Genomic DNA, 54,114 nt, shown 5'->3' on the forward strand with positions numbered 1-54,114 from the left:
CGTCGTCGACCGCGTCAAGGCGATGCTACCTTCCTTCGACGATCAGATGCCGGCAGCGGCGAGCATCCAGTTGCTAAACGACCGCTCGACATCGATCCGCGAGGCGGTCGATGACGTGCAGTTCACGCTCCTGCTCACCATCGCGCTGGTGGTGATGGTGATCTTCCTGTTCCTGCGCCGGGTGACGGCGACGATCATCCCGGCGGTGGCGGTACCGATTTCGCTCATCGCCACGCTGGGCGTGATGTACCTGTTCGGCTTTTCCATCGACAACGTCTCATTGATGGGGCTGACGCTGGCGGTCGGCCTTGTCGTCGACGATGCCATCGTCATGCTGGAAAATATTTTCCGCCATATGGAGGAGGACGGGCTCTCGGCAATGGAGGCGTCGCTCAAGGGCGCCCGCGAAATCGGCTTCACCATCATCTCGATCTCGATCTCGCTGGTCGCCGTGTTCATTCCGGTGCTTTTGATGGGCGGCGTGATCGGGCGCATCTTCAACGAATTCGCAGTGGTGGTGACGGTCGCCATCCTGGCGTCGATGTTCGTCTCGCTGACGCTGACGCCGATGCTGTGCTCGCGGCTGTTGTCATTATCGAAAGCCGAGCAGAAAGCAGCGCATGGCGGGGACCCTAGACAAAACGTCTTCATGCGGGGCTATGACAGGCTGCTGACATTCTGTCTGCGCCACAATTTCCTTGTCTTCCTTGTCTTCCTCGTGACCGCCGGGCTGTCGGTGTGGCTGATCCAGATTTCGCCGAAGGGCTTCTTCCCGCAGGAGGATATCGGCCAGGTCTCGGTGACGACCATCGCGCGCCAGGACATTTCGTTTGACGCGATGGTGAAGCTGCAGGGGCAAGTGGCGGATGTCTTCACCCATTCGCCCTACGTCGCGCATGTCGGCTGGTCGGCGGGCAGTGGAAACAATGCGCTCAACCAGGGCCAACTGTTTGTGCAGCTGAAAGACAAGGACCACCGACCGAACATCGACAAGGTGCTTACGGACCTGCGGCGCCAGCTGGCCAATGTGCCCGGCATCGAAACCTACATGCAGCCGGTGCAGAACCTGCGGCTCGGCGCGCGTTCTTCGGCGAGTGCCTACCAGCTTGCCGTTCAGGGCCTCGATACCGGCCTGACGAACGTCTGGGCGCAGAGGCTGACGGACGCGATGGCTGCCGATCATGCCGCCTTCACCGACGTCACCAATGACCTGCAGAACAACGCGCTACAGGCGACGCTGGTGATCGACCGCGACAAGGCGGCGAACCTCGGCGTCGATACCGACACGCTGCGCTCCAGCCTCTATGGCGGTTTCGGCACCCAGCAGGTGTCGACCATCTTCGGTTCGGCCGACAGCTACGACGTGATCATGGAGCTCGATCCGAAGATCGAGTGGTCGCCCGAGCGGATGCTGGCCATCAAGGTGAGAACGGCGAGCGGCAGCCTGGTGCCGCTCGGTGCGTTCGCCCGCGTCGATCGGACCGCCGGTGCTTTGACCGTCAACCAGCTCGGCCAGCTTCCGGCAGTGACCATCTCCTACAATCTGCCGCAAGGCGTGGCCCTCGGCGACAGCGTGAGCCACATCAACGCGCTGAAGGACAAGATCGGCATGCCGCCGACGATCTCGACCGCCTTCTCGGGCACGGCCAAGACGTTCCAGGATTCGCTTTCCAACCAGGGGCTGCTGATCGGCGGCGCGATTCTGACCATCTATATCGTTCTCGGCATGCTCTATGAGAGCTTCATCCACCCGCTCACCATCCTGACCGGGCTTCCATCGGCGGTGCTCGGCGCGCTGGTGGCACTGCGGCTGGCGGGGATGGATCTTTCGGTGATCGCGGTGATCGGCATCCTGATGCTGATCGGCATCGTCAAGAAGAACGGCATCATGATGATCGACGTGGCGCTGGAACTCAGGCGCGAGGGGATGTCGCCTGTCGAATCCATCCACAAGGCCTGCCTGATGCGCTTCCGGCCGATCATGATGACCACGCTTGCCGCGCTGATGGGCACCATCCCGATCGCGCTCGGCACCGGCGCCAGCGCGGAATTGCGCCAGCCTCTCGGCGTGGCGGTGGTCGGCGGTCTTGTCGCCTCGCAGGCACTGACGCTGTTCGTCACGCCCGTCATTTACGTCTACATGGAGCATTTTTCCGGCTGGCTGGTCAGGCTGTGGGCACGGCGCCGGGGCGAGCCGAGCCCGGTCGAAGCGGTCGACCAGCCGTCACTGTTCGACGAGGAGGAAGAACCGGTGCCGCAGAAGGCGGCAGCCGAATAGCGCTGGCCCAAGCCGTGGTGCTTGCGGCCGGGGGTCCGCGATCGTAATTTGACGCCATGCCGCATAATCACCACCATGACAACGAGCTTGATCCTTTTGCGGCGCGCGTGCGCGCACTGGAGACGATTCTCACCCGCAAAGGCCTGATCGATCCGGCGGCGATTGATGCCATAGTGGACACCTACGAGACCAAGATCGGGCCGCGTAACGGCGCAAAGGTGGTGGCGAAGGCCTGGGTTGATCCCGGGTTTGCCGCATGGCTGAAGCGTGATGCGACGGCGGCCATCGAATCGCTCGGCTACACCGGCCGGCAAGGTGAGCACATGCAGGCGGTGTTCAACACGGCCGAAACGCACAACCTCGTCGTCTGCACGCTATGCTCCTGCTATCCGTGGTCGGTTCTCGGCCTGCCGCCGGTCTGGTACAAGGCGCCGCCCTACCGTTCGCGCGCAGTGATCGATCCGCGCGGCGTGCTCGAGGAATTCGGCCTGACCTTGCCGGCGAGGACGACAATCCGGGTGTGGGATTCGACCGCCGAGCTGCGCTATCTGGTGGTCCCGATGCGCCCCCGGGGTACGGAGGGCTGGGATGAGGCACGGCTCGCCGATCTGGTGACGCGCGATGCCATGATCGGCACGGCGTTGGTGCGGGAACCGGCATGAACGGGCCGCAGGATCTCGGCGGCCAGATGGGTTTCGGGCCGGTCGCGCCCGAACCGGACGAACCCTATTTCCATGCCGATTGGGAAAGGCGGGCGCTGGGCGTGACGTTGTGCGCCGGCGCCATAGGCGCCTGGACCATCGACGAGAGTCGGCACGCGCGGGAATCGCTGCATCCAGCGGATTATTATGCCTCAAGCTACTACCAGATATGGATCAAGGCGCTGGAGGTGCTGCTCAAACGCCATGGTTTCGTCAGCGACCGCGACCTGGCTACGGGCGACGCAGTCGACCCGGCAGCGACACCCAAACGGGTGCTGAAGGCTAAGGACGTTCCGGCGGTGCTGGCCAAGGGCGGGCGCTCCGACCGGCCTGTCGCCGCGCCTGCGCGGTTCAAGGCGGGCGACCCCGTGCGAACCAAGAACTTTCATCCGACCGGCCACACCAGACTGCCGCGCTATGCACGCGGCAAGCGAGGCGTCGTCGAGGCTGTGCGCGACGGCTTTGTCTTTCCCGACACCAATGCGCACGGCCAGGGCGAAAACCCGCAATGGGTCTATACGGTGTCCTTCACCGGCGGCGAAATCTGGGGCGAGGGCGCCGATCCGACACTTGTCGTGTCGATCGATGCCTGGGAGAGCTACCTTGAGCCGGCGTGAGACGGGCTCAGTCGCCGCCATGCTGCCCGCCGGTGTCGAGGCGCCTGTGTTTGCCGAGCCGTGGCAAGCAGAGGCCTTTGCCATGACGGTAGCACTGCACGACAACGGGCTGTTTTCGTGGAGCGAATGGGCGGATGCTTTGTCGGCAGAGGTGAAGCGGCCGGGCGCCGCGCGCGACGGTCACGATTACTACGAGCACTGGCTGGCAGCGCTGGAAAAGCTGCTTTTGGCCAAGGGCGTTGCCGGAAAGCGCGACGTCGATGCGCTCGCCGCTGCCTGGGAACGCGCCGCGCACGCAACGCCGCATGGCAAGCCGATCCAGCTGGAGAACGATCCACAGCGGGCCGGGTAAGCTGCGGTCGCCTGGCCTTGTTCTCTTTACGTTCCTGTTCGTCACTGATAGCCTGACCCTGTCGCAGCGGCGTGATTGCCGGCGATGAAAATTGATGGTGACGGCAGTCACCTTGTCTTTCCCTCGCGAATCCGGTCTGTCGCGCTGATGGAATTCTCTCCTCAACAGGACGAAGCGCTGAAGGCGGTGGCCGGCTGGCTGAAAGCCGGCAAGCCGCAGCTGTTCCGGCTGTTCGGCTATGCCGGCACCGGCAAGACGACGCTGGCGCGCTATTTCGCCGAGCATGTCGACGGCCAGGTGCAGTTCGCCGCGTTTACGGGTAAGGCGGCGCAGGTGCTGCGTTCCAAGGGCGCGGTCAATGCCCGCACCATCCATTCGCTGATCTACCGGCCGAAAGGCGAGGAATCAGTAGCGGACGAGGTGACCGGCAAGACCTCGATGTCGCCGACCTTTTCGCTTAATCGGCAGAGCCCGATCTCGCGGGCCAAGCTCGTCGTCATCGACGAATGCTCGATGGTCGACGAGCAACTCGGCCGTGACCTGATGAGCTTCGGCACGCCAATCCTGGTGCTCGGCGATCCCGGCCAGTTGCCGCCGATCTCCGGCGGCGGCTTCTTCACCGACCACGAGCCGGACATTCTGCTCACCGAAATCCACCGCCAGGCGCGCGACAACCCGATCATCCGGCTTGCGCTTGACGTGCGCGAGGGCCGCGAGTTCATGCGCGGCGACTATGGCGCGGCGCAAGTGATCGGCAAGGAAGACGTCACCCAGGAACTGGTGCTGAAGGCGGACCAGGTGCTGGTCGGCACCAACCGTACGCGCCGCCGTTATAACCAGCGGCTGCGCGAGCTGAAGGGGTTCAACGCCGATTATCCGCAAGCCGGCGACAAGCTGGTGTGCCTGCGCAACGATCCGGCCAAGGGACTGCTCAACGGGTCGCTGTGGAAGGTGATGACCTCGTCGCGCGAGACCGTCAAGCCTGGCATCAATCTGCTGGTTTCGCCGGAGGAAGACGACCCGGATCGCGGCGTCGCCAAGATCAAGCTGCTCAAGGCGGCATTCGAAGATCCGGACGGCGACATCCCCTGGCAGCAGAAGAAACGTTTCGACGATTTCGACTATGGCTATGCGCTGACCGTGCACAAGGCGCAGGGCTCGCAGTGGAACGAGATCGTGCTTTTCGACGAAAGCTGGGCGTTCAAGGAAACCCGGCAGCGTTGGCTCTACACCGCTATCACGCGCGCGGCCGAACGGCTGACGATCGTCCGATAGGGCGGTCGTATCAGCGCTGGGCGATCGGGTTGGCGCCAAGCCATTCCCAGGCGGCGGCCTCGTCCTCGGCCTCGAAATGCCGGAGTTCGATAGGCAAGGAGGCAGGCAAAAAGGCTCTTGCCTCCGGTATCCAGTTCGGCTCACCGATCGCCGCGCAGCGGCCGATATGCTCCACGGCATGAGCTATGCCCTGTTCGATCGTCTCGTCCGATACGTCGGCCCAGTCGACACCCTCATGGTCGATCAGGCGCACCAGCACGTCGATCTTCGGATGCAGCGCATAGGCCGCCTCCAGCAATCCGAACAGGTTTTCGGCGTCAGCCGCTGCGACATGGCCGACGACATCGATGGCGAAAAGATCTTCGCGATCGGTGTCGATGCGGCGAACCGCCGGCACGGCCTCGAGAAAATTCAACAGGGAACTCCTTGCGCTCGATTTTCTTCGCACACCTTGGAACACCTGAAACCCTCTGTCTGTTCCCGTTAAAGGCGGTATAGATGCGCGCCAAGATCAGCCTGGAGCCGTGCAAATGCCTGCAAAGCTTTCCGTCAACCTCAATGCCATCGCCATGCTGCGCAACCGACGCGACCTTCCGTGGCCAAGCGTGACCGGGCTTGGACGCATTGCGCTTGCCGCCGGCGCGCATGGGCTGACGGTGCACCCGCGACCCGACGAGCGGCACACCAGGCATTCCGATCTGCCGCAGATCAGGGCGCTGATCGACGACGAGTTCCCGAATGCGGAATTCAACATCGAGGGCTATCCGACCGAGGATTTCCTGGCGCTTGTGGAAAAGCACCAGCCGGAGCAGGTGACGTTGGTGCCCGACGACCCGGCGCAGGCGACTTCCGACCATGGCTGGAACTTCGCCGCCGAGGCTGCGTTCCTGACACCGGTTGTCAAGCGCCTGAAGAAGGGAGGCTTTCGCGTATCGCTGTTTTCCGATCCGGATCCCGCTGGCATGAAAGCCGCTCGCGACACCGGCGCCGATCGGATCGAACTCTATACGGGTCCATACGGCAGCTATCATTCCGATTCGGCAAAAGCGGCGAAGGAATTGGAGAAATTGGGAAAGACGGCGGATGCCGCATTGGCCGCAGGGCTCCAGGTCAATGCCGGGCACGACCTTGTGGTGAGCAATTTGCCGGCGCTGGCCAGGCGCATCCCGGCATTGGCCGAAGTGTCGATCGGACATGGGTTGACAGCCGATGCGTTGGAGTATGGCATGGCCGCAACGGTCAGGCGGTTTCTGAAGGCTTGTGGCTGGTAGAGAAAGGCGAGCCGATAGGCCGTGCGTTCCCGGCACGGCAGCGCGTCCTTTCCATCCCCGCAGCATAGAGCGCCGCACGTCTATGGGAGTGTCGTCCATGGCCCTTGCCAACGCTGGTAGCGAGGCGGAACCCATCGAACAATCCAGCCACTCCAAGGCCGAGCAGCACAGCACCAAGATCCTGATGCTCGGCGCGCTCGGCGTGGTCTATGGCGACATCGGCACCAGCCCGATCTATGCGTTCCGTGAGGCGTTGCATGCTTCGGCTGGCGGCAATGTCGCCAACCGCGGCGACATCCTCGGGGTGCTGTCGCTGATCATCTGGGCGCTGACCATCACTGTCACCGTCAAATACATCATGTTCGTGCTGCGCGCCGACAACCGGGGCGAGGGTGGCACGCTGTCGTTGATGGCATTGGCACGCGGCAGCTTCCCGAAGCGGTCGGCGGTGATCCTCGGCATAGGCATCGTCGGCTCGGCGCTTTTTTTCGGTGACGCAGTCATCACGCCGGCAATTTCGGTGCTATCGGCGGTCGAAGGCATGAACGTCGTCACGCCGGCGTTCCAGCCCTATGTGGTGCCGCTGACGCTGGTCATCCTGGCGATGCTGTTCGCGGTGCAACGGTTCGGCACGGGCGGCGTCGGACTGGTGTTCGGGCCCGTCACCGCGGTGTGGTTCCTGGCCATCGGACTGTCCGGCCTCAACCATATCATCGACGACCCGGAAATCCTGCTGGCAATCAGCCCACATTACATCGTTTCGTTCTTGGTCAACTCGCCTGACGTCGCCTTCGTCACGGTTGGCGCGGTCTTTCTCGCCGTTACCGGCGCCGAGGCGCTCTATGCCGATCTCGGCCATTTCGGGCGCAAGCCCATTGTACTCGCCTGGCTGGCGATCGTATTCCCTTGCTTGCTGCTCAACTATGTCGGGCAGGGGGCCTTCGTGCTGGCCAATGGCGGCGTTGTCGGTCATCCCTTTTTCGAGATGAACGAAGGCTGGACGCTCATTCCCATGGTCGTGCTGGCGACCGCCGCGACCGTGATCGCCAGCCAGGCGGTGATCTCCGGCGCTTTCTCGCTGACCAGGCAAGCGGTGCAGCTCAACATGCTGCCGCGTTTCGAGATCCAGCATACGTCGGAGAAACAGTCCGGCCAGATCTACCTGCCACGCGTCAACATGCTGCTGGCGCTGGTGGTGATGCTGCTGGTGGTCGGCTTCGGCGAATCCAGCAGGCTTGCCTCGGCCTACGGCATTTCAGTGACCGGCAACATGCTGGTGACCAACATACTGCTTTTTGTCGTCATGACCCGCATCTGGAAATGGCCGCTCGGCGTTGCAGTGGCCTTGACGGCGTTGTTCGCCTCCGTCGATACCGGCTTCTTTGCCGCCAACATTGTCAAGGTGTTCGAAGGCGGCTGGTCCTCGCTGGCGGTGGCCGCAGTGATTGTCATGACCATGTGGACCTGGATAAGAGGCACCAGATACCTGTTCGAAAAAACTCGAAGGAACGAGGTCCCGCTCGATTTCCTCGCCGGCAATCTGCTGAAGAAGAAGCCGCATCTGGTGTCGGGCACCGCGGTGTTCCTGACCAGCGACCCGCTGAGTGCGCCGACCGCGCTGATGCACAGCCTGAAGCATTACAAGGTGCTGCACGAGCAGAACGTCATCCTTTCGGTGGTGACGGCACCGCAGCCTGTCGTGCCCGACAGCGAGCGCGTCAAGATGGAGCAAATCAACGAGCTGTTCATGCGGGTGACGCTGACCTTCGGCTATATGGAGCAGCCCAACATTCCGCGCGCGCTGGCGATCTGCCGCAAGCAAGGCTGGAAGTTCGACATCATGACGACATCGTTCTTCCTGTCGCGGCGCTCTCTCAAGGCCTCGCCCAATTCCGGCATGCCGGTCTGGCAGGACAAGCTGTTCATCGGGCTGGCGCGCACGGCGGCCGATGCGACGGAGTATTTCCAGATCCCGACCGGACGGGTAGTCGAGATCGGGACGCAGGTGGCTATTTAAAAACGTGTCCGTTGCGACATTCCAGGTGGTCTGTCGATCGGACTGAGTCTGCCAAGTCGTGGAGGACTCGCAATATCGGGACGGAGCCATTACGTGACGGCACTTGATATTGCAGCGCAGCAAGCGTAGAGCACCGCCCGCTTACCGGAGTGTCGTCCATGGCCCTTACCAATGCTGGTAACGAGGCAGAACCTGTCGAACAATCCAGCCATTCTGAGGTTGAGCAGCACAGCACCAAGGTGCTGATGCTGGGCGCGCTCGGCGTGGTTTACGGCGATATCGGTACCAGCCCGATCTATGCATTTCGCGAGGCGTTGCATGCATCGGCCGGTGGCAACGTCGCCAACCGTGGCGACATCCTCGGCGTGTTGTCGCTGATCATCTGGTCGCTGACGATCACCGTCACCATCAAATACATCATGTTCGTGCTCCGCGCCGACAATCGAGGCGAGGGCGGGGTGCTGTCGCTGATGGCGCTGGCGCGCAACAGTTTCCCGACGCGCTCGGCGGTGATCCTCGGCATCGGCATCGTCGGCGCGGCGCTTTTTTTCGGCGACGCAGTCATTACGCCGGCGATCTCGGTGCTATCGGCGGTCGAAGGTATGAATGTCGTCACGCCGACATTCCAGCCCTATGTGGTGCCGCTGACACTGGCCATCCTGGCGATCCTGTTTGCGGTACAGCGATTCGGCACCGGCGGCGTAGGTTTGGTGTTCGGGCCCGTCACGGCGCTGTGGTTCCTGGCCATCGGCCTTTCCGGCATTAACCACATCATCGCCGATCCGGAAATCCTGCTGGCGATCAGCCCGCATTACATCGTGTCGTTCCTGGTCAACTCGCCCGATGTCGCCTTCGTCACGGTTGGTGCGGTCTTCCTCGCCGTCACCGGCGCCGAGGCGCTCTATGCCGACCTCGGCCATTTCGGCCGCAAGCCGATCGTACTCGCCTGGCTGGCAATCGTGTTCCCTTGTCTGTTGCTCAACTATGTCGGGCAAGGCGCCTTCGTGCTGGCAAATGGCGGCGTTGTCGGTCATCCATTCTTCGAGATGAACCAGGGCTGGACGCTTATTCCGATGGTCGTGCTGGCGACGGCGGCGACCGTCATCGCCAGCCAGGCGGTGATCTCCGGCGCTTTTTCGCTGACCAGACAGGCGGTGCAGCTCAATATGCTGCCGCGTTTCGTTATCCAGCATACGTCGGAAAAACAGTCGGGCCAGATCTATCTGCCGCGCATCAACCTGATGCTGGCGCTGGTGGTGATGTTGCTGGTGGTCGGCTTCGGCGAATCCAGCCGCCTGGCCTCGGCCTACGGTATTTCGGTGACCGGCAACATGCTGGTGACGAATGTGCTGCTTTTTGTTGTGATGACGCGCATCTGGAAATGGCCGCTCGGCGTCGCGATCGCCTTGATGGCCGTGTTCGCCTTCGTCGATACCGGCTTCTTTGCCGCCAACATAGTCAAGGTGTTTGAAGGTGGCTGGGCATCGCTTGCCATCGCCGCAGTTATCGTGATGACTATGTGGACCTGGATCCGCGGCAGCCGCTATTTGTTCGACAAGACGCGCCGGAACGAGATCCCGCTCGATTTCCTTGCCGGCAATCTGCTGAAGAAGAAACCGCATCTGGTGTCGGGCACCGCGGTGTTCCTGACCAGCGATCCGCTGAGCGCGCCGACCGCGCTGATGCACAGCCTGAAGCACTACAAGGTGCTGCACGAGCAGAACGTCATCCTTTCGGTGGTGACGGCACCGCAGCCGGTTGTGCCCGACAGCGAGCGCGTCAAGATGGAAATGGTCAACGAGCTGTTCATGCGGGTGACGCTGACCTTCGGCTACATGGAGCAGCCCAACATCCCGCGTGCGCTGGCGATCTGCCGCAAACAGGGCTGGAAGTTCGACATCATGACGACGTCCTTCTTCCTGTCGCGGCGCTCTCTCAAGGCCTCGCCCAATTCCGGCATGCCGGTCTGGCAGGACAAGCTGTTCATCGGGCTGGCGCGCACGGCGGCCGATGCGACGGAATATTTCCAGATCCCGACCGGACGGGTGGTCGAGATCGGGACGCAGGTGGCTATCTGAACAGATGGCCGTGCCCTTTGAGGGCACGGCCATTGTGAGGCTCAGCTCACCAGAGCCGCCTTGTTTGCTTCAAGAAATTGCTTCAGCGGCTGCGGCTTCCTGCCGGACAGCGTCTCGACCGCGTCGGTCACCATGCCGATCCGGCCGGAGCGGGTGTTGGTGTCGAAGGAAACGATGACAGGCGCAAAAGCTTCGGGAACGCCGGCTGCCTTCAATCCCTCGGTCAGCGCTTCATCCGAAAGCTGGATAACTTCGATCGGCTTGCCGGTGACCTCGGTGACGAGGGCTGCAATCTCGGCCATCGTGTGGGCCTTGGGGCCGGTCAGCGTGTATGTCGTGCTTTCGGTTGCGCTCGAAGCAAGGCCGGCGGCGATCGCGGCTGCCATATCGTCGCGCGCGCCATGGGCAATGTGGCCGTCTCCAGCGGATGTGTACCAGTGCCCCGAGGCGATGGCGTGCGGCAGCGCCATGAACAGGTTCTCCTGATACCAGCCGTTGCGGAAGATGGTGTAGGGGATACCGCTCGCCTTGATCGCCTGCTCGGTGCCGTGGTGATCGGGCGCAAACAGTACCGGCGATCCTGGCTCCGGATTGGGCATCGACGTGTAGAGCAGATGCGAAACGCCGGCGCTTTTTGCGGCGGCGACCGCGGCCTCATGTTGCTTCAGGCGCTTGCCCGGAACGGCGAGCTCGTTTGTCGAAATGATCAGAACCCTGTCGGCGCCGGTGAATGCACTGGCCAACGACGCGGTGTCGTCGAAGTCGACTGCCCGGATGGTGACGCCTCGGGCTGCCAGATCGGCCAGATTTTCCGGATTGCGGGTGGCGGCGATGATGCGCTGAGGGGAGACCTTGAGCGTGTCAAGCAGATGATTGATGACGCCGCGGCCAAGCTGGCCGGAGGCGCCGGTGACGAGAAGGGTGTCGGTCATGAGATGTCCTGACGTTGCGCCGGAGCGGCGGGTGCATATGTTAGTCTCAAAAAGAGACCAGCACTAAAATAGGAATTGACCCATCCTCGTAAAGAAGGCAGTTTTGCGGGAGGTAGGCACATCCAGGGAACCAGCCATGGACGGCAAGATCGTCAATCTGAGATCGAAGCTCGAGATATACAAAGCAGGCAGCGGTGGCGGAAACCTTGCGGATTGCCCGGTTCGCGACGTGATCCAGGGCATAAGCAATAAATGGAGTTCACTGCTGATGGAGGCCTTGGCCGAGAAGCCGTACCGCTTCGGCGAATTGCGGCGGCTGGTGCCCGATATTTCACAGCGCATGCTCACCCAGACGCTGCACGATCTGCAGCGCGACGGCTATGTGCATCGCCAGGTGTTTCCGACCAAACCGCCGAGCGTCGAATACAGCCTCACCGATCTCGGGCGCTCGATGTTTGGACCCTTGCATCAGCTGATCCAATGGGCCGAGCTCAATCACGGCGCTGTACGCGAGGCGCGGAAGATTTTCGATGCTGCCGAGGGCTGAGCCTCAAGGCCGAGACAGCGGCTTGATTTAGCGACAGCGCTGAAGGATTGTCCGGCCTGGGTTGGGTCGGGCAGATGGGCAATTCTCTGGACATCGCGATTGCCGGCGCCGGGCCGGCTGGACGTGCCGCCGCGCTCTATCTCACGCGCGCCGAACATAGGGTCACCATCTTCGAGCGCTTCGACCAGCCAAAGCCGGTCGGGTCCGGGCTGATCCTGCAGCCGACCGGGCTGACGGTGCTTGCCGATCTCGGCCTGCTCGACGACATTCTGGCGCTGGGCAGCCGCATAGACCGCCTGCATGGTGCAGACGCCAGAACTGGCCGCACCGTGCTGGATGTCCGTTATGATGCCCAGCGCGGCGGTCGCTTCGGGCTGGCGGTGCACCGCGCGGCTCTGTTCGGCGTGCTTTTCCGCGCCGCCCGGCGCCAGGCGATCACCATCGAGACAGGTATCGAGCTCGAGACGCTGGAAACCGGCGAACGGGCAACATTGATCTGCGGCAACGGACGACGGATAGGGTCGTTCGACCTGGTAGTGGATGCCAGCGGTTCGCGCTCCAAACTGCGGCGGTGCGTAACCAATCCGGGCGAACCGCGATCGCTCGCCTATGGCGCGTTCTGGGCATCGCTCGGCTGGCGCGGCGAGGGTTTCGACGAGCACGCCCTGCTGCAGCGCTACGACAAAGCGAGCGTGATGATCGGCGTGCTGCCGATCGGCCGGCCTGAGCCCGGTGCCGGGAAGATGGCGGCATTCTTCTGGAGCCTGAAGCCGGCGGATGCCGAGTGCGTATGGGCGGCAGGTCTCGATGCATGGAAGGCGAGATTGGCCGGGCTGTGGCCTGCATGCGCGGCATTCACCGACCAGATCGACAGTTTCGACCAGCTTTCGCTGGCGCGCTATGGCCATCACACGATGAAGACGCCAGCCGGACGGCGATTGGCCGTTATCGGCGACGCGGCCCATTCGACAAGCCCGCAACTCGGGCAGGGCGCGAACATGGCGCTGCTCGATGCAGCTGCGCTCAACTACGCGCTCATAGGAACGGACCGTATCGATACCGCGCTGGGGGCCTATGTCGGGGCGCGGCGATGGCATGTGCGGGTCTTCCAGGCGCTGTCGCTGGTGCTGACGCCGTTTTATCAATCGGATTCAATTGTGATGCCGTTCGTCCGCGACAGGCTGGTGGCGACGCTGGCAAAAGTCCCGCCGGCGCCGCAGTTTCTTGCTTCCATGGTTACAGGAACGGTGCTCAATCCATTCAAGCCGATCGGGCTTGCGGAAGCGCTGTGGCCGGATCGTTTTGGCGGATGATTTCCGAAAGGTGCGAACCCTTAGCCTGCAAGAATGCATGGAGGCGTTGCGCATGATCGGGAGCGACCGCGTCCTTTACGGATGGGCGTTCGTGCAATGCCTTGCGCCAGGCCTGGATATGCGGTTTTCCGTCCAGGATGCCGAAATCGCCGATCCGGTCAAAGACCTCGAAATAACGGAAAATCGGCCCGTAGACCGCGTCGACCAGTGAAAAACGCTCGCGGTCGAAGCATGGTCCAGCCGCGCCGTTCGCCAGTTCCACTTCCAGGCGATCGAACATTGCTGCCAGAGCCCCGCGTTCGGCGATGAAGGCGGCTTCGGTGAGTGCTGAATAGAAGCGGCCGATGGCATTGAGGATTGCTGAGCCGAACTCGATCCAGGCGCGATGCCGGGCACGGGCATAGGGGTCGGTGGGATGCAGCGGATTGGGCTGGGTTTCCTCGAGGAATTCGAGGATGACGAGCGATTCGAAGATCACCGTTTCCTGGCCGTCATGCTCAACGCGGAGCAGCGGCACCTTGCCGAGCGGTGATATCGCCTTGAACCAGGCAGGCTTGTTGGCGAGATCGACCGTGATGCGTTCGAACGGCACGCCCTTTTCGCGAAGTGAAATCGCCGCGCGCTGCACATAGGGGCAAAGATGATGGCTGACGAGAGTGAGCTTGTCGGTCATCTCACTCCCCCCAGACATAGTTCAAGGCACCGTCCTCGACGCGGGTGGAGAGAAACATCAGGCGGGAGCCCTTCCGCGCCGGGCCTTCGAGGCGATCACCGTTCGCCATGTCGAACGAGGCGCCGTGCCACTGGCAGACGAGCTTGCCGTCCTTGCAGTCGAGCGGGCCACCGAAATGCAGGCAGACGTTGGCGGCGGCGCGGATACGCTCGCCGCTGCGGTAGACATGGACCTCGCGGCCGAAGAACGGAGCGATCAGGCTGCCTGTTTCCGGAATGTCGGCGATCTTGCAGATTTCATGCTTCATCGGAATTGCCTCTCATGATTGATGCGATTGCATCTATATAGATGCATTTGCATCGATCGTCAAGCTTGATGCAATTGCATCTATCACCTACGATGCAATCATGACCGGGATTCCTTCACCTCCAGCCATCAAGGCCTGGGCCCGCCTGATGCGGGTTTCGCGCCAGTTGTTGGAACGAGCCGAGGACGCGCTGAAGGACAGTGGCCTGCCGCCGCTTGCCTGGTACGACGTCCTGCATGAGCTTGCCGAGGCGGGCGAGGGCGGATTGCGGCCGTTCCAACTCACCGAGCGCACCCTGTTTGCGCAGTACAACATCTCCCGGCTGCTGGCGCGGCTCGAAGCCGACGGGCAGGTCGAGAAGCTTCCAGTTGCCGATGACGGCCGCGGGCAAACAGTCCGCGTCACAGACAAGGGACGCGAGACGCGCCGCCGCATGTGGGCTGTCTACGGCCGGTCGATCGCGGAGTTGGTCGGCTCCCGGCTTTCCAATGATGAGCTCGACGCGCTGTCAGCTCTGCTTGGGCGCCTGCGAGATCCGCCCGCCCTGGAGTGACACGCCTTCATGACGAAGATGGCACCGATTGGCGAGGTCAGGCACTGCCCAAGAGGAATGCCAACGTCGCCAGAACGCCAAGCCCGACGCGGACCAGATGCAGATTGCCCCATTTGGCGATCAATGTCCGAGCTTCAGGATTGACGGAGTTCGCGTCCATCGCCTCCAGCAACCTATTTGCCGGCATCATCACCAGCAGCGTCCATGGCCAAGGCAGGATGATCAGCAAGGCACCGACCAGATAAGCGAGATTGCCGGTCAGCCACCAGGCGACGAGGCCCAGAATACAGGCGATGACGGCGATCGAGGCCTGCATGGCGGCGCCGCGCTTGTAGGAAGGCTGCCATTCCTGCAGCAATGCCTTGTCATCGAGGCGAAGCCGCGCCGGCTGCTCGGCGACGCTGACGTAGATAGCCGCGCCAGCGAACACTGCGGCAACGGTCAAGGCAAGCAATCCGGCGAGCATGATCCGTGTCTCCCGTGATGCCCCGCATGGAGCAAACAGAAATAAAGGCTTGCGTCGGGTCGGGCAATACGCCATAAATCCGAACCGTAACGTACGGTACGCCATCGAGCTCGTATCTGAACTGCGGGTGAGTTTGCCTCCTGAGGAAAAACTGTGTTGCACGCTGTGACCGACATCGACACCAGCGAGGCGCTGACGGAGCGGCAGAAGGACGTGCTCGACGCCGCCCTTCGCCTGCTGGTCGAAGAGGGCGATCAGTTGACCATGACCGCCGTGGCGCGGCGGGCGAGCTGCTCGAAGGAGACGCTCTACAAATGGTTCGGCGATCGCGACGGGCTGTTGACGGCAACGGTACAATGGCAGGCGTCCAAGGTGCGGATAGTGCCGGTCGACCGCAAGGGGCTCGACCTCCCTTCGCTGACGGCGAGCCTCGAACGCTTCGCTTCGGACTGGCTCAAGGTAATTTCGAGCGACACCTCGATCGCGCTGAACAGGGTGGCGGTCGGCCATGCTAGTTCGGGGAAGGACGATCTCGGCGCCATCGTGCTGGAGAACGGCCGCTTCGCACTGGCCAAGCGCCTCAAGCCGGTGCTGGAGGCCGGGAGACAGGCCGGGTTCCTTGAATTTTCGGACGCGGAGACGGCGTTCCGCACCTTTTTCGGGCTGGTCGCCCGTGACGTGCAGATCCGCTTGCTGCTTGGCGACCGGCTGGAATTGACTGATGTGGCGATCGGCGGCGACGCCGTCCGGGCGACGCAGCAGTTTCTCGCTCTTTTCGGGGCAAAAACCGGGCCGCAGGGCCCATAGAGCCGGATGATTTCAGGTCAAATCGACCTGAAATCTGAATCCGGCTCTACACTAAAAGATGGAGCATGATGTCGTCCGAAAACCGCTTCACACTTTTCGGCATCATGCTCTGGTTCAAAACGGGAAGGAAGAAAAATGCGTGTCTATTACGATCGCGACGCCGATCTCAACCTGATCAAGGGCAAGAAGGTCGCTATCATCGGCTATGGCAGCCAGGGAAGGGCGCATGCGCTCAACCTCAAGGATTCCGGCGTCAAGGACATCGCCATCGGCCTCAAGGCCGGCTCGGCGACCGCCAAGAAGGTCGAGGCCGACGGGCTCAAGGTGATGAGCGTAGCCGATGCCGCCAAATGGGCCGACCTGATGATGATGGCGACGCCGGATGAGCTGCAGGCCGACATCTACAAATCCGAGATCGCGCCAAACATCCGCGATGGCGCGGCAATCGCCTTCGCCCACGGCCTCAACGTGCATTTTGGCCTGATCGAGCCCAAAGCTTCGGTCGACGTCGTGATGATCGCGCCGAAGGGGCCTGGCCATACGGTGCGCGGCGAATACCAGAAGGGCGGTGGCGTGCCGTGCCTGGTCGCGGTCAACCAGGACGCTTCGGGCAATGCGCTCGACCTGGCGCTCTCCTACGCCTGCGGCGTTGGCGGCGGCCGCTCGGGCATTATCGAGACCAATTTCCGCGAGGAGTGCGAGACCGACCTGTTCGGCGAGCAGGTGGTGCTGTGCGGCGGCCTGGTCGAATTGATCCGCGCCGGCTTCGAGACACTGGTGGAAGCCGGCTACGCGCCGGAAATGGCCTATTTCGAGTGCCTGCACGAGGTCAAATTGATCGTCGACCTGATCTACGAAGGCGGCATCGCCAACATGAACTACTCGATCTCGAACACCGCCGAATGGGGCGAATATGTCTCGGGCCCGCGCATCATCACTGCCGAGACCAAGGCCGAGATGAAGCGCGTGCTGAAGGATATCCAGACCGGCAAGTTCACCTCGGAATGGATGCAGGAATACCGCGCCGGCATGTCGCGCTTCAAGGGCATCCGCCGCAACAACGACAGCCACCAGATCGAGGAAGTCGGCGCCAAGCTGCGCGCGATGATGCCGTGGATCTCGAAGAACAAGCTGGTTGATAAGGCCAAGAACTGAAGGAAATCCACGTTCGTTTCGTTACCCGTCCTCGGGCTTCGCCCTGCGGGCGCGTGGGAATTTCCATGAACAAGCTGGTCGACAAGGCCAAGAACTGATCGCAATTTCATTGCCAATCAAGAAAGGCCGGCGGAGCGATCCGCCGGCCTTTTCGCATCAAGATTGTGTGGTTTCCAGGCTTCTGCACAGGCGCACTATCCTCATCACCGTGATATGCCTGTGCGGGGCATGGCACAAAAGTGCCAAAGGGGGTGAGAGTTGGAACTCAAATTTCTGTTGGTCGGGTTTGCCTGCGCGGTTGCCGGCATGCTCTCCCTCGTCACCTTGCTGAAGTGGTGGGAGGTGAGGGTGGTCAGCCACTGGTCTCCTACGCCGGGAAAGATCATCTCGTCGCGGGTCGAGGCTCGCGAGGTGACCAGTTCGGGATCCGGTTCGGACAGCAGAGGGTCGACCGAAATCCGCAACTTCCCGGCAATCACCTTCGAATACAAAGTGAACGGCAAGACATTTCGCAGTTCGCACTACAGCGTGCAGGAGAACCTTGGAAACTTTGCCGTGGCGGAAACCCTTGCGAAATTTCCAAACGGGGCCGGCGTAACCGTCTTCTACAATCCGGCCGATCCAGCCAAGGCCGTGATCGAACGCACCATGCCCGACGGCTCCTTCAAGTTCATGGTCCAGCTTTCGGCCGGGCTGGTGGTCGGCGCGCTTGTATTGGTCTTCTCCGTCGGCGGCGTCCTCGAAGCGGTCCGGCCGTTTTTGCCCAAGCCGCAGAACCTCGGCGCCGCGGCCCTGCTGCTTTTCATGGGATTATTTGTCCTGCGCATGGGCTTTGCCCAGAAGTCACTTGCGGAACAGGCGGCCAAATGGCCCATCACGGCAGGACGCATCGACGCCTCGGGCCTGCAGAAATTCGAGACCCGCGACAGGTCCGGAGGCGGCTATCGGCCCTGGCGAACAGTCTTCAAATCCCGCATCGTCTACAGCTATAGCGTCGCCGGCCAGCGCTACGCCGCCGATCGCATCGCTTTCGGCGCAAACGTGACGGCTTCGCTGCCGAGGCTCGTCAGCGGTCAATCGCAGCGCTACCTCCAGGGCGACAAGGTTGAGGTCCACTACGATCCCGACAACCCAGTTGCAGCGGTTCTCGAATGCAGGGTGAGCGGGCTTTGGCTCCTGTGGGTCTGCGCCGTTGGCTTGATAGGTGGAGCCGCGCTGCTTGTCGGGGTGATCTAATGCTGAAGCTGCCGTCCTAGACGCTGTAGATCCAGAGGAAGAGGACACTTGTCGTCAGCACCTGACAAGAACTCCGCTGTCGAAGCCCGGCCATGTCAGTCTCAACGTCGCCCCGTCGACCACAATATGGATGACACGGGAGAACGGCTCTTCGGCCGACGGGTCGGATCCGTAACATTGGCTGGCCCGCGCCACCCAGCCCGTGGGCGTCTTGAGGAACGTTGCGTGTTCGCAGCCGAGAGCAGGGACCGACAGCGCGTCGCGGTATAATGTGTAGACAGTCTGGCGTTGAACATCCGCAACGGCGGTACAGTTCGATCTGTTCCCGGACCATATGCCCACATACTGTTCCGCGGCGAAGGCGTGGCCGCACGAAAATGCTAGGATCGAAATGAGCATCAAGAGATTTCGCATGATCGATTCTTCTTTTCGACGTGGCCTTGGGCCATGCTAAAGCATCGATGCTCAGACTTCACAATGATGCTGCTCCAAGGGACTTAAATGATCATCCACAAAGCAGCAGCTATTTTTCTGAGCATGCTGAGCCTGTTGCAAGCAGCGAACGCAACAGAATGTTCGCTCAGCCATGCGACCTATCGCGAGCCGCGTTCGGGAGCGACGATACAGTTCCGGCCAACCAACAATGAGCCGGCCGCGCTGACGACCGAGGTCTTTTCGTTGATCGTGCCCAACACCGACATTCGTCTGCCGTCGGACATTACCTGGACCAATGGCAAGTACTCGTTTCCTGTCGGCACGATCCGGCACACCTGCACCGACGACGATCGTGAGGCTGGTCTCGAGGACGGCACCGGGCTGTGCAGAGTGTGGGATGGGCAGGTCTATGCGTTCAATGCAGGCGGTGCCGAGCAGTTGAGTTCCCGCGAAGCCTCGCCGGCACCGGCAGGGTTGCTGTTGCCTGACTTCGGCGCGATTTTTACCGAATGGCCCGATTTCGCCAAAGCCAATCCCGACGGTTCAGCCTGGGACGCCTTTAGCTTGACGGGTTGTAGCGATGAATAGCAAGAGACTGCCGGCCTGCATCTTCGCCCTGCCGGTCCTTATGGCCATGGCAACCGGCGCTCGTGCCGACCAAAGCAAGCCGTCGCGTCCGCCTGTCGACAAATGCGCTTGGGAACGGCTGGCGGACAAGGATGTCGGGCTGGCTGCCTGGGTGCAGCGCTGCGATTTCGGTTTTCGCCGGATTCATTTCGAGCTTGGCGGCAATGCTCTTGCCATCAAATACAGCGACGGCGGGCCGGCCGATCCCGTCGTCGAAGTCTTCGATATGCTGCCTGGCGAGGCCGCCGATGCTGCGTTGCAGCGCATTTTTACGCAGAAGACCGAGAAAGCCATCGGCACACGTTGCGTGCTCATGCCTTACACCGAAGGGGCGACGCCCGCGCGCATCCTCCGGTATGTTTTCAGTCCCGATGCCGCCTATCGTGAGGAATTGAAGACCGTCGCCAACCCTGACGAGGTCGGCGAACCGCCGTGCGGCGAATGGGGCGAAGCCCCGGACGGCATTCAGTATTTCGAGGTGCAATCACCCGAACTGCGGAAGCTTCTATTCGTTCGCGTCGGCCAGGATGAGCCGCTGTTTGACGAGCAGACACTGCAAGTCCTGCCACCCGGATAGCGCCGGGATCTCAGCCGTAGTGCCAGCTGGGCTTTGGTTCGGTGCCGGTGAACATCACCCCAATTCGGTCCTCGCGGCGCCAGCGGACCACCGCCTTGTAGGCAATGCCGTCGGTCGGAACATAGAGCAGGAACTCATCGGGGACGCGCGCGTCGATCGAGACCTTCAATTCGGCACCGCCGGCATGCATGTTGCGCAGTGTGCATGTGACCTCGGAGTTGGTCATGCCGGTCAGGATCGCCGCGCCCTTCAAGACGCGCTGCCGGTGTTTGTCCCTCTGTTCGTCCTCGGCCATCGCACGCAATCCAGCCATCTTCGCGTCTCGGGCGTTCTGATCGGGAGGATTATTAGACCTGCCTGATAAAAATAGCGTTATCACCAGTGGAGGCTGGCGATTTTTCGCGGTTGCTGGCCGTAAGAAAAAATCGGCGCCGCAACGCGCGGCGCCAGACGATATTATTACCGGCCTGCTCAGCTATAGGGCGAGTAGCATTGCTGGCGCGGCCCGTTATAGGGCTGGAACGTGTTGTCCCAGGCGCGGTACGACCGGTAGCGATTGTAGCACCATTGGACATGCGCGCTGGAAAGCCGCTGTGTCCGGTAGTAGCGCCGCGGTGCGGGCGCATCGTAGTAGTTGTAATTGTTGTATAGGCTGCCGAGGCCAAACCCCAGGCCCAGCCCAAGAATCGCGGCGCCGGCACCATCATCGTAGTAACCGCCGCGGTAATGGCGGCGGTGATGGCGCCAACGCCAGCTGTCGTCCCAGCCGCCATTGTCCCAGTGTCTCGAGAAATGACGGCCGCGGAAATTGTTGGACCGCCATCTCCAATCATTGCCGCCGTGCCATTGCCGAACGCCGTGATTGCGCCAACGCCAGATCTGCCTGTCATTGCCGCCTGCCCAATCTTCACGAATTTGCACGATGTCGGCGGCATTGCCCGCCACCGGCAGCAGGGGTTTGGGCATCGGCCCGGCAAGCGAAGGGGCCGAGAGGCCGGCGATCAGACCGAGGGCCATCAGCCCGGATCTGACAGAAGATAAAAAGAGCGGTTTCATCGCACTCTCCGAAGATTCAGGCCCCACGCCCAGAATACCCCGGGGAAGGGCCTATTGATGGAACTTTCCATCTGAACGGAAGATGAACAAAAAGGTTCCGTCAACCATGGCGAGCGCGCGATCAATCAGAGCCGCCTGGTTTCTGCGCCCTTGTTTTCGGGCGCGCTTGCGGGCAAAGGTCAAAGCCATGTCGCTGCGCCTTGCCACCTTCAACGTCGAAAACCTGATGAACAGGTTTGATTATTCCGGATACCGCAATCAGCTCAACGAAGATCGCACGCTGGCGCTTTTCGACATTCAGAGCGAGGCCGAATACAAGATGCTCGAGCAGGCGCGGGCCATCGCCCAATCCGACGACACGCGGCAGTTGACGGCGCTGGCGATCGCGGCCACCCGCGCCGACATCATCTGCATGCAGGAGGTCGACAATATCGAGGCGCTGAGGGCCTTCGAATATGGCTATCTGTTCAAGATGGTGGGGCAAGGCTACCGGCAGAAATACACCACCGCCGGCAATGATTCGCGCGGCATCGACGTCGCCGTGATGATGCGCAACGAGACCGCGCAGGGCCAGCCGATCGAATTCGTGCGCATGACCAGCTACGCCTATGTCACGTTCGAGCAATTCGGCCTGCACACGCCGGAATTGGCAGCGCTTGGGTATCAGGCCAATGAGCGCATCTTCCGGCGCGACTGCCTGGAAATCGATCTGACGGTGGCTGGCGCGCCGTTGACGCTCTACCTCGTGCATTTCAAGTCGATGGGCTCGCCCCGCAACGGCCTCGACGGCCGTGAAGCGACAATGCCGCTGCGCATCGCCGAAGCTCAAGCAGTGCGCCGGATCATCGAGGAGCGCTTCGGCAAGGACCATGCCGCCGACAAGCGCTGGGCAATCTGCGGCGATATGAACGACTACCGGCAGCGCGTGAAGATTACCGGCGATGCCGTCGACGGCTACCGTTTCGAGGTCATCGACGAGAGCCGGTCCTGCATCGATGTGCTCACTGCCGGCGGCTTTTGTGAAAACGCGGTCGAGCGGCGGCCGGAAATGGACCGCTGGACTTTCTATCACACACGCGGACCGGAAGAGCGGCATCTCTGCCAGCTCGACTACATCCTTTTGTCGAGCGCGCTGGCCAGGCAGAACGCCACCGCGGTTCCCGATATCATCCGCAACGGCCAGCCTTGGCGCACCATATTTCCAGCGGGCCAGGAGGTCGAGCGCTTCCCACGTGCCGGGTGGGACCGGCCGAAGGCATCCGACCATTGCCCGGTAGCAATTGCCCTCGACATGGTGTGAGACAGGCGTGAGTTTCGATCTGCCGCGCAACGTCATCCTGCCGGTCGATGCCATCGACGTCAGGCTCGATTCCGGCCCGCATCCGTTCGAGCGCGATCATGCCGACGCGATCGCCGAGAACTGGCGGCGTGAGACCGCGGCCAAGCCGGCGCTTTTCGACGGCACCGTGGTGCTGCTTTCCGCTCTCAGCTATCGCGACAATCGCCTAGTCGGCCGTTGCCATGCGGTGCGTTATTCGACCTTCATGCTTTGGCGCAGCAATCGACAGGTGCCTGGCGCCGAACATGCCTACGCCCATGCCATGCTGGTCGCCGGCGACAATGCGCTTGTGGCGATCCGCATGGCGCCGCATACGGTCAATGCCGGCCGCATCTACTTCGCCGCCGGTTCGTTCGAGCCAACCGATTTCCGCGACGGCCTTGTCGACGTCGACTTCAACATGATCCGCGAGGTGCGCGAAGAGACCGGTCTCGACCTGTCAGGCGCGACACGCGGCAGGCGCCATTACGCCCTGTCGACGGCAAGCGGCACGGTGATCTTTCGCCGCTACCGCGAGACGGCCTCCGCCGACGACCTGGCACAGCGGATCAGCGCTTTCGTCGCGGCCGAGTCAGAGCCTGAAATCGAAGGCCCCGTAATCATCCGCAATGCAGCCGACCTGCCGGACGGGCTGATGCCGCATATGAGACCGCTGATCGAATGGCACTTTGCGAGCGAGCAAGGTTTCCAACTCTAACGTCGTAGCCTACCTTCAATGGCCTTGCGGTCGTTGCGGGCGGCAACAAAATACAACAGCACGCCGAGACCCAGGAGCGCGCCCATCGCCGTTCCCATCGTCTGCCCAATTACCTGCTGGAAGTCAGCGGTGACGCGATCGGGATTGTCCATCCCATAAAGGATCAAATTCCACCAAAGCCCTGCCAAGGCGGCTTCGACGATCACAATCGCCAGAGCCAGTCGCGCTTTCTTGCTCATCCATTGTTCCCCCCTTAGTCCCCAACAGCATTGTTATCATTGCAGAATGTGCTGCGACAAGGGCAGGTTGCATAAAAAATTGGCAGCGTCTGGAGGCGACACTTGCTGAAATGCCTATTCATGCCTCAGCGCGTCGATCGGGTTAAGCCGCGCGCCGCGCAGCGCCGGGAAGAAGCCGAACACCATGCCGATCAGCGCGGAGAAGCCGACCGCAAGCAGGATGACCGCCGGGCTTGGCGCAAACGGGATCGTCAGCGTCACCGAGGCGAGGCCGGCCAGCGCCAGGCCGATCAGGATGCCGATGATGCCGCCAAGCAGCGACAGCACGGTTGCCTCGACCAGAAACTGGATGAGGATATGCTTTTCATGGGCGCCGATGGCGAGCCTGATGCCGATCTCGCGCGTGCGTTCGGTTACCGACACCAGCATGATGTTCATAATGCCGATGCCGCCGACGAGCAGGCTGACGCCGGCGACGGCGCCGAGCATGCCAGTCATGGTGGTGGTCGCGCTGGCCATGGCATCGGCGATCTGGGTCATGTCGCGGATCGAGAAATCATCGTCGCGGTCGGGCGGGATGCGGCGTGTGTCGCGCAAGATGTCCTCGACGCGCTGCTGCAGCACTGTGGTTGGCGTACGGTCGTCGGCGGCGACATAGATCGAGTCGATGTCGCGATTGCCGGCAATGCGACGCTGATAGGCGGCGAGCGGCATCAGCACGACATTGTCCTGGTCCTGGCCGAAACCGGTATAGCCCTTCGGTTCGAGCAAGCCGATGATCTTGCAGGAGGTGCGGTTGACGCGGATGATCTCGCCTTCGGGGTCGCCGGCGCCGAAGAACTGCTGGCGCACCGTCTCGCCGATGAGGCAGACGCCGGTCCCCGAGCGGGTTTCCGAATCGCTGAACGGGCGGCCCGAAACCAGCTTCCAGTCGCGGGCATCGAGATAGGCGCTGTCGGTGCCGGTGACGCCCGAGGTCAGGCTTTCGGTGCCAAAAATGACGCGCACCTGCTTTTGCGACGCCGGCGCGATAGCGCGCGCGCCGTTCAGATGCGCGACAAGCGCGGTGAGATCCTTGTAGGCAAGAGGCCGGACCACCTGGTCGAGCCCTCCCGGGCCGCCAGGCCCGGCCGGACGGCCGGAACGGATGACAAGCAGATTGCTGCCGAGCTTGGAAATGTCGGACTTGACCTTCTCGGTGGTCCCCGAGCCGATGGTCAGCATGGCGATCACGGCGGCAACACCGATGACGATGCCGAGCAGCGTCAGGAACGAGCGCAGCACGTTGCGGCGGATGGAGCGGAGCGAGAGGCGAACGGTTTCCCAGATCATGGCTAGGCCATCTCGAGATTGGCTGTGTCCAAGGCAACATGGCCATCGAGGAAACGGATCGTGCGCTGGGCATAGCCGGCAACATCGGCTTCGTGCGTGACCATGGCGATGGTCAGGCCGAGCTCGCTGTTCAGCTGCGTCAGGAGTTCCATGATCTCGTGCGTGCGGGCGGTGTCGAGATTGCCGGTCGGCTCGTCGGCGACGAGCAGCGTCGGCCTGGTGACGATGGCGCGGGCGATCGCCACGCGCTGCTGCTGGCCGCCGGAGAGCTCGGCCGGTGTATGATGCTCGCGGCCGACAAGGCCGACCTCGGCAAGCGCCTGCATGGCCAGGCCGCGGCGCTCGCGGGCACCAACGCCGCGATAGATCAGCGGCAGTTCGACATTCTCCGCCGCCGTGGTGCGCGGCAAGAGATTATAGCCCTGGAAGACGAAGCCGACATAGAGGTTGCGCAGCACGGCGCGGCGGTTGCGGTCGAGGCGGCCGGCATCGATGCCCTGAAAGCTGTAGGTCCCGGCCGTCGGCGTGTCGAGGCAGCCAATGATGTTCATGGCCGTCGATTTGCCTGAGCCCGACGGACCCATGATGGCGACGAATTCGCCGCGTCTGATGGCGAGGTCGACGCCGGCCAGCGCATGCACCCGTGCCTCGCCCTGGCCATAGCTTTTCCAGACCTTGTCGAAGCCGATGAGGGTCGCGCCCGATGCCACGATCAGCTCCGCTGCTGCGAGGCGGTAATGACTTGCGCGCCTTCCTCCAGGCCGGAAACGATCTCGGTCAGTTCGCCATCTGTCGAGCCGACCCTGACGTTGACCGGATGCGGCCGGCCATTCTCCAGCACGTAAAGCGTGCGCGAGCCGTTGATGGGCTTCGTCGCCGCCTGCCGCTGGCGGTTGCCGCCCGGGCGCCCCATGCGGCCGGTGAACAGGTCGGTGAGGCTCCAGCCGCGCTCCGCCGTCTGCGCCGGCCGGTAGCGGAAGGCGATCGATGGCACGGTGAGCACGTTCCTGGCCTGCTTGGTGACGACCGAGACGGTGGCTGTCATGCCGGGCCGCAACAGGAGCTCGCTATTGTCGACGTCGAGTCTTGCATCATAGGTAACGACACCGTCGGTGGTGACCGAGGCATAGGAAATGTCGCGGATTTCGGCGTCGAATGGCCGTTCGGGGAACGCGTCAACGGTGAAGCGCGCATGCTGGCCGGGTTTGACGGCGCCGATATCGGCCTCGTCGACCGCAGCCTTCAATTCCATGTTCTTCAAATCCGCGGCGATGACGAACAGCACCGGCGCCTGCAGCGAGGAGGCGACCGTCTGGCCGGGGTCGACCGAGCGCGTCAGTATGATGCCGTCGATCGGAGCGTAGATGGTACTCTTGGCAAGATCCGTCTGCTGCGCCTTGAGATCGGCATTGGCCATGGCGAGGTTGGCTTTGGCGATATCAAGCGCCGCCTTCGAGCGGTCGCGGGTGGCGATTGCCGCTTCAAGCGACTGGTCCGTCGCCATGCCGCGCTTGGTCAATTGTGCCGCGCGCACCAGCGCCTTTTCGTTTTCGGCCACGGTCACGGTGGCGTCCTCGACGCTCGCCGTCGCCGCCTTGGCCGAGGCCTGGGCGCGCTCGATCTGCACCTCCAGCTTGGCGGTGTCGAGCGCGGCCAGCACATCGCCCTTCTTCACCAGCTGGTTCTCGTTGACCGAAACCGAGCGGACGACGCCGGAGAGTTCGCTGGAAATATCGACCTGGGTGAGAGGCTGCAGCGTGCCGGTAGCCGAAACCGCGACGGTAAGGTCGGCCATGGCGGCCAGTGTCGTGGTATACTCGATCTTGGCGGGCGAGCCCGCATACCACTGGTAGCCGACGACACTCGCGGCGACGGCAAGCAGTGCGAACACTGCGTAAAGCCAACCGCGACGGCGTTTTGTCTTCAGGCCCTGGTGGTCGAGCCCGAGCGCCGTCTCGATGGCGGAAGCGGATTCCGTCTTTGGCAGGTTGACAATCTGGTCCACGCCGGACCCCTATGTTCAGTGATATCCCATCAGTGCACAAATCAGGCCTTATGGTTCAAAATTCAAATTAAATTTCGCTCATGTTGGGAATGAGGCAGAGGACTTACTGAGATGCAGCCGCGGAATTACTTGCTTTACGACGTATTCACCACCAACCGGCTGGCCGGCAATCCGCTGGCCGTGGTGCTCGACTGTGATGGGCTGGACGTTGCGGCGATGCAGGCGGTGGCGCGCGAGTTCAACCTCTCCGAAACCGTCTTCGTGCTGCCGCCGGACAACCCGAAGCACCGGGCCCGCATCCGTATCTTCACGCCCGACTATGAAATGCCGTTCGCCGGCCACCCAACCGTCGGCTCGGCGATAGCGCTCGCCGAAATGGCGGGAGAGGCCGCCGGCATCTTCGTGCTCGAGGAGAATATCGGCCCGGTGCGCTGCGCTGTCAGCAAGCACGACGGTTCGACCTTCGCCGAGTTCGACTTGGCAAAACTGCCGGAGCAACTGGCATTGTCGGCCGATCCCGAGGCGATCGGCGCCGCCCTTGGCCTCGGACCGCACGAGATCGGCTTCGAGAACCACCGCGTTTCGTTCTGGTCGGCGGGCGTGCCCTACGTGGCCATCCCCGTCGCCAATCTGGAGGCGGCCGCCCGGATCAGGCTGGACAACCAGGCCTGGTCGGAGCTCGCACCACGCAAGAGCGATTGGGCCTTCGCCAGCCCCTATGTCTATTGCCGCGAGACGGTGCATCACGACAGCGCCTTCCATGTCCGCATGATGGTGCCTGGCAATCCGTCCTACGAAGACCCGGCGACCGGGTCGGCGGCGGCCGCGTTCGCCGGCGCGATCATGCATTTCGACGGCCCGACCGACGGTGTTTCACAACTATGGATCGAGCAGGGGCTGGAGATGGGCCGGCCTTCGCGCATTCGCCTCGAACTGAATGTCGAAGGCGGCAAACTGGCGGCCGCCCGCATCGGCGGCCATGCGGTGAAGGTGGCTGAAGGCAGGTTTTTTGTCTGATCCTACCCTTACGTTTCGTCATCCCAGGGTCTGCGCTCCGCTTCGCGTTCGCTCCGCCCAGGGATGACGAGACCCCGTGCGATTTGTCGGGAAATGAATCCGGCAGGGCTGGACATGGCGGATATCGGCGGCTATATGCCCGCCAACGCCGGTTTTGCCGGCCGAGTGGGTGCGTAGCTCAGTTGGTAGAGCAGCTGACTCTTAATCAGCGGGTCCACAGTTCAATCCTGTGCGCACCCACCAAATTTTTCAGAAAATTGGTGGAAAGACCTAGAAAGCCGGATGTTTCGCCGCTATCGGGTGGCCGCATTTATGCAACCGCTATTGGATAGTCGGCCGCAGACAGCTGAGGATCGCCCGCACTATGGCCAAGACGCCGTCGACGGCATCGAAGTTTGTCCTGCTTTTACCGACGGTCCATTTAAGGTCGAGTGCTTCGGGCAAACGGAGGTCCTGACAGACAAAACAGCCTGAAAGCATAAAGAGGTCTAGATGTCTCGGATCGCCTTCCGAATAGTAAGGAAATTGGAAGAACAACCTTATTGGACCACCATATGCCAGCTTGAAGGTCATCGAGAATCTAATTTCGTGACCAAATCTATCTTCGACAATTCCGCTAAAACTAAGGTCTCGGGCATCGTAGTGATGCCACTGCGTCGATAATCCCAAAGAATCCCAAGCCCTGAGGGTATGCGCTTTCAGTTCTTTGCGATTGGGGAATTTTGCCTCTTCAGGATCGTAGGGAAGGGGTGGACCGATGTAGTCTGTCTCGGTTCGCCAATCTTCCGCGGCGCTGCGAAGATCTTCAAAAATCTGAACGATTCTCGGGTCTGTCTGCTCGCCAGAAAAGATTGAGATTCGCCATTGAGAAATCATCTCGCATAGCTCTTCGACCGTATGGCCCGATCGCTCTGCCCAATCCTCGGTGGCGAGTATCCACGGCGAATTGTATTTCAGCCCGGCAAAGGCGCCGCTCTTGCTGTCGAAATCTCTGATGATCCGAGCAAGAATATCGCGAAGCCCCTGTTTCGGGTCTCCGAAGATCTGTGAGCGTTTGTTCATCAACGCGATCCGCGCTTGGCTCCGCCTTACTTCTCCGAGACCCCAGCCTCCGCAAAGCTTGCCATGCGGGCGTGGCATTCGAGTGCCGAGCGGACGATGTTGATGGCGAGGCAGGCGCCGGAGCCTTCGCCGAGCCGCATGCCGAGGTCGAGCAAGGGTGGCAGACCGAGCGCTTCGAGCAGGCGGCGGTGGCCGGATTCGGCCGATACGTGAGCGGCCATAGTGTGGGCAAGGCCGGCGGGATGCAGCCCGGCCAAGGGTGCCGCGGCGGCGGTGCAGACGAAGCCGTCGAGCAGCACCGGCACGCCGAGATGGCGCGCCGCCAGTGTTGCGCCCAAGATCGCCGCAAGCTCGCGCCCGCCGAGGGCTGCCGCTATCTTCAGCGGATCGGCCAGCGCCATGGCGTGGCGCTTGAGGCCGGCCTCAATGGCGACAATCTTGCGCACAAGGCCGGCATCGTCGACGCCGGTGCCACGCCCTGTCCATCGTTCCGCGCCGCCACCGAACAGAGCGGTCGAGATGGCCGCCGCCGGCGTGGTGTTGCCGATGCCCATTTCGCCGAAGCAGACGAGGTCGAGTTCCTTGCTGATCGCGTCGTAGCCGGCTGAGACGGCGGCGAGGAAGACCTCGTCCTCCATCGCCGGCTCTTGCGTGAAGTCGCCGGTCGGGCGATCGAGATCGAGCGGGATGACGTCCAGCTCCGCGCCGGCGATGCGGGCAAGCTGGTTGATGGCGGCGCCGCCGCCGGCGAAATTCGCCACCATCTGCACGGTGACCTCCGACGGGAAGGCCGACACGCCTTGCGCGGTGACGCCGTGGTTGCCGGCAAAGACGAAAACCTTGACGCGGTCGAGCTTTGGTATGTCGCGGCCCTGCCAGCGCGCCAGCCAGGCGGCTACTGTCTCCAGCCGGCCGAGGCTGCCTTGCGGCTTGGTCAGCGTGTCCTGGCGGTGGGCGACGGCGTTGGCCGCGGCGTCGCTGCCGCTGTGCAGGTCGAGGCAGGCGGCGCGCAGTTCATCGAGCGATTTGAAAGGCATGGGGCAAAATCTCCGAAACAGAGTCAAGACAGGGAAACGGAAGCGACGAGCAGGATTGCGATCTCGCCGAGCTGCTGCAGGGCGCCGACGGTGTCGCCGGTCTGGCCGCCGATCTGGTTGAGGCAAAGCGCTCGAAACGCGGCAAACAAGAACGCAAGCAGGATGAGCGCGAACATGGCAGCACTGAACCCAAGCGCCAGCAGCGCGACCGCACCGAGTACGGCACCGATGCCAGCTGTTTTAGCCGAGACGGTGCCCGCTTCGGCCGAAAGGCCGTCGCTGCGGGACGGCGGCAGCAGGTGCATGAAGGCGCCGAGCAGGCCGCGCGAAGCGGCATGCGCGGCAATGAGGGCCCAGAAGACATGAGCCGGGCCGGCGAATCCAGAGAGTACGCTCCAGCGGATCAGCAGCGAGACAGCAAGTGCACAAGCGCCGTAGGCACCGATGCGGCTGTCGCGCATGATCTCCAGCTTTCTGTCGCGCGTCTTGCCGCCGCCAAAACCGTCGGCGACATCCGAAAGCCCGTCCTCATGCAGGCAGCCGGTAGCGAGCAAGATCGCGGCAAGGGCCAACGCGGCAACAGGACCTGCGGCTAGGCCGAGCCTTGTCCCGATGGCGTAGACCAGCGCACCGGCCAGAGCGACGGCGAGACCGGCGACCGGTGCAGCCCAGATCGCAGCGGCAAAGCTGCGGCCACGGAAGTCGGTTCCGGGCAGCGGCAGCCGGGTGAAGAAGACGAGGCAAAGCGCGATGTCTTCGAGGAGCTGCCGTTGCGAGGCGTTCATCCGCCCCTCGCAATGGCATGGAAGAACGTGCCGCTGACATTGCCGCGCCGGTAGCCGGAGGCGCCGAGCGGATTGCCTTGCCCGTCGGCGAGGTCGGCCAGCGGCTCGTCACTGCCGGTCGCAATCATCTGCGCATAGTGGAATTCGTGACCGCGGATCAGCGTGCCTTGGCTGCCGAGCGGACACCCGGACCGCAGCCGTGCCTCGCGGTAGCCGAGGTTCATCTTGCGCTTGGCGAAGCTGGTCGAATGGCCGAGGAGGCCAAGCATCCGATGCGTCTCGCCCGACGCGTCCTCGAGTGCCTCGCCGAGCACCATGAAGCCTCCGCACTCGCCATGCACCGGCCGCGTGGCGGCGAACCTCGCCATGCCCGCCCTGAAATTCGCGGCGGCGGCGAGGCGGCCGGCGTGAAGCTCGGGATAGCCGCCGGGCAGCCAACAGATATCGCAATCGTCGCCAGGCGCCTCATCGGCGAGCGGCGAGAACGGCACGATTTCGGCGCCGGCCTTGCGCCAATGCATGGCGACATGCGGATAGAGGAAGGTGAAGGCGGCGTCCTCGGCGAGTGCAATGCGCTGGCCGGGCGGCGGCAGCGCGTCGCCGAAATTGCCCGGCGCAGGCGTGAATGGCGCCGCCAGCGCCATGATGGCGTCGAGATCGAGCGAGCGCTCGACCATGTCGGCCAGGCGGTCGAGATGCGCCATCAGATTCTCATATTCGCCGGCCTGGACGAGGCCGAGATGGCGCTCGGGCAGGTTGAGCGAGGGATCGCGCAGGATGGCACCGACGACAGGCAGGCCGAGTGCCTCGATGGCATCGCCGCATAACCGGCGGTGGCGCTCGCTGCCCAGCCGGTTGAGCACGACCCCGGCCATGCGCACATCCGGATCGTAAGTGGCAAAACCCTTGGCGACGGCCGCCGCCGTGGTCGACTGTCCGGAGACGTCGAGCACCAGCAGCACCGGCAGGCCGTAAAGCCGGGCAAGGTCGGCAGCCGAGCCGGAACGGCCTGGAGCAGCAGGGATCCCGTCGAACAGGCCCATGGCGCTTTCGAGGAAGATGAAATCGGCATCTTCGGTCGCTTCGCCGGCCAGTGCGTTGAGCAGGGCGGGCGGCATTGCCCAGCTGTCGAGATTGATGCCGGACAAGCCTGTGGCGGCGGTGTGGAAGCCAGGATCGATATAGTCCGGGCCGGATTTGGCGCCGCGCACTTTCAGGCCGCGCCGGGCAAGTGCGCGCAAAATGCCGATGGTGACGCTGGTCTTGCCCGAGCCCGAGCGCGGCGCGCCGATGATGATGGCGCGGGTCATGACTCACCCGCCAGTGCCGCGCGCATCGCGACAATACCGCCGACGACGATCAGCGCCGGCGAGGTCAAGCCGGCTGTGGCCGTTTCCTCGGCAATCGTGGCGAGCGTGGCGACGACGATCCGTTCCTGCGGTGTCGTCGCAGCGACAATCACCGCGGCGGGCGTCGAAGGCGCCAGCCCGCCCTCGAGCAGCGAGGCGGCGATCAGCGGCAGATTGGCCATGCCCATATAGATGACCACCGGCTGGCCGGTGCGGGCGATTGCCGCCCAGTCGAGATCATCATCGGTGCCGGCGGCATGGCCGGTCGCCAGGATCAGCGCCTTGTTGATGCCGCGCATGGTGCCGGGAATGCCGGTCGCGGCCAGCGCGCTGAGGCCGGACGTCAGGCCAGGCAGGATGCGGAACGGGATAGTTTCCCCGGCCAGCGCCAGCGCCTCTTCGCCGCCACGCCCGAAAATATAGGGGTCGCCGCCCTTGAGCCTGACGACGCGCCGGCCCGCGCGCGCCAGCCGGACCAGCAGAGCGGTTATGTCGTCCTGCTTCATCGACGGCTTGCCGCCGCGTTTGCCGGCATAGAACAGTTCCGCGCCCTCGGCGACAGCGACGACTTCTGGCGAGACCAGCGCGTCATAAACCAGCGCGTCGCACTGTCCGAGGGCGGCTAGCACTTCCAGCGTCAGGCAGCCGGGATCGCCAGGGCCGGCGCCGGCCAGCCAGACATGCCCGGGCTCAAGCTGGCGCGGCTTGAAGTTGAGCCGGGTGAGCGCCTGCTCGACCGTAGTGTTTCTGTTGCTGCCGCTCACAATCCGTCCCGTCCGCGAAAGCGTCGCTGATAGTGCGCGTCGTACAGTGAACTTTCGCCAAAGCCCTCCGCCTCCAGCGAGCGGCCGACGAAGATGATTGCCGTGCGTTCCATCGGATCGGCGGCCAGTTGCGCCTCGATGGTGGCCAGCGTGCCGGTCAGCACGCGCTCGTCCGGCCAGGAGGCACGGAAGACGACCGCCACCGGGCAGTCGGCGCCGTAATGCGGCGTTAGCTCGGCGACGACGCGGTCGATAGCGTGGATGGCAAGGTGGATGGCCAGCGTGGCGCCGGTGCGGCCAAAGCCGGCCAGCGTTTCGTCGGGAGGCATTTGCGAGGCGCGGCCGGAGATGCGGGTCAGCACCAGGCTTTGCGCGACTTCTGGAATGGTCAGCTCGCGGCGCAGCGCTGCCGCCGCAGCGGCGAAGGACGGCACGCCCGGCGTCAGCGTGTAAGGAATGCCGTGCTTTTCCAGCCGGCGGATCTGCTCGGCAACGGCGCTCCACACCGAAAGATCGCCGGAATGCAGGCGGGCGACATCATTGCCGGCCGCGTGGGCGGCCAGATATTCGGCCTCGATCTCGTCGAGCGACATCGGCGCGGTGTCGATCAACCTCGTTCCGGGCGCGCAGTGCTGCAACAGCTCCGGCGCGACGATCGATCCGGCATAGAGGCAGACGGGACAACTGCCGAGCAGGCGGCTGCCGCGCAAGGTGATGAGGTCGGCAGCACCCGGGCCGGCACCGATGAAGTGAACGGTCATACCGCATCTCCGCTGATGGCGATGGCGCAAGTGACAGCACCGAGCACGGTGCGCGGCCCGAGCAGTTTTGCGCCTTTGCCGGCGGCGGCAAGCGCCGAGGCTTCGGAAACCGACGGCGTGCCGGCATGCTCCTGCGATAGGTCGGAACGGCTGGTCGTAGATGCGGCTTTGAGTTCATCCTGTTCGACGACGATCACCGGAAGGCGGAGTTCGCGTCCGGCGGCGAAGATTGCCGCTTCATCCTGCTTGAGAGACGCGGTCGCGAGGGCTGAAAGCGCGGGCAGGGCAAGCCCGTGCGCTTCCAGGGCGGTTTCTACCGCGGCAAGCACGTCGCGCGCGCTGACGCCTTTGCGGCTGCCGATGCCCGCGACCATCATGGCTTCACCCAGCTCCATTGAGTGACCGGCATAGCCGGCCGCCAGGCCTGCATCGAACCAACCGGCGAAGCACGGGATATAGCAATGCGGGTGAGCTGGCCGCCGTGCGCGGCGTGACGGGAAAGCAGCAGCGCCTCCATCTCCAGGGTCACCGCATTAGCGACAAGGCGGCCGCCGGCAGGCAAGGCATCGATGGCTCCCTCCAGCACGCCGGCATCGCTGCCGCCGCCGCCGACGAAGATCGCCGCGGGCGTCTCCAGCCCGGCAAGAGCTTGCGGTGCCGAACCTTCGACGACGGTGAGACCGGGAACGCCGCAGGCCGGGGCGTTGCGTCGGATGCGGGTGGCGCGGGCCGGATCGGCCTCAACGGCAATGGCGCGCATGGAGGGATGGGCCAGCATCCATTCGATGCCGATGGAGCCCGATCCGGCGCCGATGTCCCACAGCAGTTCGCCGCGTCTTGGCGCGAGAGCGGACAGGGTGACGGCGCGCACTTCGCGCTTGGTGATCTGGCCGTCATGCTCGAACAAATGATCGGCAAGTCCCGCTGTCAGCGGCAGGATGCGTGCTTGCGAAGTCGATTCAACTTCGATCGCGAGCACGTTGAGCGGGTTGATCTTTTCGAGGTCGAAAGTGCCGGCGCTCGCCGAGCGCAGCCTTTCGTTCGGCCCACCCAGCGCCTCCAGCACCGTCAACCGCGAAGCGCCGAAGCCAAGTTCGGTCATGAGACGGGCAATCGCTCCCGGTGCATCGCTGTCCGAGGTCAGCGCGAGAATGCGGGTGCAAGGATGCAGCAACGGCCGGATCAGGTCGAGCGAGCGACCATGCAGCGAGGCGGTCTCGATATCCTGCAGCGGCCAGCCAAGGCGGGCGGCGGCCAGCGAGAAGGCCGAGGGCGCGGGGATCACCCGCATACCCTCTGCAGCGACCTTGCGGGCAAGGGTGACGCCGACACCGTGGTAGAAGGGATCGCCGGAGGCCAGCACGCAGACGCGTCTGCCGGAGAGCGCCAGCACGTCGCGCAGCTCGGCATCGAAAGGTGTCGGCCAGGCGCGCGCTTCACCTTTGGCGAGCGACGCGACGAGGGCAAGGTGGCGCTTGCCGCCGAAGACGAATTCGGCCTCCGCGATCAACCGCTTGGCCTCGTCGCCGAGACCCGCTACACCGTCCTCGCCGATGCCGATGATCGTGAGCCACTTTGAGGTGAGCTTGGCGCCGCGCGGAGCTTCAGCAGGCATGATGACCCACCGCATTCTGATCCTCGGCGGAACCACCGAAGCCCGGCAAATGGCCGGAAAGCTGGCCGCGCGCCCGGATATTTCGGTCATACTGTCGCTGGCCGGCCGCACCGAAAACCCGGCCGCGCAGGGGGTGCCGGTGCGGGTCGGCGGCTTCGGCGGTGCCGGCGGGCTGGCGGCGTATCTCCGCCAGAACAAGATCGACCTGCTGATCGACGCCACGCATCCCTATGCGGCGCGAATCTCCGCCAATGCGGCGGAAGCAGCGCGCATGACCGGCGTGCCTATCGTTACGCTCAGGCGTCCCGGATGGGAGGCGGTCGAAGGTGATCGCTGGATGTTGGTCGACACCGTTGCCAGCGCGGTGACGGCTTTGGGATCGGTGCCGCGCCGCGTATTCCTGGCGCTCGGGCGACAGGAGGTCGCTGCCTTCAAGGCCGCTCCCCAGCATCATTATCTCATCCGCAGTGTCGACCCGGTCGAGCCCAGGCTCGCTGTGCCCGACGCGACCTATCTCTTGGCGCGCGGGCCGTTTCGGGAAGTCGACGAACATGCCCTGCTTCTGCAACACCACATCGAAGTCGTTGTTTCCAAAAACAGCGGCGGCGAGGCAACCTACGGCAAGATCGCGGCCGCGCGAGCGCTGGGAATCGAGGTGGTGATGATCCGCAGGCCGGCGCTGCCGGACGTCACGTCGGCTGAGACCGTCGAATCTCTTGCCGCGATGGTCGATCATTTTCTGGTCGGTCATGTTCTTGGGCCAGCTGCCGAACGCGGCGTGTAGACCAGCGCGGCCTTGTCACCCCGCTTGATGATCCTGGTTTCCGGCGAGCCGATGATGATGCAGGTCGCCATGTCGGCCTTCGCGGCATCGGCGTCCGCCAGCAGAAAAACCTCGATGCGCTCGTCGGGACGGCCGGCGGCACGGCCGAAGATCACCGGCGTGGTGCCGGGCAGGATCGCAGCAAGGCATTCGAAGGCGCGGCCTAGCTGCCATGGGCGCGCCTTACTGATCGGGTTGTAGAGCGCGATGACGAAGCCGGCGCCCGCTGCCGCCAGCAGGCGTAGCTCGATCAGGTCCCACGGCTTCAGATTGTCGGACAGCGATATGGCGCAGAAATCGTGGCCGAGCGGCGCGCCGATGCGGGCGGCGACGGCGAGCATGGCGGTGATACCGGGCACGATGGCGATGTCGACCGCGCGCCATTCGGGTGGGCCCGCCTCTATCGCCTCGCAGACGGCCGCGGCCATGGCGAAGACGCCGGGATCGCCGCCCGACACGACGGCGACATCGTGGCCTTCCGCAGCCTTCAGCAGCGCGTCCTTGGCGCGCGCGAGTTCCTCGCGATTGTCGGAAGCGACGCGAATCTGGTCGGGGCGCAGATCGAGCCGGTCAAGATAAGGCTTGTAGCCATAGAAGAATTTTGCCTCGGCAACGGCGCGGCTTGCCTCCGGCGTCACCTGGTCGGCGTCGCCGGGCCCGAGGCCGATGACGGTGAGGCGGCCGCTCATGCTTCGGCTCTCAATGCGTTTGGCCGGCCCGACCAGCCGGCCACCAGCACGATGGCGAAATAAGGCGCCTGGCCATCCTTTTTGTCGGCAAGCCGCATCGAGACACCGCCCGGCATGGTGCCGCGCTCGACATAGATGGCCCGCGCCAGCTTGTCGGTTGCCTCCAGCGCGCGCTTGATCTTGGGCAGGTTGCGGCCGACCTTCATGATCACGGCGGCGTCGGTGTCGGCGAGGCGGCGCATCAGCTCGAATTCGCTCATGGTGCCGGGCAATACGGTCAGTACGTCGTCGCCCTGGACGATCGGCAGGCCGGTCGCCGACCAGCAGCCGGACATGGCGGTGATGCCGGGAATGACTTCGGTCGGGAAGCGGTGCGCCAGCCGGACATGGAGATGCATGTAGGAGCCGTAGAAAAGCGGGTCGCCTTCCGAAAGCACAGCGACCATCCTGCCGGCGCTGAGGTGCGCGGCGACCTTTTCGGCCGATTCCTCGTAGAAATCGGTGATCTGCGAGCGGTAATCGCTGTGATCCTTGTCGATTTCGGTCGTCACCGGATAGAGCAGCGGCAGTTCAATCAAATCGGAGCGAAAATGGGTTTCGACGATGGCCCGGGCGTTGCTGTTGTTGCCGCGCTTAGCGAAATGCGCGACGACATCGGCCTCGGCCAGCGCGCGCACTGCCTTCAGCGTCAAGAGTTCCGGGTCGCCGGGTCCGGTGCCGACGCCGACAAGCCTGCCTTTTGCAATCGCATTCATAGGCCCGGCCTCGCCAATGCATTGAGGGCGGCGGCGGTCATGGCGCTGCCGCCCAGCCGGCCGCGCACGATGGCGTAAGGCACGCCATAGGAATTTTCGGCCAGCGCATCCTTCGATTCAGCGGCGCCGACAAACCCGACCGGCATGCCGATGATCGCCGCCGGCTTCGGGGCGCCGTCGCGCAGCTTCTCCAGCAGATAGAAAAGGGCTGTCGGCGCATTGCCGATGGCGACGACCGAACCGGCCATGCGCTCGCCCCACAGGTCGATCGCCGCGGCCGAGCGGGTGTTGCCGATCTTTTTCGCGATGTCGGCGGTCCGCGGATCGCGCAGCGTACAGATCACCTCGTTGCCGGCCGGAAGCCGGGCGCGCGTGACGCCATGCGAGACCATCTGCGCGTCGCAGAAGATCGGCGCGCCGGCCCCCAGCGCCGTGCGCGCAGCGGCGACGAAATCGCTCGAGAAAACGAAGTGCCTGCAAGCATCGACCTGGCCGCAGGCGTGGATCATGCGGATAGCGATTTCGGCCTCGGCTTCGGAAAAGCGCGACAGGTCGGCCTCGGCGCGGATAATGGCGAAGGAGCGCTCGTAGATCGCCGTGCCGTCATGGATGTAGTCGTAGGCGTTCTGGGCGGGCATGCTCATTCCTGTCGGTAGATTTCGGTGATGCCGGCCGCGCCGAGCCTTGCCAGGCAGGCGGCAGCGGTTTCGCCGGAATGTCGTGCGCTGCGGATCATCGCTGCAACGCGGCCGATGCCGTGCGCGGCGTCGTAGCCCGGCCTGTATCCGGCGGGCAATGCCTTTGCCGTCCCGTCCACGACAAGTCCGGCTCCGTTTTCGCCACCGACCAGGGTCAGCGCCGCCGGACCGGGATGGGCGCAACCCTTGGCGCAGCCGGAGATGTGCAGCGTCAGCGAGGAATCGAGGATATCGCGGTCTTCCACGGCGATGGTCTCGGCGATGTTGCGTGTCGCGATGCGGCCCGAGGCACAGGCGGAAGCACCCGGGCAGGCGGCGATCCTGGTGCGCGGATCGGCTGCGTCGGTGACGAAGCCGAGGGTTGCGGCGGTTTTCTGGAGTGAAAGACATGCGGCTGGGGAGAGGCCAAGCAAAAGCAGCGTGCGACCCGGCGCCAGACGGATTTCGGTGGTGCCGAGGATGAGGGCGTATTGGGTGAGATCGATAAGTTTTTGCGCTGGTATGCTGCCGAACGGCAGGCCGATGCCGAGGGAGGTACTGCCGGCTGCCAGATCGAAAACTCCGATGGGCCGGCGATCCTTCGCGCCCCCCTCTGTCCTGCCGGACATCTCCCCCTCTAGGGGGGAGATTGCGCCTTCGTCTCCGATTTCGCCAATCGCCGAAGGTGCTGGGGGGAAGCCGCCGGCGAAGCTGCCGATCTCCCCCCTTGTGGGGGAGATGTCCGGCAGGACAGAGGGGGGCGCGACGGATCGCCAACTTGCGAGAGATCTCAGCTGCCTCGCCGTCAAATCCCGCGCATGGGCATCGCGGCCCTTTTCGGCAACCATCCTGAGAATGGCGACGGCGATGTCACAAGCCGCATCTTCCTCGGACATCGCCAGCGGCGTGGCACCCTGCGCATCTCCGGCGAGCGATACCCGCCACTTAATTCCGTCGGCGGCCCGCACCCCGACCAGCCTGACATCGGCCGTAACCGCATCCATTGTCAGCTGCCCGCCGCCGTCAACAATCACCGACACCTTCGGGCCAAGCCGTTGCGTAACACCGGCGTCCTCAATTGCCGCCCGAATCCGCTGCGCCATTGGGCGCGGGTCGGCTATCTCCTCCTGGTCGAGCCCGGCCAGCGGGCCGGTCTCGACGGGCACGCCGGTGCGCACCGCGATGCCGAGCGCATCGACCTCCATCGCCAGCAGCCGCGCGCTTGCCGACGTCAGGCCGCGGATCTGCAGGCTGCCGCGGGCGGTCACTTCCATGATACCGTTGCCATGGCGCAAGGCAGATTCGCAGAGTCCGATCAACGATTTCGGCAACAGTCCTCCAGCGACCGGATTGAGCCGCACCAGCAGCCCGTCGCCGGTCTGCATCGGCGCGGACAAGGCAGGGCAGGCGCCACGGCGCGAGAAAGCGTTCATGCCGCCACTCCCAGAGCTTGCGCTTCGGCAATCAGTGCGGCGAGATCGTCATCGATCGAATTGCGCAGCGGATGCCAGAGCCCGCGCCGCCGTGCCGACAGCAAACGCTCGGCAATCACCTTCGCCGCCGCCGGGTTCTCGCGCAGTATGAAGGCGCGCACCACGGGGTCGCCAAGATAGGCGTCGTGCATCGCCTCGATCAGCGTGCCCGATATGGCATGGGTAGTCTCAGCAAAGCCGACAAGCCGGTCGACCGTCTCGGCGAATTCCGAGGCGCCGCGCGGGCCATGACGCATCTGGCCGGCGATGAAGCGCGGATTGACGGCGCGTGCCCGCACGACGCGCGACACGGCCTCACCAACCGAGCGCGGCTTCGGTCTTTGCGGGTCCGTGGTGTCGAGCACGATCACGTCGGCGTTTTTGCCGAGCGCGGCAAGTGCTGCAGAAAAGCCGCCGATGAAGGCGACGTCGGCCGAGCCTTCGAGGATGTCGCGGCCGGGGTCGTCGCCGGTATGAACCAGAAGATCGGCCTCGGCGAGGCGATCCTCGAACGCGCCGGGCGCCGAAATGCCTTTGCCCTCGGAGCCGCCATAGGCGTGCGAGGTGGCGGCGAGATAGGTGCGGCCGATCTCTTCGCGCGCGGCCCAGTCGCCGCTCGACAACAAGTCCTCGACGCCCGCGCCGTAAGTGCCCGGCGAGGTGCCGAAAATGCGCGGGCTGATCTTGCCGTCGATGCGGGTCCTAGCGGCGAGCGGGTTTTCCGAATCATCCTCGTCGCGGGTCGCCACCGCGTTGGCCGCGGCGTCGATCAGCGCGATCTGGGTCGGGAACATGTCGCGGAACAGGCCCGATATGCGCCAGGTGACATCGATGCGCGGACGGCCGAGTGTTGCCGGCGGCAGCACATCTATGCCGGTGATGCGGCCGGTGGCGGAATCCCATTGCGGCCGGCAGCCCATCAGCGCCAGGCCTTGCGCGATCTCCTCACCGCCGGTGCGCAGCGAGGCCGAGCCCCACAGGTCGATGACCAGCGAGCGCGGCCAGTCGCCATGCGATTGCATGTAGCTGCGGACCACTTCTTCCGCTGCCACCTTGCCCAGATCATAGGCGGTCGGCGTCGGCATGGTGCGCGGGTCGGCGGTAAACAAATTGCGGCCGGTGGGCAGCACATCGCTCCGGCCACGCGCCGGCGCACCGGCCGGACCGGCAGCGACGTGGCGGCCATCGAGGGCGGCAAGCAGCGCGGTTTTTTCAGCTGCCGCACTTTGCCGCCGTACCGGATCAGCCTCGCCTTCCGGCGAGCGGCCGTAAATGTGCAGGCCGTCCTTGATGGCGAAATCCTTGAGATCGCAGAGCCAGGCGTCGATGCGGCGCAAAGCCTCGTCGGCTGCGTCGGTCCTGGCGACGCCTGCCTCTGAGGCGAGGCCGGTCTTTTCCGCCGTCTCGACGATCAGCTTCGCCAGGCGGTCGCGGCGGCGGCGGTCGAGCCCGTCGGCCTGGGCATATTCGTCAACCAGTCGTTCAAGCCTGTGCTGGTTTTCGTCCAGCCCGGCGCCGGTCAGCGGCGGCGGCAGATGGCCGAGCGTGACGGCGGCAATGCGCCGCTTGGCCTGCGCTGCCTCTCCCGGGTTGGAGACGATGAAGGGATAGATGACGGGCAGGGGACCGGTGACTATCTCGGGAAAGCAGTTTTCGCTGAGCGCAACGGTCTTGCCGGGCAGCCACTCCAGCGTGCCATGGGCGCCGACATGGACAATTGCATGGATGCCGAGCGACTTGCGCAGCCAGAGGCCAAAGGCGACCAGCGCATGGCGCGGCGGCAGCGTCGGGTCGTGATAGTCGGCGCGGCGGTCGGCTGAGCGCCCGCGGTCAGGTGCGAGTGCCACGGTGACGTTGCCGAAGGTGGCTGCGCGGAAGGCGAATTTTGCGGCGGCAGGCGCTTGAACACCCCCCTCTGTCCTGCCGGACATCTCCCCCGCAAGGGGGGAGATTGCGCTGTTGTCTCTGCTTTCGCCAATCACCAAGGATGTTGAGCGAGAGCCGTCGGCGAAACTGCCAATCTCCCCCCTTGAGGGGGAGATGTCCGGCAGGACAGAGGGGGGTGCCTCGCACAAACTTGTCTCATCTCCCGCATTCCCCCATGCGGCCGTCACTGCAGCTATCGCTTCAGCAGGCAATTCCGCCGAGTACCCGAGATAGTCCTCAAACCCCAACCCTTCACCTCCACGCTCCAGCGTCTCCAGCAACTCGCGCGGCGTTTGCGGAATCCTTTCAACGGCATAGCCCTGTTCGCTCAGGTCGTGCAGCATTGCCAGCACGCTGGACGGCACGTCGAGACCAACCGCGTAGCCGGTGCGACCGGGGGCGCTCGGATAGTCGGGGATCAGGATGGCGAGCTTGCGCTCCGCACGCGGCGTCCGCTGCAGGCGCACGAAGGCCTCGACACGGTTCGCCACTTGCGCCACGCGGTCGGGCTCAGGCCGGTTGGCGAAGGCGCGGAAGGCCAGCGCCGGGTCGGTTTCGCTTTCGCCCTTGAATGAAATGGCGCCGGCCAGGATGCGGCCGTCGAGCTCGGGCAGGACGACATGCATGGCAAGGTCGGCGGGCGCCAGGCCGCGCTGATTGGTTTGCCAGATGTCGCGGCGGGTGGTCGCGACGATGACCTGGAACACCGGCACGCCGGCGCGGTCGAACAGGGTTTCGACACCGGGCTCGGCACCCGAGGCGAAAGCTGTGGCGGTGATGGTGGCGGCAGGCTTCAGGGTTGCGAGCGCGGTTTCGACAAAGGCGAGCGACGCCGGGTCCTTGAGGCTGGAGACGAACATAGGCACGGGAGCCATGCCGCGGTGGCGCAGGGCTTCGAAAAGCGCGTCGATGGGCGCGACATCGGCGGCGAGCAGCATCGAACGGTAGAAGAGAATTGGCACGACGTCCCCCTCCCCCTCGAGGGGAGGGTGGCCCGCAGGGCCGGGTGGGGTCGTCACGGCAGTGCGCGACGTTTTGTGTAGGCGCGCTTCGGAGAGGACCCCACCCCCGGCCTGCGGCCGGATCCTCCCCTCGAGGGGGAGGGGGACGCCGCGTTCTACGACCCCCAGTCCCGGCTCGTAAAATCCCGCCTTTGGCACGCTAACAGGTTCGGCTACCGCCGCACCCGATCCAGCGAGACTTGCCAGCCTCTGCACCAGCGCCGTCATATTTGCCGGCCCGCCCTCGCGGAAATAGCCAAGCAGGGCGTCCAACTCCTCGCGCGGCAGCGTCGAGCCTTCGATCAGTCGCAAATCCTCGTCGTGGCTCTCGCCCGGTAGGAGCGCCAGCTTGATACCGCGATTTCGCGCGATAACGGCGAGCTGGTCGCAGCCATAGCGCCACCAGTCATAGCCGCCGAGGATGCGGACCAGAATGACCTTGGCGTGGCGGGCGACGCTGTCGATCCACAGGTCGACGGACATCGGATGGCGCAGGTCGCGCAAGGCGGCGAGCCGCATCGACGGCAGGCGGTGCGCATCTGCCTTCCACGCCGCCGCCAGCCCGGCCAGGTCGCTGTCGGTGAAGGACAGCGCCACGACATCCGCAGGCGTTTGCCTGAGATCGACAGGCTCGGCGAGATCGTCGAGCGAGGCGGATGTGGTGGTGAGGATGTGCATCGCGGCTCGTACCTGGGGTCAGCCGGCGAGGATACGCTCGATGGCGGGGCGGTTCAGCCCTTTCAGGCCGATGACGACCAGGCGCGAGCGGCGGTCGTCTTCAGCGGTCCAGGCGCGGTCGTAATAGTGGTTGACGCGCGGACCGACGGCCTGCAGCAGGAGCCGCATCGGCTTGCCGCCGACTTCGACGAAACCCTTGACGCGCAACACGTTTTCTTCCTCCGCCGCCGTGGCGACCCGTTGTGCGAGCTCGTCCGGGTTGGACACAGACGCGATGTCGATGACGAACGAGTCAAAATCGTCATGTTCGTGGTCGAGCTCGTCGTCGTGGTGGGTCTTGCGGTTCTCGATGTCGTCCTCGACGGCGAGGCCGAGGCCGAGCAGCACCGACGGGTCGACCTTGCCTTGCGAAGTCGGTACGATCTTCACCGCCCGCGCAACGTGCTTGCCGATGACGGCATTGGCACGGGCCGAGCCGGCTGCGTCCATCAGGTCGCTCTTCGACAGGATGATCAGGTCGGCGCAGGCGAGCTGGTCTTCGAACACTTCCTCGACCGGATCGTCATGGTCGAGCGTCTCGTCCTGCGCGCGCTGGGCCTGCAGGGCGTCCATGTCGTTGGCTACGCGGCCATCAGCCAGCGCCGGTCCGTCGACCACGGCAATGACGCCGTCCACCGTCACGCGGCTTTTCACCGACGGCCACTGGAAGGCCTGGACCAGCGGCTTGGGTAAAGCGAGGCCGGATGTCTCGATCAGGATGTGGTCGACCCTCGGCGTCAGCGACAGGATCTGGTCCAGCGCCGGGACGAAATCATCGGCGACGGTGCAGCAGATGCAACCATTGGCCAGCTCGACGATGTTTTCCTCGGGGCAGGTGTCGATGGCGCAGCCCTTCAGGATCTCGCCGTCAATGCCGATGTCGCCGAACTCGTTGACGATGATGGCTAGGCGCTTGCCTTTGGCGTTTTCGAGCAAATGGCGGATCAGCGTCGTCTTGCCGGCGCCGAGAAAGCCGGTGACCACGGTGCAGGGAACGCGCGAAAGGGAGGCAGCGGTCATGTCAGGTCCTTCAAAAGGTCAAGGGGAGGGATGCGGGCAACCAGGCCGCGCTTCAGGCAATCGGGACGGCCGCGCCATGGAATGAGCCCATCCGTCGAGGTGGCGAACAGCTTTGCCCCGGTGACGAGATCGGCGCCGCTGGTCGTGGTCAGATCACCGAAGACGTAACTCCAGCAGCCGTCGCGCAGCATGGCCGCGCTGAGCCGGCGCTTGCAATTGCCGAGGCATTCGACGGTGCGGATTTTGATGTTTTCGCTGGAAGCGGCGCGGCGCGTGTCCTCTGCGAGCAGTTCGCCGGCGCGCGGATAAGCGTCCGAACCGGTCTCGTCACGGCAGGACGAGCAGACGATGACGGTAACGCCGGCCGGGGAATCACCATGGCCGGACAATAAATCCGCTGTCTCAGCCGGAAAACTGCTGTCGTGTTCCAAATCAGGCTCCTTGCCCGGAAAACCCGCCAGGCGATCGGATTCTTATGTCCTAGACGGCAGGTCTCCTGGCTCGCGGGTCATCGCCTGGGTGCCGCCTTCCCGGGAATATCCCAGTGGTTTTCGGCCGAGGCTCGTCGCTTACAGTTGCGGGGACAGCCGCGGATTTGAAATCGAGATTTCGCACCGCATTCCCTCTTGGCCCCTGCCGTTGCGGGCAGGGGACCGTCTGGAACGGATTTAGGCTTGTGGAGGCAGTCGTGTCAACGCACGTCTATGACGCGGCGATATCCGCGAGCGGCCGGCCGAGGTCGCCGGCAGCGGTCACCTCGATGCGTTCCAGGCCGAGCCAGCCCTGCATCTGCTTCAATTCTTCGAAAAGCTCGGCTGCGGTTTGCAGCGAGGCGCCGGGCTCCGCATAGGCGGCATGGACGCGCAAGACGCCGGCCGGGCGGTCGGCCCTGAGGTCGACGCGCCCGACGATGCTGTCGCCGAACAGGAACGGCAGCACGTAATAGCCATACTGGCGCTTTTCGGCCGGCGTGTAGATCTCGATGCGGTAGTGGAAGTCGAACAACCGCTCGGTGCGCGATCGTTCGAAGACGACAGGATCGAACGGCGCGAGCAAGGCGCGCGCCTCGATCTTGCGCGGCAAACGGGCGTCCTTGTGGAGATAGGCTGTTTTGTTCCAGCCTTCGACGCTCACCGGCAACAGGTCGCCGGCCTCGACCAACTCCTCGATGCGGCCCTTGATGTCGGCGGGCGAGAGGCGGAAATAGTCGCGCAGGTCTCCTGCCGTGGCGATGCCGTGGGCGCGGGCCGAGATGCGCAGCAATTCGCGGTGAGCATCCTCGGGACGGGGAACCGGTAGCGCGAGTACCGCCGGCGGCAATACGCGCTCCGGCAGATCGTAGAACCGTTCGAAGCCGCGGCGATGCGCCGTGGTGATGCGGCCGGCCCAGAACAGCCATTCGAAGGCGTGCTTGGCATGGCTCCAGCCCCACCAGCCGCCCGAACCCTTCTGGCCTTCGAAAGCCGACGCCGCGATCGGGCCTCGTTCGGCGACCTCGCGATAGATGTCTTCGATATAGGCGGCGTGCTCGCGGCCCCATTTGGCCAGTCCGCTGTACATTTCGTCGCCGCATTCGGCCCGCTGCATGCGCCAGCGCATCAGCGGATAGGTCTCGACCGGCAAGAAGGAGGCTTCGTGCGCCCAATATTCGAAGACCATGCGCTTGCGCGTTACGGCGGCGTCGTCGAGCAGCGCCAGCTTGTAGGGGCCAAGCCGCGAATAGAGCGGCATATAGTGGGCGCGCACCACGGCGCTGACGGAATCGATCTGCAGCAGGCCGGTACGGGCAAGCACGCGGGCCAGATGCCGGCGGTCAGGCGTGCCGGTGGGGCGCGGGTCATTGAATCCCTGTGCCGCGAGCGCAATGCGGCGGGCCATGGCAAGCGAGATTTTTTCCTTCATGAAGGCGGCATCCGGACGATTTTAGACAGAGAAAATGACCTGCGATTCCGTGCCATGCTAACAGGGTTTTGGCGGCATTCATGTCAGGAGAGAAAAGTGGAGTAAAAAGTGAAGGAAATCAAACAGGAGCGGATCGGACCAGTTTTCCCGGATATGCCGTCCAGCACCGCGATTTGAACAAGGTTTGACTTGCTTCGCCGAAAGCGCTGCGCTAACCCTCGCCGCGTTGCAGCATAGAGCCTCCTTAAAACGGTTCAGTGGTTAAACTGTCACGCTTCCGCAAGTGGGTCCGGTGCTGTAATCAGAGTGGATTGGCCGCCAACGGAAACTGCAGCATGAACGCACTTTTAGGTTCGTACCTGCCCATCGTCCTGTTCATCGGCGTGGCGCTGATCGTCGGGCTGGCGCTGCTCGCCGCACCCTTCCTGGTGGCCTATCGCAACCCCGATCCGGAAAAGCTTTCGGCCTATGAGTGCGGCTTCAACTCGTTCGATGACGCCCGCATGAAATTCGACATCCGCTTCTACCTGGTGTCGATCCTGTTCATCATCTTCGATCTGGAGGTGGCCTTCCTGTTTCCGTGGGCGGTGTCGTTCAGCCAGATCGGCATGCTCGGTTTCTGGTCGATGATGGTGTTTTTGGCGGTGCTGACCATCGGCTTTGCCTATGAATGGAAAAAAGGAGCGCTGGAATGGGATTGAACGACAGTTCCGGCACGCTCGTCGCGCCGAAGCCCAAGGGCCTCATCGATCCCAACACCGGCAGGCCGGTCGGGTCCGACGATCCATTCTTCCTGGAGATCAACAACGAGCTCGCCGACAAGGGCTTTCTCGTCACCTCGACCGAGGCGCTGATCACCTGGGCGCGCAGCGGCTCGTTGATGTTCATGACCTTCGGTCTCGCTTGCTGCGCCGTCGAGATGATCCATACGTCGATGCCGCGCTATGACTCGGAGAGGTTCGGTGTCGCGCCGCGCGCGTCTCCGCGTCAGTCCGACATCATGATCGTTGCCGGCACGCTGACCAACAAGATGGCGCCCGCGCTGCGCAAGGTCTACGATCAGATGCCGGAGCCGCGCTACGTCATCTCGATGGGCTCATGCGCCAATGGCGGCGGCTATTATCATTATTCCTATTCGGTGGTGCGCGGCTGCGACCGCATCGTGCCGGTCGACATCTACGTGCCCGGCTGCCCGCCGAGCGCCGAAGCGCTGCTTTACGGCATCCTTCTGCTGCAGAAGAAGATCCGCCGCACCGGCACGATCGAGCGGTAAATCGCCGTGGATGAAGATGGGATTATTCATGGCAACCCTGAGCCTTGGCTGGATTTGATGTTCAAGACGTCTGAACAGCGATTTGTAAAAACGGACGCCGGTTCGACGTTTTATTCTTCTGCGCTTTTAGCAGATACGAAATTTGGTGCTGCTGGTCTCGGTGTCGACATTCGACTAAATGATTGGGAGGCTGAGCCGACAAGCGACCCACGAATAGTCTTTTATCATGGCGACGTGAGACTGCGTTCGCTTGGCGATCGAACCAAGAACCTGATTGCTGAAATGTCGGCCAAGCTTTCCTCTTCGGCGCCGGGCCAGGGAGCAGTTACCGAAAAGTTGTTTGTGGAGTGCGTTGCCCTGAACGGGGACCCGGCAAACCTCGAAACCCGGCAGTTTGTCGGAAAGCTGTTTTTTGGCGAGCTGGGTGACGATGATGAATGCCAGGTTTTTTTGACCATTGACGCGGCCACGGAGAGCGGTTGGTTCGGTGAGAAAGATCCGGAAGACTCACGCAAGATTCTGGACTGGTTGGCGAGGCTGTCATGACCCAGGCGTTGAATGATCTCTCGACCTATCTCGGCGAGAAACTGGTCGGCCGGATCGGCGAGGCGGTATTCGCCTATGGCGAACTCACCATCCCAGTCGAGCCGCGCGACCTGATCGAGGTGGTCACCTTCCTGCGCGACGATCCGAAATGCCAGTTCATCTCGATCATCGACGTTTGCGGCGCCGATTATCCGTCGCGGGCAAAGCGCTTCGACGTGGTCTATCATTTGCTGTCGCCGAGACAGAATATCCGCGTCCGCATCAAGGTCCAGGCCGACGAAGAGACGCTCGTGCCGTCGATCACCGGGATTTATCCCGGCGCCGACTGGTTCGAGCGCGAGACCTACGATCTCTACGGCGTGCTGTTTTCAGGCCATCCGGATCTGCGGCGGATTCTGACCGATTACGGCTTTGAAGGCCATCCGCTGCGCAAGGACTTTCCGCTGACCGGCTTCGTCGAGGTGCGTTACGACGACGAAGCCAAGCGCGTCATCTACGAGCCGGTCGAGCTCAAACAGGAATTCCGCAATTTCGATTTTCTCAGCCCTTGGGAGGGGACGGATTACGTCCTTCCAGGCGACGAAAAAGCCAAGACGAATTGAGACGCCAAAATGGCTGAGACTTCCGTTCGCAACTTCAATATCAACTTTGGGCCTCAGCACCCTGCTGCCCATGGTGTTTTGCGGTTGGTTCTAGAACTCGACGGCGAAGTCGTCGATCGCGTCGATCCGCATATCGGGCTGTTGCATCGCGGCACGGAAAAGCTGATCGAGCATAAGACTTACCTGCAGGCCGTGCCCTATCTCGACCGGCTCGACTATTGCGCGCCGATGAACCAGGAGCATGCCTTCGCGCTTGCCGCGGAGCGGCTGCTCGGTATCGAGGTGCCGAAGCGGGGGCAGTTGATCCGAGTTCTCTACTCCGAGATCGGCCGCATCATGTCGCACATCCTCAATGTGACGACGCAGGCGATGGATGTCGGCGCGCTGACGCCGCCGCTGTGGGGCTTTGTCGAGCGCGAAAAGCTAATGGTGTTCTATGAGCGCGCCTCGGGCTCGCGCATGCATGCTGCCTATTTCCGCCCCGGGGGCGTGCATCAGGATCTGCCGCAGAAGCTGATCGAGGACATCGGCAAGTGGATCGACCCATTCCTGAAATCGGTCGACGATCTCGACGCGCTTTTGACCGGCAACCGTATCTTCAAGCAGCGCAATGTCGACATTGCCACCGTCTCCTTGGCGGACGCCTGGGCCTGGGGTTTTTCCGGCGTCATGGTGCGCGGCTCGGGCGCGCCGTGGGACCTGCGCAAATCGCAGCCTTACGAATGCTATGCCGAGCTGGATTTCGACATTCCGATCGGCAAGAACGGCGACTGTTTCGACCGTTATCTGGTGCGCATGGAAGAGATGCGGCAGTCGGCAAAAATCATGCGCCAGTGCGTCGACCTGTTGCTCGGCAAGGAAGGCAGCGGACCGGTGTCTAACCTCGACGGCAAGGTGGTGCCGCCAAAGCGCCAGGCGATGAAGCGCTCGATGGAAGCGCTGATCCATCACTTCAAACTCTATACCGAAGGCTACCGCGTGCCGGCCGGCGAGGTCTATGCGGCCGTCGAGGCGCCGAAAGGCGAGTTCGGCGTCTATCTGGTCTCGGACGGCACCAACAAGCCCTACCGCTGCAAGCTGCGCGCGCCAGGCTTTGCACATCTGCAAGCCATGGATTTCCTCTGCCGCGGCCACATGTTGGCCGACGTTACCGCCGTTCTCGGCTCCCTCGACATCGTGTTTGGTGAGGTCGATCGCTAAATGTCAGTCCGCCGTCTCGCAGAAGCCAGCCTCCAGCCAGCCTCCTTCGCCTTCAACCGGGCGAATGCGGCGGCGGCGAAGCAGTGGATCAAGAAATATCCGAAGGGGCGCGAACAGTCCGCGATCATTCCCTTGCTGATGCTGGCGCAGGAACAGGAAGGCTGGGTGACCAAGGCGGCGATCGAGACGATCTCCGACATGCTCGGCATGCCCCGTATCCGTGGGCTCGAAGTCGCGACCTTCTATACGCAGTACCAGCTCAATCCGGTCGGTACCCGCGCGCATATCCAGGTCTGCGGCACCACGCCCTGCATGCTGCGCGGCTCGGAAGCGCTGATGGATGTGTGCCGCTCGAAAATCCATCACGACCAATTCCACACCAACGACAAGGGCACGCTGTCGTGGGAGGAGGTCGAGTGCCTCGGCGCCTGCGTCAACGCACCGATGGTGATGATATTCAAGGACACCTATGAGGATTTGACGCCGGAGCGGCTTGCCGAGATCATCGACCTCTATGACGCCGGCAAAGGTGCTTCGGTGACGCCAGGACCGCAAAACGGCCGCATCACCTCGGAGCCGGCCAGCGGCCTGACGACCCTCAAGAGCGAAAAGGCGATCCTCAAGGCGACCCGCGACCGGGAAACCAGGGCGGCGACCAAGGCCGCCAAGGATGCAGAGCCGGCGGCTGCCGCCGCAGCACCAGTTCCGCCAGCGGCTTCGGCCGCGCCTGCACCGGCGCCGGTTGCGCCCTCGAATGCCAGCAAGCCGAAAACCGATGCGGTCGAGACCAGCCCGGCGCTGAAATCGCCGTCGGCGACGAAAGTCGCGCCTGCGGCGGAAAGGGCGGCGAGCGTCGCAGCGCCTCTGCATTCGGCCGCCAATGCCAACAAGGCCGAACCGCAGGTCGAGGACGTCTCGAAACAGCGCAAGGGCCCAAAGAACAAGGCCGAGCCGGCGTCTGCTTTCAAGGCGCCGGAGGCCAAGGTCAAACCGGCGAAGGCTGCCGCCAAGGCGGCCAAGCCGTCGCCCGGAAACAGGAGCCGGCCGACCGGCAAGAAGCCGGTCTGAGGAACGAGCAATGCTTCAGGACAGAGACCGCATCTTCAACAACATCTACGGCCGCTTCGACAAGTCGCTGGCCGGCGCCATGGCGCGCGGCGCCTGGGACAACACGCCCGGCATCGTTGCCAAGGGGCGCGAGTGGATCGTCAACGAGATGAAGGCATCGGGCCTGCGCGGCCGCGGCGGTGCCGGTTTCCCGACCGGGCTGAAATGGTCGTTCATGCCCAAACAAAGCGACGGCCGGCCGAGCTATCTCGTCGTCAATGCCGACGAGTCCGAGCCCGGTACCTGCAAGGACCGCGACATACTGCGCCACGACCCGCACACGCTGGTCGAAGGCTGCCTGCTTGCCGGCTTCGCCATGGGCGCGGTCGCCGCCTACATCTATGTGCGCGGCGAGTTCATCCGCGAGCGCGAGGCGCTGCAACGCGCCATAGACGAGGCCTATGCGGCCAAGCTGATCGGCAAGAACAACACCTCCGGCTACGATTTCGACATCTACATGCATCATGGCGCCGGCGCCTATATCTGCGGCGAGGAAACGGCGCTGCTCGAAAGCCTCGAGGGCAAGAAGGGCCAGCCGCGGCTGAAGCCGCCATTTCCGGCCAATGTCGGCCTCTATGGCTGCCCGACGACGGTCAACAATGTCGAGTCCATCGCTGTCGCGCCGACCATCCTGCGCCGCGGTGCCGCCTGGTTCTCGTCCTTCGGTCGGCCCAACAATGTCGGCACCAAGCTGTTCTGCATCTCCGGCCACGTCAACAATCCGTGCACCGTCGAAGAGGCGATGTCGATCCCGTTCCGCGAACTGATCGAGACGCATTGCGGCGGCATCCGCGGCGGCTGGGACAATCTGCTGGCGGTCATTCCGGGCGGCGCCTCGGTGCCGCTGGTGCCGGCCGAGCAAATCATCGACGCGCCGATGGATTTCGACGCGCTGCGCGATCTGAAATCGGGCCTCGGCACGGCGGCTGTCATCGTCATGGACAAATCGACCGATATCGTGAAAGCGATCGCGCGGCTTTCCTACTTCTACAAGCACGAAAGCTGCGGTCAGTGCACGCCCTGCCGTGAAGGCACCGGCTGGATGTGGCGGGTGATGGAGCGGCTGGTGCGCGGCGAAGCGCAGAAGCGCGAGATCGACATGCTGCTCGACGTGACGAAGCAGGTCGAGGGCCACACGATCTGTGCGCTGGGCGATGCGGCAGCATGGCCGATCCAGGGCCTGATGCGGCATTTCCGCGGCGAGGTGGAGCGGCGCATCGACGAGTTTTCGCGCAACGCGCACCGCGCCGAACCGGTGCTGGCGGCGGCGGAATAGAAGAATTCAAAAATGCGGGCGAATGCCCGAAACGAGGAAACGAGCGCGGGGCAGACGGAAACGACCAGGAGACCACCTATGTCGCTGTTTTCGACACCCGACGATTTTACGCCCGATATGGACCCGTTCTTGAAGATGAACCAGGATCTGACCAGGATGATGCCGAAGGAGATGGCCAATGCCGTCAATCTCCTGGCGCATCCTGTCGCGGGCGCGGCGGCGATGACGGCACTCGGCATCGGTCTTGCCAACCACGCCTTTGGCATCTGGATGGGCGTGCTTTCGGGCGCGGCCGAAACCTCGCAGCGGCTTTGGCAGCCGGTCGCCGAGGATTTCGAGGCGCGAACGGAACGCGTTTCCGCGACCGGCAAAAGCTCATCGATAAAGGCGCGCGCGGCGACCAAAACCCTGATTGCCGAGGCGCAGTCCTTCGCCAACGATGTGACCGACATTGCGACGAGCACCGCGGCGCGGAGCTTGGCGAATGCGAGCACCGTTGCAGCGGATGCGTCGGCCGGGCTGATGCCGGAAGATTTCAAGCAGCCCAGGCCGATGGATCGGCCAGCCAAGCCCGCCGACCTCAAGGCGATATCGGGCATCGGGCCGAAACTGGAAAAGGTGCTGAACGGCCTTGGCATCTGGACATACGCCCAGATCGCCGCGTGGACGCCGCAAGAGATCGCCTGGGTCGAAGATTACCTGTCGTTGAAGGGCCGCATCGGCCGTGACGGCTGGATCGGTCAGGCGGCCGCGTTGGCCGGGGCCAAAAAGTGAATTCAATATCGTGCGCGGTCTCGGCTGCGCCCGGAAGGAAAGATTGCGGAACGTCCGCAGGGGTTTGAGGCGAAATGGCAAAGCTCAAGGTCGACGGGAAAGAGATCACTGTACCCGACCATTACACGCTGCTGCAGGCGGCCGAGGACGCCGGCGCAGAAGTGCCGCGCTTCTGCTTCCACGAGCGGCTGTCGATCGCCGGCAATTGCCGCATGTGCCTGATTGAGGTGAAAGGCGGCCCGCCCAAGCCGCAGGCGTCCTGCGCCATGGGCGTGCGCGACCTGCGCCCCGGCCCGAACGGCGAGCCGCCGGAAATCTTCACCAACACGCCGATGGTCAAGAAGGCGCGCGAAGGCGTGATGGAATTCCTGCTGATCAACCATCCGCTGGACTGCCCGATCTGCGACCAGGGCGGCGAGTGCGACCTGCAGGACCAGGCGATGGCGTTCGGAGTCGATTCCTCGCGCTACCATGAGAACAAGCGGGCGGTCGAAGACAAGTATATTGGGCCGCTGGTCAAGACGATCATGAACCGCTGCATCCATTGCACGCGCTGCGTCCGCTTCACCACCGAGATTGCCGGCATATCCGAGCTCGGCCTGATCGGCCGCGGCGAGGATGCCGAGATCACCACCTATCTCGAAAGCGCGATGACTTCGGAACTGCAGGGCAATGTCATCGACCTTTGCCCGGTTGGTGCGCTGACCTCCAAACCGTACGCCTTCCAGGCACGGCCGTGGGAACTGACCAAGACCGAATCCATCGACGTGATGGACGCTGTCGGCTCGGCGATCCGAGTCGATAGCCGAGGCCGCGAAGTGATGCGCATCCTGCCGCGTACCAACGAGGCGGTGAACGAGGAGTGGATTTCCGACAAGACCCGCTTCATCTGGGACGGTTTGCGCACGCAGCGCCTCGACCGCCCCTATGTGCGCAAGGACGGCAGACTGGCCCCGGCAAGCTGGGCCGAGGCTTTTGCCGCGATCAAGGAAGCGGTGTCGAATGCGGCACCCGAAAAGATCGGTGCCATTGCCGGCGATCTCGCAGCCGTCGAGGAGATCTACGCGCTGAAGCTTCTG

57 protein-coding genes, 1 tRNA gene and 1 riboswitch (2 of these 59 cut by a window edge) are annotated in these 54,114 nt (G+C 63.6%); of the genes, 30 read left to right on the plus strand and 28 right to left on the minus strand.

Going from position 1 to position 54,114, the window contains the following annotated elements; genetic code table 11:
- The 5 genes from NKJ28_RS18595 to NKJ28_RS18615 form a co-directional block, all read left to right on the plus strand.
- Positions 1–2,278 carry the 3' portion of an efflux RND transporter permease subunit gene (locus NKJ28_RS18595; RefSeq protein WP_352636662.1) on the plus strand. 881 nt of this gene lie to the left of the window's left edge, so 2,278 of the gene's 3,159 nt are visible here — the last part of the coding sequence; its start codon lies beyond the left edge, outside the window; it ends in the stop codon at positions 2,276–2,278.
- A 56-nt stretch (positions 2,279–2,334) separates the two neighbouring features.
- Positions 2,335–2,940, plus strand: a complete 606-nt coding sequence (gene nthA / locus NKJ28_RS18600; protein WP_352636663.1) for a nitrile hydratase subunit alpha — start codon at positions 2,335–2,337, stop codon at positions 2,938–2,940.
- Positions 2,937–3,596, plus strand: coding sequence for a nitrile hydratase subunit beta (nthB, locus tag NKJ28_RS18605; protein ID WP_352636664.1), 660 nt, complete (start codon positions 2,937–2,939; stop codon positions 3,594–3,596). The genes nthA and nthB overlap by 4 nt, the downstream gene beginning before the upstream one ends.
- Before the next feature lie 19 nt (positions 3,597–3,615).
- The gene (locus NKJ28_RS18610) at positions 3,616–3,948 is read left to right on the plus strand and encodes a nitrile hydratase accessory protein (RefSeq protein WP_156937343.1); all 333 of its coding nucleotides are present in this window, start codon (positions 3,616–3,618) and stop codon (positions 3,946–3,948) included.
- 147 nt (positions 3,949–4,095) lie between these two features.
- On the plus strand, positions 4,096–5,223 hold the full coding sequence (locus NKJ28_RS18615) for an ATP-dependent DNA helicase (RefSeq protein WP_352636691.1): 1,128 nt from the start codon (positions 4,096–4,098) through the stop codon (positions 5,221–5,223).
- A gap of 10 nt (positions 5,224–5,233) precedes the next feature.
- On the opposite strand, the gene NKJ28_RS18620 is transcribed toward NKJ28_RS18615, so the two are convergent.
- A complete protein-coding gene (locus NKJ28_RS18620) occupies positions 5,234–5,638 on the minus strand; it encodes a SpoIIAA family protein (RefSeq protein WP_352456501.1) in 405 nt (134 codons plus the stop codon).
- A gap of 115 nt (positions 5,639–5,753) precedes the next feature.
- On the opposite strand from NKJ28_RS18620, the gene NKJ28_RS18625 reads away from it, so the two are divergent.
- The 3 genes from NKJ28_RS18625 (at position 5,754) to NKJ28_RS18635 (ending at position 10,589) form a co-directional block, all read left to right on the plus strand.
- Positions 5,754–6,494, plus strand: coding sequence for a pyridoxine 5'-phosphate synthase (locus tag NKJ28_RS18625; protein ID WP_352570420.1), 741 nt, complete (start codon positions 5,754–5,756; stop codon positions 6,492–6,494).
- A gap of 97 nt (positions 6,495–6,591) precedes the next feature.
- Positions 6,592–8,511, plus strand: a complete 1,920-nt coding sequence (locus NKJ28_RS18630; protein WP_352456499.1) for a potassium transporter Kup — start codon at positions 6,592–6,594, stop codon at positions 8,509–8,511.
- Positions 8,512–8,669: 158 nt separating this feature from the next.
- On the plus strand, positions 8,670–10,589 hold the full coding sequence (locus tag NKJ28_RS18635; RefSeq protein WP_352450049.1) for a potassium transporter Kup: 1,920 nt from the start codon (positions 8,670–8,672) through the stop codon (positions 10,587–10,589).
- 41 nt (positions 10,590–10,630) lie between these two features.
- Here the strand turns inward: NKJ28_RS18635 and NKJ28_RS18640 are convergent, their stop codons facing one another.
- Entirely contained in the window at positions 10,631–11,521 is an 891-nt protein-coding gene (locus NKJ28_RS18640; protein ID WP_084641112.1) for an SDR family oxidoreductase, read from the minus strand.
- Between the two features lie 136 nt (positions 11,522–11,657).
- Here NKJ28_RS18640 and NKJ28_RS18645 point away from each other — a divergent pair, with 136 nt between their 5' ends.
- Complete coding sequence (locus tag NKJ28_RS18645; protein WP_352450047.1) at positions 11,658–12,068, plus strand: winged helix-turn-helix transcriptional regulator; 411 nt, start codon at positions 11,658–11,660, stop codon at positions 12,066–12,068.
- 74 nt (positions 12,069–12,142) lie between these two features.
- Positions 12,143–13,381: an FAD-dependent oxidoreductase gene (locus tag NKJ28_RS18650; RefSeq protein ID WP_352636665.1), complete on the plus strand. Its 1,239-nt coding sequence runs from the start codon at positions 12,143–12,145 to the stop codon at positions 13,379–13,381.
- On the opposite strand, the gene NKJ28_RS18655 is transcribed toward NKJ28_RS18650, so the two are convergent.
- The gene (locus NKJ28_RS18655) at positions 13,329–14,054 is read right to left on the minus strand and encodes a glutathione S-transferase family protein (protein WP_352570418.1); all 726 of its coding nucleotides are present in this window, start codon (positions 14,052–14,054) and stop codon (positions 13,329–13,331) included. The genes NKJ28_RS18650 and NKJ28_RS18655 overlap by 53 nt on opposite strands.
- Before the next feature lies 1 nt (position 14,055).
- Positions 14,056–14,361, minus strand: a complete 306-nt coding sequence (locus tag NKJ28_RS18660) for a Rieske (2Fe-2S) protein (RefSeq protein ID WP_352570416.1) — start codon at positions 14,359–14,361, stop codon at positions 14,056–14,058.
- Positions 14,362–14,461: 100 nt separating this feature from the next.
- Between NKJ28_RS18660 and NKJ28_RS18665 the strand changes: the two genes are divergently transcribed.
- Complete coding sequence (locus NKJ28_RS18665) at positions 14,462–14,914, plus strand: MarR family winged helix-turn-helix transcriptional regulator (RefSeq protein ID WP_023676665.1); 453 nt, start codon at positions 14,462–14,464, stop codon at positions 14,912–14,914.
- A gap of 37 nt (positions 14,915–14,951) precedes the next feature.
- On the opposite strand, the gene NKJ28_RS18670 is transcribed toward NKJ28_RS18665, so the two are convergent.
- Positions 14,952–15,380 (minus strand): anthrone oxygenase family protein, encoded by a 429-nt coding sequence (locus NKJ28_RS18670; RefSeq protein ID WP_023676664.1) that lies wholly within the window; start codon positions 15,378–15,380, stop codon positions 14,952–14,954.
- A gap of 153 nt (positions 15,381–15,533) precedes the next feature.
- Here NKJ28_RS18670 and NKJ28_RS18675 point away from each other — a divergent pair, with 153 nt between their 5' ends.
- From NKJ28_RS18675 to NKJ28_RS18695, 5 genes are all read left to right on the plus strand, one after another.
- Positions 15,534–16,187, plus strand: a complete 654-nt coding sequence (locus tag NKJ28_RS18675; RefSeq protein WP_352570415.1) for a TetR/AcrR family transcriptional regulator — start codon at positions 15,534–15,536, stop codon at positions 16,185–16,187.
- A 135-nt stretch (positions 16,188–16,322) separates the two neighbouring features.
- Positions 16,323–17,342 carry a ketol-acid reductoisomerase gene (gene ilvC / locus NKJ28_RS18680; protein ID WP_023676662.1) on the plus strand — a complete coding sequence of 340 codons (1,020 nt, stop codon included), beginning with the start codon at positions 16,323–16,325 and terminating at the stop codon, positions 17,340–17,342.
- A 258-nt stretch (positions 17,343–17,600) separates the two neighbouring features.
- Positions 17,601–18,578 carry a DUF3592 domain-containing protein gene (locus NKJ28_RS18685; protein ID WP_023676661.1) on the plus strand — a complete coding sequence of 326 codons (978 nt, stop codon included), beginning with the start codon at positions 17,601–17,603 and terminating at the stop codon, positions 18,576–18,578.
- Between the two features lie 501 nt (positions 18,579–19,079).
- The gene (locus NKJ28_RS18690) at positions 19,080–19,601 is read left to right on the plus strand and encodes a hypothetical protein (protein ID WP_023676659.1); all 522 of its coding nucleotides are present in this window, start codon (positions 19,080–19,082) and stop codon (positions 19,599–19,601) included.
- Positions 19,594–20,217: a hypothetical protein gene (locus NKJ28_RS18695; protein WP_352636666.1), complete on the plus strand. Its 624-nt coding sequence runs from the start codon at positions 19,594–19,596 to the stop codon at positions 20,215–20,217. Before NKJ28_RS18690 ends, NKJ28_RS18695 begins: the two co-directional genes overlap by 8 nt.
- A gap of 10 nt (positions 20,218–20,227) precedes the next feature.
- On the opposite strand, the gene NKJ28_RS18700 is transcribed toward NKJ28_RS18695, so the two are convergent.
- The 3 genes from NKJ28_RS18700 to NKJ28_RS18710 all read right to left on the minus strand — a co-directional run bounded on the left by NKJ28_RS18700 (position 20,228) and on the right by NKJ28_RS18710 (position 21,462).
- The gene (locus NKJ28_RS18700) at positions 20,228–20,512 is read right to left on the minus strand and encodes a PilZ domain-containing protein (RefSeq protein WP_352570507.1); all 285 of its coding nucleotides are present in this window, start codon (positions 20,510–20,512) and stop codon (positions 20,228–20,230) included.
- 176 nt (positions 20,513–20,688) lie between these two features.
- Positions 20,689–21,273 (minus strand): BA14K family protein, encoded by a 585-nt coding sequence (locus tag NKJ28_RS18705; RefSeq protein WP_352589629.1) that lies wholly within the window; start codon positions 21,271–21,273, stop codon positions 20,689–20,691.
- A gap of 51 nt (positions 21,274–21,324) precedes the next feature.
- Complete coding sequence (locus NKJ28_RS18710; protein WP_156937338.1) at positions 21,325–21,462, minus strand: hypothetical protein; 138 nt, start codon at positions 21,460–21,462, stop codon at positions 21,325–21,327.
- Between NKJ28_RS18710 and NKJ28_RS18715 the strand changes: the two genes are divergently transcribed.
- A complete protein-coding gene (locus NKJ28_RS18715) occupies positions 21,461–22,573 on the plus strand; it encodes an endonuclease/exonuclease/phosphatase family protein (RefSeq protein WP_352636667.1) in 1,113 nt (370 codons plus the stop codon). The genes NKJ28_RS18710 and NKJ28_RS18715 overlap by 2 nt on opposite strands.
- A gap of 7 nt (positions 22,574–22,580) precedes the next feature.
- Positions 22,581–23,309, plus strand: coding sequence for a hypothetical protein (locus NKJ28_RS18720; RefSeq protein WP_352636668.1), 729 nt, complete (start codon positions 22,581–22,583; stop codon positions 23,307–23,309).
- Here the strand turns inward: NKJ28_RS18720 and NKJ28_RS18725 are convergent.
- The 4 genes from NKJ28_RS18725 to NKJ28_RS18740 form a co-directional block, all read right to left on the minus strand.
- Positions 23,306–23,548 (minus strand): hypothetical protein, encoded by a 243-nt coding sequence (locus NKJ28_RS18725; RefSeq protein ID WP_352636669.1) that lies wholly within the window; start codon positions 23,546–23,548, stop codon positions 23,306–23,308. The two genes, NKJ28_RS18720 and NKJ28_RS18725, sit on opposite strands and share 4 nt — an antisense overlap.
- 114 nt (positions 23,549–23,662) lie before the next feature.
- Positions 23,663–24,880: an ABC transporter permease gene (locus NKJ28_RS18730; protein ID WP_352636670.1), complete on the minus strand. Its 1,218-nt coding sequence runs from the start codon at positions 24,878–24,880 to the stop codon at positions 23,663–23,665.
- A 2-nt stretch (positions 24,881–24,882) separates the two neighbouring features.
- On the minus strand, positions 24,883–25,590 hold the full coding sequence (locus NKJ28_RS18735) for an ABC transporter ATP-binding protein (RefSeq protein ID WP_352636671.1): 708 nt from the start codon (positions 25,588–25,590) through the stop codon (positions 24,883–24,885).
- 2 nt (positions 25,591–25,592) lie between these two features.
- Complete coding sequence (locus tag NKJ28_RS18740; protein WP_352636672.1) at positions 25,593–26,885, minus strand: efflux RND transporter periplasmic adaptor subunit; 1,293 nt, start codon at positions 26,883–26,885, stop codon at positions 25,593–25,595.
- Between the two features lie 111 nt (positions 26,886–26,996).
- On the opposite strand from NKJ28_RS18740, the gene NKJ28_RS18745 reads away from it, so the two are divergent.
- Together NKJ28_RS18745 and NKJ28_RS18750 are read left to right on the plus strand one after the other, a co-directional pair.
- A complete protein-coding gene (locus NKJ28_RS18745) occupies positions 26,997–27,902 on the plus strand; it encodes a PhzF family phenazine biosynthesis protein (RefSeq protein ID WP_352636673.1) in 906 nt (301 codons plus the stop codon).
- A 167-nt stretch (positions 27,903–28,069) separates the two neighbouring features.
- A tRNA-Lys gene (locus tag NKJ28_RS18750) sits at positions 28,070–28,145 on the plus strand.
- A 78-nt stretch (positions 28,146–28,223) separates the two neighbouring features.
- On the opposite strand, the gene NKJ28_RS18755 is transcribed toward NKJ28_RS18750, so the two are convergent.
- Genes NKJ28_RS18755 through cbiE form a run of 8 tightly spaced genes read right to left on the minus strand, consistent with a single transcriptional unit; the run spans position 28,224 to position 35,275 of the window.
- Positions 28,224–28,964, minus strand: coding sequence for a hypothetical protein (locus NKJ28_RS18755; protein ID WP_352636674.1), 741 nt, complete (start codon positions 28,962–28,964; stop codon positions 28,224–28,226).
- Between the two features lie 26 nt (positions 28,965–28,990).
- Positions 28,991–30,001 (minus strand): nicotinate-nucleotide--dimethylbenzimidazole phosphoribosyltransferase, encoded by a 1,011-nt coding sequence (cobT, locus tag NKJ28_RS18760; RefSeq protein WP_352636675.1) that lies wholly within the window; start codon positions 29,999–30,001, stop codon positions 28,991–28,993.
- A 23-nt stretch (positions 30,002–30,024) separates the two neighbouring features.
- Positions 30,025–30,786, minus strand: a complete 762-nt coding sequence (gene cobS, locus NKJ28_RS18765; RefSeq protein ID WP_352636676.1) for an adenosylcobinamide-GDP ribazoletransferase — start codon at positions 30,784–30,786, stop codon at positions 30,025–30,027.
- Entirely contained in the window at positions 30,783–32,096 is a 1,314-nt protein-coding gene (locus tag NKJ28_RS18770; protein WP_352636677.1) for a cobyrinic acid a,c-diamide synthase CobB, read from the minus strand. The genes cobS and NKJ28_RS18770 overlap by 4 nt, the downstream gene beginning before the upstream one ends.
- Positions 32,093–32,899: a uroporphyrinogen-III C-methyltransferase gene (gene cobA / locus NKJ28_RS18775; RefSeq protein ID WP_352636678.1), complete on the minus strand. Its 807-nt coding sequence runs from the start codon at positions 32,897–32,899 to the stop codon at positions 32,093–32,095. The genes NKJ28_RS18770 and cobA overlap by 4 nt, the downstream gene beginning before the upstream one ends.
- Positions 32,896–33,660, minus strand: coding sequence for a precorrin-4 C(11)-methyltransferase (gene cobM / locus NKJ28_RS18780; RefSeq protein ID WP_352636679.1), 765 nt, complete (start codon positions 33,658–33,660; stop codon positions 32,896–32,898). The genes cobA and cobM overlap by 4 nt, the downstream gene beginning before the upstream one ends.
- Positions 33,657–34,037 carry a cobalamin biosynthesis protein gene (locus NKJ28_RS18785; RefSeq protein ID WP_352490360.1) on the minus strand — a complete coding sequence of 127 codons (381 nt, stop codon included), beginning with the start codon at positions 34,035–34,037 and terminating at the stop codon, positions 33,657–33,659. The genes cobM and NKJ28_RS18785 overlap by 4 nt, the downstream gene beginning before the upstream one ends.
- Positions 34,034–35,275: a precorrin-6y C5,15-methyltransferase (decarboxylating) subunit CbiE gene (cbiE, locus tag NKJ28_RS18790; protein ID WP_352636680.1), complete on the minus strand. Its 1,242-nt coding sequence runs from the start codon at positions 35,273–35,275 to the stop codon at positions 34,034–34,036. The genes NKJ28_RS18785 and cbiE overlap by 4 nt, the downstream gene beginning before the upstream one ends.
- Before the next feature lies 1 nt (position 35,276).
- Here cbiE and NKJ28_RS18795 point away from each other — a divergent pair, with 1 nt between their 5' ends.
- The gene (locus NKJ28_RS18795; protein WP_352636681.1) at positions 35,277–36,059 is read left to right on the plus strand and encodes a cobalt-precorrin-6A reductase; all 783 of its coding nucleotides are present in this window, start codon (positions 35,277–35,279) and stop codon (positions 36,057–36,059) included.
- Here NKJ28_RS18795 and NKJ28_RS18800 read toward each other — a convergent pair.
- From NKJ28_RS18800 to NKJ28_RS18835, 8 genes are all read right to left on the minus strand, one after another.
- Entirely contained in the window at positions 36,023–36,787 is a 765-nt protein-coding gene (locus NKJ28_RS18800) for a precorrin-3B C(17)-methyltransferase (protein WP_352570393.1), read from the minus strand. The genes NKJ28_RS18795 and NKJ28_RS18800 overlap by 37 nt on opposite strands.
- Positions 36,784–37,542: a precorrin-2 C(20)-methyltransferase gene (locus tag NKJ28_RS18805; RefSeq protein WP_352570392.1), complete on the minus strand. Its 759-nt coding sequence runs from the start codon at positions 37,540–37,542 to the stop codon at positions 36,784–36,786. The genes NKJ28_RS18800 and NKJ28_RS18805 overlap by 4 nt, the downstream gene beginning before the upstream one ends.
- Positions 37,539–38,186, minus strand: a complete 648-nt coding sequence (locus NKJ28_RS18810) for a precorrin-8X methylmutase (RefSeq protein ID WP_502896706.1) — start codon at positions 38,184–38,186, stop codon at positions 37,539–37,541. The genes NKJ28_RS18805 and NKJ28_RS18810 overlap by 4 nt, the downstream gene beginning before the upstream one ends.
- Complete coding sequence (gene cobG, locus NKJ28_RS18815; RefSeq protein ID WP_352570390.1) at positions 38,183–39,652, minus strand: precorrin-3B synthase; 1,470 nt, start codon at positions 39,650–39,652, stop codon at positions 38,183–38,185. The genes NKJ28_RS18810 and cobG overlap by 4 nt, the downstream gene beginning before the upstream one ends.
- Positions 39,649–43,296, minus strand: coding sequence for a cobaltochelatase subunit CobN (locus NKJ28_RS18820; RefSeq protein ID WP_352636682.1), 3,648 nt, complete (start codon positions 43,294–43,296; stop codon positions 39,649–39,651). Before NKJ28_RS18820 ends, cobG begins: the two co-directional genes overlap by 4 nt.
- A gap of 18 nt (positions 43,297–43,314) precedes the next feature.
- Positions 43,315–44,355, minus strand: coding sequence for a cobalamin biosynthesis protein CobW (gene cobW, locus NKJ28_RS18825; protein ID WP_352617406.1), 1,041 nt, complete (start codon positions 44,353–44,355; stop codon positions 43,315–43,317).
- Positions 44,352–44,786 (minus strand): DUF1636 family protein, encoded by a 435-nt coding sequence (locus tag NKJ28_RS18830; RefSeq protein ID WP_352636683.1) that lies wholly within the window; start codon positions 44,784–44,786, stop codon positions 44,352–44,354. The genes cobW and NKJ28_RS18830 overlap by 4 nt, the downstream gene beginning before the upstream one ends.
- Before the next feature lie 38 nt (positions 44,787–44,824).
- Positions 44,825–45,028: riboswitch (cobalamin riboswitch) on the minus strand.
- A 29-nt stretch (positions 45,029–45,057) separates the two neighbouring features.
- Positions 45,058–46,257: a winged helix-turn-helix domain-containing protein gene (locus NKJ28_RS18835; RefSeq protein ID WP_352636684.1), complete on the minus strand. Its 1,200-nt coding sequence runs from the start codon at positions 46,255–46,257 to the stop codon at positions 45,058–45,060.
- 335 nt (positions 46,258–46,592) lie between these two features.
- Here NKJ28_RS18835 and NKJ28_RS18840 point away from each other — a divergent pair, with 335 nt between their 5' ends.
- The 9 genes from NKJ28_RS18840 to nuoG all read left to right on the plus strand — a co-directional run.
- On the plus strand, positions 46,593–46,958 hold the full coding sequence (locus tag NKJ28_RS18840; RefSeq protein WP_023676631.1) for an NADH-quinone oxidoreductase subunit A: 366 nt from the start codon (positions 46,593–46,595) through the stop codon (positions 46,956–46,958).
- Complete coding sequence (locus NKJ28_RS18845) at positions 46,949–47,530, plus strand: NuoB/complex I 20 kDa subunit family protein (RefSeq protein ID WP_023670824.1); 582 nt, start codon at positions 46,949–46,951, stop codon at positions 47,528–47,530. Before NKJ28_RS18840 ends, NKJ28_RS18845 begins: the two co-directional genes overlap by 10 nt.
- A 6-nt stretch (positions 47,531–47,536) precedes the next feature.
- On the plus strand, positions 47,537–48,076 hold the full coding sequence (locus NKJ28_RS18850) for a hypothetical protein (protein ID WP_352636685.1): 540 nt from the start codon (positions 47,537–47,539) through the stop codon (positions 48,074–48,076).
- Entirely contained in the window at positions 48,073–48,678 is a 606-nt protein-coding gene (locus NKJ28_RS18855) for an NADH-quinone oxidoreductase subunit C (RefSeq protein WP_352570385.1), read from the plus strand. The genes NKJ28_RS18850 and NKJ28_RS18855 overlap by 4 nt, the downstream gene beginning before the upstream one ends.
- Positions 48,679–48,687: 9 nt before the next feature.
- Positions 48,688–49,878, plus strand: coding sequence for an NADH-quinone oxidoreductase subunit D (locus tag NKJ28_RS18860; RefSeq protein WP_352570384.1), 1,191 nt, complete (start codon positions 48,688–48,690; stop codon positions 49,876–49,878).
- Complete coding sequence (nuoE, locus tag NKJ28_RS18865; RefSeq protein WP_352570383.1) at positions 49,879–50,946, plus strand: NADH-quinone oxidoreductase subunit NuoE; 1,068 nt, start codon at positions 49,879–49,881, stop codon at positions 50,944–50,946.
- Positions 50,947–50,956: 10 nt separating this feature from the next.
- Entirely contained in the window at positions 50,957–52,261 is a 1,305-nt protein-coding gene (gene nuoF, locus NKJ28_RS18870; RefSeq protein ID WP_023676626.1) for an NADH-quinone oxidoreductase subunit NuoF, read from the plus strand.
- 78 nt (positions 52,262–52,339) lie between these two features.
- A complete protein-coding gene (locus tag NKJ28_RS18875; protein ID WP_352636686.1) occupies positions 52,340–53,035 on the plus strand; it encodes a helix-hairpin-helix domain-containing protein in 696 nt (231 codons plus the stop codon).
- A gap of 74 nt (positions 53,036–53,109) precedes the next feature.
- A protein-coding gene (gene nuoG / locus NKJ28_RS18880) for an NADH-quinone oxidoreductase subunit NuoG (protein ID WP_352450012.1) crosses the window boundary here: on the plus strand, positions 53,110–54,114 show its 5' end (the start). 1,077 nt of this gene lie beyond the right edge of the window; 1,005 of the gene's 2,082 nt are visible here — the first part of the coding sequence; its start codon is at positions 53,110–53,112; the stop codon falls past the right edge of the window.

This window comes from Mesorhizobium sp. M0145 (assembly GCF_040322355.1).
Taxonomy (GTDB): domain Bacteria; phylum Pseudomonadota; class Alphaproteobacteria; order Rhizobiales; family Rhizobiaceae; genus Mesorhizobium.

What these genes read in the sequence shown, in the direction of transcription:
- nthA (WP_352636663.1), top strand. Translation starts at nt 2,335, where the DNA reads ATGCCGCATAATCACCACCATGACAACGAGCTTGATCCTTTTGCGGCG.
- nthB (WP_352636664.1), top strand. Translation starts at nt 2,937, where the DNA reads ATGAACGGGCCGCAGGATCTCGGCGGCCAGATGGGTTTCGGGCCGGTC.
- NKJ28_RS18610 (WP_156937343.1), top strand. Translation starts at nt 3,616, where the DNA reads ATGCTGCCCGCCGGTGTCGAGGCGCCTGTGTTTGCCGAGCCGTGGCAA.
- NKJ28_RS18615 (WP_352636691.1), top strand. Translation starts at nt 4,096, where the DNA reads ATGGAATTCTCTCCTCAACAGGACGAAGCGCTGAAGGCGGTGGCCGGC.
- NKJ28_RS18625 (WP_352570420.1), top strand. Translation starts at nt 5,754, where the DNA reads ATGCCTGCAAAGCTTTCCGTCAACCTCAATGCCATCGCCATGCTGCGC.
- NKJ28_RS18630 (WP_352456499.1), top strand. Translation starts at nt 6,592, where the DNA reads ATGGCCCTTGCCAACGCTGGTAGCGAGGCGGAACCCATCGAACAATCC.
- NKJ28_RS18635 (WP_352450049.1), top strand. Translation starts at nt 8,670, where the DNA reads ATGGCCCTTACCAATGCTGGTAACGAGGCAGAACCTGTCGAACAATCC.
- NKJ28_RS18640 (WP_084641112.1), bottom strand. Translation starts at nt 11,521, where the DNA reads ATGACCGACACCCTTCTCGTCACCGGCGCCTCCGGCCAGCTTGGCCGC.
- NKJ28_RS18645 (WP_352450047.1), top strand. Translation starts at nt 11,658, where the DNA reads ATGGACGGCAAGATCGTCAATCTGAGATCGAAGCTCGAGATATACAAA.
- NKJ28_RS18650 (WP_352636665.1), top strand. Translation starts at nt 12,143, where the DNA reads ATGGGCAATTCTCTGGACATCGCGATTGCCGGCGCCGGGCCGGCTGGA.
- NKJ28_RS18655 (WP_352570418.1), bottom strand. Translation starts at nt 14,054, where the DNA reads ATGACCGACAAGCTCACTCTCGTCAGCCATCATCTTTGCCCCTATGTG.
- NKJ28_RS18660 (WP_352570416.1), bottom strand. Translation starts at nt 14,361, where the DNA reads ATGAAGCATGAAATCTGCAAGATCGCCGACATTCCGGAAACAGGCAGC.
- NKJ28_RS18665 (WP_023676665.1), top strand. Translation starts at nt 14,462, where the DNA reads ATGACCGGGATTCCTTCACCTCCAGCCATCAAGGCCTGGGCCCGCCTG.
- NKJ28_RS18670 (WP_023676664.1), bottom strand. Translation starts at nt 15,380, where the DNA reads ATGCTCGCCGGATTGCTTGCCTTGACCGTTGCCGCAGTGTTCGCTGGC.
- ilvC (WP_023676662.1), top strand. Translation starts at nt 16,323, where the DNA reads ATGCGTGTCTATTACGATCGCGACGCCGATCTCAACCTGATCAAGGGC.
- NKJ28_RS18690 (WP_023676659.1), top strand. Translation starts at nt 19,080, where the DNA reads ATGATCATCCACAAAGCAGCAGCTATTTTTCTGAGCATGCTGAGCCTG.
- NKJ28_RS18695 (WP_352636666.1), top strand. Translation starts at nt 19,594, where the DNA reads ATGAATAGCAAGAGACTGCCGGCCTGCATCTTCGCCCTGCCGGTCCTT.
- NKJ28_RS18700 (WP_352570507.1), bottom strand. Translation starts at nt 20,512, where the DNA reads ATGGCCGAGGACGAACAGAGGGACAAACACCGGCAGCGCGTCTTGAAG.
- NKJ28_RS18705 (WP_352589629.1), bottom strand. Translation starts at nt 21,273, where the DNA reads ATGAAACCGCTCTTTTTATCTTCTGTCAGATCCGGGCTGATGGCCCTC.
- NKJ28_RS18715 (WP_352636667.1), top strand. Translation starts at nt 21,461, where the DNA reads ATGTCGCTGCGCCTTGCCACCTTCAACGTCGAAAACCTGATGAACAGG.
- NKJ28_RS18710 (WP_156937338.1), bottom strand. Translation starts at nt 21,462, where the DNA reads ATGGCTTTGACCTTTGCCCGCAAGCGCGCCCGAAAACAAGGGCGCAGA.
- NKJ28_RS18725 (WP_352636669.1), bottom strand. Translation starts at nt 23,548, where the DNA reads ATGAGCAAGAAAGCGCGACTGGCTCTGGCGATTGTGATCGTCGAAGCC.
- NKJ28_RS18730 (WP_352636670.1), bottom strand. Translation starts at nt 24,880, where the DNA reads ATGATCTGGGAAACCGTTCGCCTCTCGCTCCGCTCCATCCGCCGCAAC.
- NKJ28_RS18745 (WP_352636673.1), top strand. Translation starts at nt 26,997, where the DNA reads ATGCAGCCGCGGAATTACTTGCTTTACGACGTATTCACCACCAACCGG.
- NKJ28_RS18755 (WP_352636674.1), bottom strand. Translation starts at nt 28,964, where the DNA reads ATGAACAAACGCTCACAGATCTTCGGAGACCCGAAACAGGGGCTTCGC.
- cobT (WP_352636675.1), bottom strand. Translation starts at nt 30,001, where the DNA reads ATGCCTTTCAAATCGCTCGATGAACTGCGCGCCGCCTGCCTCGACCTG.
- cobS (WP_352636676.1), bottom strand. Translation starts at nt 30,786, where the DNA reads ATGAACGCCTCGCAACGGCAGCTCCTCGAAGACATCGCGCTTTGCCTC.
- NKJ28_RS18770 (WP_352636677.1), bottom strand. Translation starts at nt 32,096, where the DNA reads ATGACCCGCGCCATCATCATCGGCGCGCCGCGCTCGGGCTCGGGCAAG.
- cobM (WP_352636679.1), bottom strand. Translation starts at nt 33,660, where the DNA reads ATGACCGTTCACTTCATCGGTGCCGGCCCGGGTGCTGCCGACCTCATC.
- NKJ28_RS18785 (WP_352490360.1), bottom strand. Translation starts at nt 34,037, where the DNA reads ATGATGGTCGCGGGCATCGGCAGCCGCAAAGGCGTCAGCGCGCGCGAC.
- cbiE (WP_352636680.1), bottom strand. Translation starts at nt 35,275, where the DNA reads ATGCCTGCTGAAGCTCCGCGCGGCGCCAAGCTCACCTCAAAGTGGCTC.
- NKJ28_RS18795 (WP_352636681.1), top strand. Translation starts at nt 35,277, where the DNA reads ATGACCCACCGCATTCTGATCCTCGGCGGAACCACCGAAGCCCGGCAA.
- NKJ28_RS18800 (WP_352570393.1), bottom strand. Translation starts at nt 36,787, where the DNA reads ATGAGCGGCCGCCTCACCGTCATCGGCCTCGGGCCCGGCGACGCCGAC.
- NKJ28_RS18805 (WP_352570392.1), bottom strand. Translation starts at nt 37,542, where the DNA reads ATGAATGCGATTGCAAAAGGCAGGCTTGTCGGCGTCGGCACCGGACCC.
- NKJ28_RS18810 (WP_502896706.1), bottom strand. Translation starts at nt 38,186, where the DNA reads ATGAGCATGCCCGCCCAGAACGCCTACGACTACATCCATGACGGCACG.
- cobG (WP_352570390.1), bottom strand. Translation starts at nt 39,652, where the DNA reads ATGAACGCTTTCTCGCGCCGTGGCGCCTGCCCTGCCTTGTCCGCGCCG.
- NKJ28_RS18820 (WP_352636682.1), bottom strand. Translation starts at nt 43,296, where the DNA reads ATGCACATCCTCACCACCACATCCGCCTCGCTCGACGATCTCGCCGAG.
- cobW (WP_352617406.1), bottom strand. Translation starts at nt 44,355, where the DNA reads ATGACCGCTGCCTCCCTTTCGCGCGTTCCCTGCACCGTGGTCACCGGC.
- NKJ28_RS18835 (WP_352636684.1), bottom strand. Translation starts at nt 46,257, where the DNA reads ATGAAGGAAAAAATCTCGCTTGCCATGGCCCGCCGCATTGCGCTCGCG.
- NKJ28_RS18840 (WP_023676631.1), top strand. Translation starts at nt 46,593, where the DNA reads ATGAACGCACTTTTAGGTTCGTACCTGCCCATCGTCCTGTTCATCGGC.
- NKJ28_RS18845 (WP_023670824.1), top strand. Translation starts at nt 46,949, where the DNA reads ATGGGATTGAACGACAGTTCCGGCACGCTCGTCGCGCCGAAGCCCAAG.
- NKJ28_RS18855 (WP_352570385.1), top strand. Translation starts at nt 48,073, where the DNA reads ATGACCCAGGCGTTGAATGATCTCTCGACCTATCTCGGCGAGAAACTG.
- NKJ28_RS18860 (WP_352570384.1), top strand. Translation starts at nt 48,688, where the DNA reads ATGGCTGAGACTTCCGTTCGCAACTTCAATATCAACTTTGGGCCTCAG.
- nuoE (WP_352570383.1), top strand. Translation starts at nt 49,879, where the DNA reads ATGTCAGTCCGCCGTCTCGCAGAAGCCAGCCTCCAGCCAGCCTCCTTC.
- nuoF (WP_023676626.1), top strand. Translation starts at nt 50,957, where the DNA reads ATGCTTCAGGACAGAGACCGCATCTTCAACAACATCTACGGCCGCTTC.
- NKJ28_RS18875 (WP_352636686.1), top strand. Translation starts at nt 52,340, where the DNA reads ATGTCGCTGTTTTCGACACCCGACGATTTTACGCCCGATATGGACCCG.